At 35.3% G+C, this 44,703-nt stretch carries 46 protein-coding genes, 1 other RNA gene and 1 pseudogene; 31 read left to right on the forward strand and 17 right to left on the reverse strand.

The window, feature by feature from the left end; genetic code table 11:
- The first annotated feature begins 6 nt into the window (after positions 1-6).
- Positions 7-915, forward strand: a complete 909-nt coding sequence (locus GQN54_RS09185) for a DUF6624 domain-containing protein (protein WP_160633247.1) — start codon at positions 7-9, stop codon at positions 913-915.
- A 63-nt stretch (positions 916-978) separates the two neighbouring features.
- Here GQN54_RS09185 and lon read toward each other — a convergent pair whose 3' ends face one another.
- Together lon and GQN54_RS09195 are read right to left on the reverse strand one after the other, a co-directional pair.
- On the reverse strand, positions 979-3,423 hold the full coding sequence (gene lon / locus GQN54_RS09190; protein WP_160633248.1) for an endopeptidase La: 2,445 nt from the start codon (positions 3,421-3,423) through the stop codon (positions 979-981).
- A gap of 121 nt (positions 3,424-3,544) precedes the next feature.
- Entirely contained in the window at positions 3,545-4,726 is a 1,182-nt protein-coding gene (locus GQN54_RS09195) for a GlmU family protein (RefSeq protein ID WP_160633249.1), read from the reverse strand.
- A gap of 77 nt (positions 4,727-4,803) precedes the next feature.
- On the opposite strand from GQN54_RS09195, the gene GQN54_RS09200 reads away from it, so the two are divergent.
- Entirely contained in the window at positions 4,804-4,983 is a 180-nt protein-coding gene (locus GQN54_RS09200) for a hypothetical protein (protein ID WP_160633250.1), read from the forward strand.
- Between the two features lie 3 nt (positions 4,984-4,986).
- A complete protein-coding gene (locus GQN54_RS09205; RefSeq protein ID WP_160633251.1) occupies positions 4,987-5,292 on the forward strand; it encodes a YbaB/EbfC family nucleoid-associated protein in 306 nt (101 codons plus the stop codon).
- Between the two features lie 3 nt (positions 5,293-5,295).
- On the opposite strand, the gene GQN54_RS09210 is transcribed toward GQN54_RS09205, so the two are convergent.
- The gene (locus GQN54_RS09210; RefSeq protein WP_160633252.1) at positions 5,296-6,006 is read right to left on the reverse strand and encodes an outer membrane beta-barrel protein; all 711 of its coding nucleotides are present in this window, start codon (positions 6,004-6,006) and stop codon (positions 5,296-5,298) included.
- A 41-nt stretch (positions 6,007-6,047) separates the two neighbouring features.
- On the opposite strand from GQN54_RS09210, the gene GQN54_RS09215 reads away from it, so the two are divergent.
- From GQN54_RS09215 to rpe, 7 genes are all read left to right on the forward strand, one after another.
- Positions 6,048-7,067 carry a threonine aldolase family protein gene (locus tag GQN54_RS09215; RefSeq protein WP_160633253.1) on the forward strand — a complete coding sequence of 340 codons (1,020 nt, stop codon included), beginning with the start codon at positions 6,048-6,050 and terminating at the stop codon, positions 7,065-7,067.
- A gap of 111 nt (positions 7,068-7,178) precedes the next feature.
- Positions 7,179-8,237: a class I fructose-bisphosphate aldolase gene (locus tag GQN54_RS09220; RefSeq protein ID WP_160633254.1), complete on the forward strand. Its 1,059-nt coding sequence runs from the start codon at positions 7,179-7,181 to the stop codon at positions 8,235-8,237.
- Between the two features lie 24 nt (positions 8,238-8,261).
- On the forward strand, positions 8,262-9,107 hold the full coding sequence (gene accD / locus GQN54_RS09225; protein WP_160633485.1) for an acetyl-CoA carboxylase, carboxyltransferase subunit beta: 846 nt from the start codon (positions 8,262-8,264) through the stop codon (positions 9,105-9,107).
- Between the two features lie 63 nt (positions 9,108-9,170).
- Positions 9,171-9,440 carry a 30S ribosomal protein S15 gene (gene rpsO, locus GQN54_RS09230; RefSeq protein ID WP_160633255.1) on the forward strand — a complete coding sequence of 90 codons (270 nt, stop codon included), beginning with the start codon at positions 9,171-9,173 and terminating at the stop codon, positions 9,438-9,440.
- A 104-nt stretch (positions 9,441-9,544) separates the two neighbouring features.
- Positions 9,545-11,689, forward strand: a complete 2,145-nt coding sequence (gene pnp / locus GQN54_RS09235) for a polyribonucleotide nucleotidyltransferase (protein ID WP_160633256.1) — start codon at positions 9,545-9,547, stop codon at positions 11,687-11,689.
- 220 nt (positions 11,690-11,909) lie between these two features.
- Complete coding sequence (locus GQN54_RS09240; protein ID WP_160633257.1) at positions 11,910-12,776, forward strand: sigma-70 family RNA polymerase sigma factor; 867 nt, start codon at positions 11,910-11,912, stop codon at positions 12,774-12,776.
- Between the two features lie 75 nt (positions 12,777-12,851).
- A complete protein-coding gene (gene rpe, locus GQN54_RS09245; RefSeq protein WP_160633258.1) occupies positions 12,852-13,508 on the forward strand; it encodes a ribulose-phosphate 3-epimerase in 657 nt (218 codons plus the stop codon).
- Between the two features lie 139 nt (positions 13,509-13,647).
- On the opposite strand, the gene GQN54_RS09250 is transcribed toward rpe, so the two are convergent.
- Both GQN54_RS09250 and GQN54_RS09255 read right to left on the reverse strand, forming a co-directional pair.
- On the reverse strand, positions 13,648-14,853 hold the full coding sequence (locus GQN54_RS09250) for an NAD(P)-dependent oxidoreductase (protein ID WP_160633259.1): 1,206 nt from the start codon (positions 14,851-14,853) through the stop codon (positions 13,648-13,650).
- Positions 14,854-14,876: 23 nt separating this feature from the next.
- Positions 14,877-15,764 (reverse strand): DUF3667 domain-containing protein, encoded by an 888-nt coding sequence (locus tag GQN54_RS09255; protein ID WP_160633260.1) that lies wholly within the window; start codon positions 15,762-15,764, stop codon positions 14,877-14,879.
- Between GQN54_RS09255 and GQN54_RS09260 the strand changes: the two genes are divergently transcribed.
- Positions 15,763-16,005 (forward strand): hypothetical protein, encoded by a 243-nt coding sequence (locus GQN54_RS09260; protein ID WP_160633261.1) that lies wholly within the window; start codon positions 15,763-15,765, stop codon positions 16,003-16,005. The genes GQN54_RS09255 and GQN54_RS09260 overlap by 2 nt on opposite strands.
- Before the next feature lie 106 nt (positions 16,006-16,111).
- On the opposite strand, the gene ssrA is transcribed toward GQN54_RS09260, so the two are convergent.
- Positions 16,112-16,509: a transfer-messenger RNA gene (gene ssrA, locus GQN54_RS09265) on the reverse strand.
- 170 nt (positions 16,510-16,679) lie between these two features.
- Here ssrA and GQN54_RS09270 point away from each other — a divergent pair.
- From GQN54_RS09270 to GQN54_RS09295, 6 genes are all read left to right on the forward strand, one after another.
- Positions 16,680-17,147: a hypothetical protein gene (locus GQN54_RS09270; RefSeq protein WP_160633262.1), complete on the forward strand. Its 468-nt coding sequence runs from the start codon at positions 16,680-16,682 to the stop codon at positions 17,145-17,147.
- Positions 17,148-17,308: 161 nt separating this feature from the next.
- Entirely contained in the window at positions 17,309-18,133 is an 825-nt protein-coding gene (locus GQN54_RS09275) for a YHYH protein (protein ID WP_160633263.1), read from the forward strand.
- Positions 18,120-18,716, forward strand: coding sequence for a toxin-antitoxin system YwqK family antitoxin (locus GQN54_RS09280; RefSeq protein WP_160633264.1), 597 nt, complete (start codon positions 18,120-18,122; stop codon positions 18,714-18,716). The genes GQN54_RS09275 and GQN54_RS09280 overlap by 14 nt, the downstream gene beginning before the upstream one ends.
- The gene (locus GQN54_RS09285) at positions 18,679-19,347 is read left to right on the forward strand and encodes an SCO family protein (RefSeq protein WP_235933025.1); all 669 of its coding nucleotides are present in this window, start codon (positions 18,679-18,681) and stop codon (positions 19,345-19,347) included. Before GQN54_RS09280 ends, GQN54_RS09285 begins: the two co-directional genes overlap by 38 nt.
- 28 nt (positions 19,348-19,375) lie before the next feature.
- Entirely contained in the window at positions 19,376-20,170 is a 795-nt protein-coding gene (locus GQN54_RS09290; RefSeq protein WP_160633265.1) for a class I SAM-dependent methyltransferase, read from the forward strand.
- A gap of 175 nt (positions 20,171-20,345) precedes the next feature.
- A complete protein-coding gene (locus GQN54_RS09295) occupies positions 20,346-20,861 on the forward strand; it encodes a cupin domain-containing protein (RefSeq protein WP_160633266.1) in 516 nt (171 codons plus the stop codon).
- Between the two features lie 13 nt (positions 20,862-20,874).
- Here the strand turns inward: GQN54_RS09295 and GQN54_RS09300 are convergent, their stop codons facing one another.
- The 8 genes from GQN54_RS09300 to GQN54_RS09335 all read right to left on the reverse strand — a co-directional run bounded on the left by GQN54_RS09300 (position 20,875) and on the right by GQN54_RS09335 (position 28,272).
- Positions 20,875-21,738: a universal stress protein gene (locus tag GQN54_RS09300; RefSeq protein ID WP_160633267.1), complete on the reverse strand. Its 864-nt coding sequence runs from the start codon at positions 21,736-21,738 to the stop codon at positions 20,875-20,877.
- Between the two features lie 18 nt (positions 21,739-21,756).
- A complete protein-coding gene (locus tag GQN54_RS09305) occupies positions 21,757-22,167 on the reverse strand; it encodes a DoxX family membrane protein (RefSeq protein WP_160633268.1) in 411 nt (136 codons plus the stop codon).
- A 164-nt stretch (positions 22,168-22,331) separates the two neighbouring features.
- Positions 22,332-23,180 carry a restriction endonuclease gene (locus tag GQN54_RS09310; protein ID WP_160633269.1) on the reverse strand — a complete coding sequence of 283 codons (849 nt, stop codon included), beginning with the start codon at positions 23,178-23,180 and terminating at the stop codon, positions 22,332-22,334.
- Entirely contained in the window at positions 23,180-24,562 is a 1,383-nt protein-coding gene (locus tag GQN54_RS09315; RefSeq protein ID WP_394350983.1) for an MBL fold metallo-hydrolase RNA specificity domain-containing protein, read from the reverse strand. The genes GQN54_RS09310 and GQN54_RS09315 overlap by 1 nt, the downstream gene beginning before the upstream one ends.
- A 205-nt stretch (positions 24,563-24,767) precedes the next feature.
- Entirely contained in the window at positions 24,768-25,160 is a 393-nt protein-coding gene (locus tag GQN54_RS09320; protein WP_160633270.1) for an OsmC family protein, read from the reverse strand.
- A gap of 76 nt (positions 25,161-25,236) precedes the next feature.
- Positions 25,237-25,917, reverse strand: a complete 681-nt coding sequence (locus tag GQN54_RS09325; protein ID WP_160633271.1) for an ABC transporter ATP-binding protein — start codon at positions 25,915-25,917, stop codon at positions 25,237-25,239.
- Positions 25,918-25,919: 2 nt separating this feature from the next.
- Positions 25,920-27,179, reverse strand: a complete 1,260-nt coding sequence (locus GQN54_RS09330) for an ABC transporter permease (protein WP_160633272.1) — start codon at positions 27,177-27,179, stop codon at positions 25,920-25,922.
- Between the two features lie 4 nt (positions 27,180-27,183).
- Complete coding sequence (locus tag GQN54_RS09335) at positions 27,184-28,272, reverse strand: efflux RND transporter periplasmic adaptor subunit (protein ID WP_160633273.1); 1,089 nt, start codon at positions 28,270-28,272, stop codon at positions 27,184-27,186.
- A gap of 131 nt (positions 28,273-28,403) precedes the next feature.
- Here GQN54_RS09335 and GQN54_RS09340 point away from each other — a divergent pair, with 131 nt between their 5' ends.
- Together GQN54_RS09340 and GQN54_RS09345 are read left to right on the forward strand one after the other, a co-directional pair.
- Positions 28,404-29,237: a universal stress protein gene (locus GQN54_RS09340; RefSeq protein WP_160633274.1), complete on the forward strand. Its 834-nt coding sequence runs from the start codon at positions 28,404-28,406 to the stop codon at positions 29,235-29,237.
- A 3-nt stretch (positions 29,238-29,240) separates the two neighbouring features.
- Positions 29,241-29,615 (forward strand): tellurite resistance TerB family protein, encoded by a 375-nt coding sequence (locus GQN54_RS09345; RefSeq protein WP_160633275.1) that lies wholly within the window; start codon positions 29,241-29,243, stop codon positions 29,613-29,615.
- A 37-nt stretch (positions 29,616-29,652) separates the two neighbouring features.
- Here GQN54_RS09345 and GQN54_RS09350 read toward each other — a convergent pair whose 3' ends face one another.
- Both GQN54_RS09350 and GQN54_RS09355 read right to left on the reverse strand, forming a co-directional pair.
- A complete protein-coding gene (locus GQN54_RS09350) occupies positions 29,653-30,708 on the reverse strand; it encodes a response regulator (protein WP_160633276.1) in 1,056 nt (351 codons plus the stop codon).
- Positions 30,708-31,979 carry a PAS domain-containing sensor histidine kinase gene (locus tag GQN54_RS09355; protein ID WP_160633277.1) on the reverse strand — a complete coding sequence of 424 codons (1,272 nt, stop codon included), beginning with the start codon at positions 31,977-31,979 and terminating at the stop codon, positions 30,708-30,710. The genes GQN54_RS09350 and GQN54_RS09355 overlap by 1 nt, the downstream gene beginning before the upstream one ends.
- A 147-nt stretch (positions 31,980-32,126) precedes the next feature.
- Here GQN54_RS09355 and GQN54_RS09360 point away from each other — a divergent pair, with 147 nt between their 5' ends.
- The 9 genes and pseudogenes from GQN54_RS09360 to GQN54_RS09400 all read left to right on the forward strand — a co-directional run bounded on the left by GQN54_RS09360 (position 32,127) and on the right by GQN54_RS09400 (position 40,125).
- Positions 32,127-32,912, forward strand: a complete 786-nt coding sequence (locus GQN54_RS09360) for an MlaE family ABC transporter permease (RefSeq protein WP_160633488.1) — start codon at positions 32,127-32,129, stop codon at positions 32,910-32,912.
- Entirely contained in the window at positions 32,902-33,660 is a 759-nt protein-coding gene (locus tag GQN54_RS09365; RefSeq protein WP_160633278.1) for an ABC transporter ATP-binding protein, read from the forward strand. The genes GQN54_RS09360 and GQN54_RS09365 overlap by 11 nt, the downstream gene beginning before the upstream one ends.
- A gap of 5 nt (positions 33,661-33,665) precedes the next feature.
- Complete coding sequence (locus tag GQN54_RS09370; protein ID WP_160633279.1) at positions 33,666-34,625, forward strand: MlaD family protein; 960 nt, start codon at positions 33,666-33,668, stop codon at positions 34,623-34,625.
- On the forward strand, positions 34,626-35,357 hold the full coding sequence (locus GQN54_RS09375) for a sulfite exporter TauE/SafE family protein (protein ID WP_160633280.1): 732 nt from the start codon (positions 34,626-34,628) through the stop codon (positions 35,355-35,357).
- A gap of 61 nt (positions 35,358-35,418) precedes the next feature.
- Positions 35,419-37,866: a PAS domain-containing sensor histidine kinase gene (locus tag GQN54_RS09380; protein ID WP_160633281.1), complete on the forward strand. Its 2,448-nt coding sequence runs from the start codon at positions 35,419-35,421 to the stop codon at positions 37,864-37,866.
- Positions 37,863-38,270 (forward strand): response regulator, encoded by a 408-nt coding sequence (locus GQN54_RS09385; RefSeq protein WP_160633282.1) that lies wholly within the window; start codon positions 37,863-37,865, stop codon positions 38,268-38,270. The genes GQN54_RS09380 and GQN54_RS09385 overlap by 4 nt, the downstream gene beginning before the upstream one ends.
- A 334-nt stretch (positions 38,271-38,604) precedes the next feature.
- Positions 38,605-39,513, forward strand: a pseudogene (locus GQN54_RS09390) (MBL fold metallo-hydrolase).
- Positions 39,514-39,518: 5 nt separating this feature from the next.
- Positions 39,519-39,926, forward strand: coding sequence for a DUF1801 domain-containing protein (locus GQN54_RS09395; RefSeq protein ID WP_160633283.1), 408 nt, complete (start codon positions 39,519-39,521; stop codon positions 39,924-39,926).
- Between the two features lie 22 nt (positions 39,927-39,948).
- Complete coding sequence (locus GQN54_RS09400; RefSeq protein WP_160633284.1) at positions 39,949-40,125, forward strand: hypothetical protein; 177 nt, start codon at positions 39,949-39,951, stop codon at positions 40,123-40,125.
- 4 nt (positions 40,126-40,129) lie between these two features.
- Here GQN54_RS09400 and GQN54_RS09405 read toward each other — a convergent pair whose 3' ends face one another.
- Positions 40,130-42,574, reverse strand: coding sequence for a DUF5916 domain-containing protein (locus tag GQN54_RS09405; RefSeq protein ID WP_160633285.1), 2,445 nt, complete (start codon positions 42,572-42,574; stop codon positions 40,130-40,132).
- Between the two features lie 62 nt (positions 42,575-42,636).
- Between GQN54_RS09405 and GQN54_RS09410 the strand changes: the two genes are divergently transcribed.
- The 3 genes from GQN54_RS09410 to GQN54_RS09420 all read left to right on the forward strand — a co-directional run.
- A complete protein-coding gene (locus tag GQN54_RS09410; protein WP_160633286.1) occupies positions 42,637-43,194 on the forward strand; it encodes a hypothetical protein in 558 nt (185 codons plus the stop codon).
- A gap of 6 nt (positions 43,195-43,200) precedes the next feature.
- The gene (locus GQN54_RS09415; protein WP_160633287.1) at positions 43,201-44,292 is read left to right on the forward strand and encodes a porin; all 1,092 of its coding nucleotides are present in this window, start codon (positions 43,201-43,203) and stop codon (positions 44,290-44,292) included.
- Positions 44,293-44,491: 199 nt separating this feature from the next.
- The coding region (locus GQN54_RS09420; protein ID WP_207554867.1) for a transposase at positions 44,492-44,703 on the forward strand (212 nt) is incomplete at its 3' end.

A 44,703-nucleotide genomic window follows, 5' to 3' on the forward strand; every position in this document is an offset into this window, starting at 1 on the left:
AAGCTTATGAAACAGTTTTCCCTTCATGTTTGTCTTATACTTTCAATTAATCTTTTTTCCCAGAATAGTGACCCATCTCCTGCAGACCTACATCTTAAAAGTGGTCAATTAATAGATGCTATTCTGCTTTATGATTCTATTTATAATATAGATCCTAACAATCGATTAAACACCTACAACTATGCATGCGCCTATGCGCTAATGGGTAACACAGACTCTGCATTTAAGTATTTGCATATCGCTACGGATTCCGATTCTATGGTTCAGGCTTTAAATGACCCTGACTTTTATTTTTTAATTGATGATAATCGCTGGACAGAATTTGAGAATCAGATGATTGCAAAAATTGAGGCAAAACATCAAAAATACGCTAATCCTGAACTCTCAAAAGAGTTATGGCGTATGAAAATCAAAGATCAAGCTTTCTATTATCATCTAAAATTAGCGGACAAACAAAATGGAATGGGTTCTCCAATTATTAAGGCATTATGGGAATTGAAGCACCTTATTAATGATGAAAACCTAGACCGAATCGAAGAAATAATCGCAGAAATTGGATGGCCAAAAAGATCTGCTGTAGGAGGTAGTGCTGCTCAAACAGTATTCTTAATAATTCAGCATGCAGATTTAGAGACACAAAAAAAATACTTACCTATAATGAAAGAAGCTGCTAATGAAAAGGAAGCAAGTTGGTCTTCTTTGGCATTATTAATCGATCGTATAGAAATGCGAGAAGGCCGTCCTCAAATTTATGGTTCTCAAATATCAAGAGATCAGGAAGGCAATTATAAGGTTTTTGAGATGATCGAACCCGAATATGTAAATCAACGCAGAAAAGAAGTCGGTTTGCCTCCACTTGAAAATTACGTTAAAAACTGGGGGATAACATGGGAAGTAGAACAGAAAACCAAATAGTTAAAACAAAAAAACCTCATTCCTATAAAAAGAATGAGGTTTTTAATTTTATAAACGCTCTAATTAACTAATCTTAATCGGGTTATCTACTTTTGTTTTTAATAAAGCCAAATCAATGACTTCAATCATCTCAGTTACGTAATGAAACTTTAAACCCTTTAAATAAGCTGCGTCAATTTCATCAATGTCTTTCTTATTGTCTATTGACAATATAATTTCCTTGATATCAGCTCGCTTAGCTGCCAAAATCTTTTCTTTGATCCCTCCTACTGGTAATACTCTACCTCTGAGGGTAATTTCTCCGGTCATCGCCAAATTTCTCTTCACTTTTCGTTGTGTAAATGCCGATGCCAAAGCCGTCATCATAGAAATACCTGCAGATGGGCCGTCTTTTGGAGTCGCTCCTTCAGGAACGTGCAAATGAACATTCCAGTTTTCGAACACTTCAGCATCCAATCCTAACGCTTCTGAATGAGCTTTTAAATACTCTAAAGCCAATGTAGCTGACTCTTTCATCACATTACCTAGATTTCCAGTCAACGTAAACTTGCCTTTACCTTTACTCAAACTAGTCTCAATGAACAAAATATCCCCTCCTACTGAAGTCCATGCTAAACCTGTCACCACTCCTGCAACATCATTGCCTTGATATTTATCTTTTGAATGTCCCGGTCCTAATATGGATTGCAAATCTGCTACAGAAATCTTTGGATTATAATCTTCTTCTAAAGCAATAGACTTTGCTGCATAACGCACTATACTAGCTAGCTTTTTCTCCAATCCTCTTACTCCCGACTCTCGTGTGTATTCTTCACATACCTTCTCAATGATCTCTTTTGAAATTACTACGTCGGTTTTCTTTATTCCGTGAGACTCTAATAGCGTAGGAATTAAATGCTTCTTCGCTATTTCGACTTTTTCTTCGACAGTATATCCATTGATTTCAATGATTTCCATTCGATCTCTCAACGCAGGTTGAATGGTACTCAGACTATTCGCAGTAGCGATGAATAAAATTTTTGACAGATCGTAATCCATTTCTATAAAGTTATCATAGAATGTGCTATTCTGTTCGGGATCTAATACTTCAAGCATTGCAGAAGAAGGGTCTCCATGATGATCGGAACCTAACTTATCAATTTCATCTAAAACAAAAACAGGATTAGAAGTCTTTGACTTTTTTAAGCTTTGTAGGATTCTTCCAGGCATGGCACCGATATATGTTTTACGGTGTCCTCTTAACTCAGCTTCATCCCTCAATCCTCCCAAAGACATTCGCACATATTTTCTCCCTAATGCCTCTGCTATTGACCTACCCAACGATGTTTTACCTACACCAGGAGGTCCGTACAAACATAAAATAGGAGATTTCATATCTCCCTTCAGTTTCAAAACTGCTAAATGTTCAATGATTCTTTTTTTCACTTCTTTCAGGCCAAAATGGTCTCTATCCAATACTTTTTGCGCCTTCTTTAAATCAAATTTATCTTTGGTGTATTCACTCCATGGTAAATCTAATAAAGTCTCTATATAATTGATCTGGACAGAATATTCTGCAGAAGAAGAATTCATCCGTTGAAGTTTGTTCAACTCCTTCTCAAATCGTTCTTTCACCTCTTTAGTCCACTTTTTCTTTAGGGCTCTCTTTTTATACTCTGCAATCTCTTGCTCTTGAGGATTACCACCCAGCTCTTCTTGAATCATCTTCATTTGCTGATGCAAGAAATACTCCTTTTGCTGTTTGTCTATGTCCGTTTTTACTTTACTTTGAATATCGTTTTTAAGCTCTAACATTTGTAGATCTTTCGACAAATGAGTGAGTAACAACAAGGCTCGTTCTTTAGTATCCTTTTCTGATAATATTTGTTGTTTTTGAGCAACGGTAGCATTCATGTTGCTCGCTATAAAATTGATTAAGAAAGAAGGACTCTCTATATTTTTTATCGCAAAAGACGCCTCAGAAGGTAGGTTTGGAGAATTATCTATAATTCTGAAAGACATATCCTTAATAGAATCTATTAGTGCAGTAAAAGCTTGATCAGTTGGAACCTCGCCTACCTCGTAATCTTCAACTTTAGCCTTGTGGTATGGCTCAGTTGCTGTTAATTCTATTATCTGAAATCTTTTCTTACCTTGAATAATCACCGTAGTATTTCCGTCAGGCATTCTGAACATTTTCAAAATACGCGCGACGGTTCCCACTTTATTCATTTGCTCAAATACAGGATCTTCGATTTTATCATCCAATTGAGAAACTACACCAATAGTCTTATCTCCCTTATTGGCATCTTGTATCAATTTTATTGATTTATCACGTCCTACTGTGATTGGAATAACCACACCAGGAAACAACACTGTATTTTTAAGCGGTAAAATTGGCAATTCATCAGGGGTTTCTTCAGAGTTCATATTCTCCTCATCCTCTGATGTCATTAATGGTATAAATTCTGTCTCATCATCAATCAATCCTGAAAAATTCAAGTGATCGAAATTAAAGCTATTCTTCATCTTATCTCCTCTCGTTTTTTAGTCAAAATGGCAGACTACTTCATAGTCGCAACCAATTTTAATTCAGGGGTGGGTTTATTCAAGGGCTGTGCCAATCTGGAGAATCGGCAATTTTGTCAATTTAATGTTTTCGATAATTCGCTGTATGATCATATATCGACTTTAAAATGGCTTTATTCGTTTCATCTAAACTCATTCCTCGTCGCTCCATCATTCGGTTTCCTACTTCAAATGCTTTATCTAGTCTAAATGTTTCAAATCCATCACTTCCCCCCCAACTAAAGCTAGGGATATGTTTTATAGGAAATCCTCCACCAAAAACATTTGCGCACACTCCTACCACTGTGCCAGTATTAAACATGGTATTGATACCGCTTTTGGAGTGGTCTCCCATAGCTAAGCCACAAAATTGCAAGTTGGTATCCTCAAATCGTTCTGTTGTGTAACTCCAACAGCTTACAGTCCCATAATTATTTTTTAAATTCGAATTGTTGGTGTCGGCGCCTAGATTACACCATTCTCCAACAACAGAATTTCCCAGAAAACCTTCATGTCCTTTATTGGAATATCCAAAAATGACCGAATTATTTACCTCTCCACCTACTTTACAGTGAGGGCCAATTGTAGTTGGGCCATAAATTTTTGTAGCACATTTTAATGTAGCACCCTCACCCATCGCAAAAGGACCGCGTATAATGCTTCCTTCCATAACTTCGGCATCCTTGCCGATATATATAGGGCCGTTTTTTGTATTCAAAATAGCTGCTTCTACCTGAGCTCCCTGCTCTATAAAGACTTTACTCACATCACCCAATATAGTATTAGAAGAATCTATTGACCTGCTAGTTCGGTTGGCGATCAGTTGGACAAAATCTTGCATCAATACAGTTCCATTCTTCCTAAAAATATCTGACCAATGTTGAATTGAAATAACTTCGGCTTTCAGTAATTGATTTCCTTCTAATTGTTCTATATCATTAAAACCTATTTCTTTACTTGATCTAAAAGCTACCAATGAATCATTGTCAAACAACACCTCTTCTTGCTTTAAGTGCAGAATCTCCTTAATCAACTCCTCATTTGGTATATACCTTCCATTAATATAGATATTTTCAATTCCATACCGAACTGCATATTTATCAGACAAATATTCGGGGCATAGAAATGACACTTCTTTACCCATTTTTCTTCTCCACTTCTCACTAATAGTGTCAATTCCTATTCTTAACTCTGCTGATGGCCTAGTAAGAGTAAATGGCATTAAGTCGGTACGATAATGATCATCAAATAAAATTACATTCATCTGTTTTGAGTATTTATAGTCAAAAGTAGTGAAAATGGATGCGCCTTATTCCCCAAAGAGTTTACTAAATTTGCCTTATGTATAGAAAAGATCAACTCAAAGGAATTGTTGCAATTATATTGTTTGGACTAATTGGGATTAGTTTTTTCATCTTTGGTGATGAAAGTACGATAACAAGATATGTTGCCATAATATCCTTTGCAATCTGGTTGATTTCTATCTATTTTATCAATAAAAAATTTGAAAAAAAAGATTAAAGTATGTTCGGAGATATGATGGGTAAGTTGCAAGAAATGCAACAGCAAACTGAGAAAATTAAAAAGAGATTAGATACTATAAGCGTGGAAGGAGAAGCCGAAAATGGACTAATAAAAGTAGTTGCCACCGCTAATAAAAAAATAACTTCTATCGCTATTGACGACCGTTTAATGTCTGAAGGTGACAAAGAGCAGATTGAGGATTTAATGATGGTTGCCATCAACAAAGCAATTGAGAAAGCTGAGAATGTTTCCAATGCCGAAATGGCAGGAGCTGCAAAAGGAATGCTACCAGGATTTGGGATGTAAGTTTTATTGGTGAAGTCCCAATTGAAGTGCGATTACCATATTGGGTAATTCTCCATATTTTGCTTTTGAGTCAAAAACATCTGACAAACGATACCTAAAGTCTAGTGCAAATCGGTTAAATCCAATTCGCGCAGTTAGACCATATGCATAGTCGTTCATGTATTCCAAAAAGTAATTCTTTACAACAGTTCTACCTGCTCCCGGAATAGCATCTTCATTTTTAGTGTAGTGAACATTCCTATAATTCCAATTTCCGTAGGCTCCTATATCTATAAAAATCCCAGCAGAATGGTCTTTATTTTTCAACTTAAATCGATTAAAAACTAAAACCTCTAAAGCATTATTTGCTAACATCTCTTTATCGTGCAACTCTCCATCCGGCAAATTCTTTAATGAATCTTGAACTGGTAAATAACGTGTTCTTAGGTAAGCAATCTCATATCCCAATTCATAAAACTTAGTAAGCCTATATTTTGATCTAAACCCAACACTAAAGGTAGATGAATTACCATACTTTATAGAACTACTATCTCCAACAGATTCCCCTATAATGAAACCATATGACAAGAAGGCATGAGTATATTTGGCTTTGTTTGGACCTCTTTTAGGAATGGTTAAATCATCCAAATTTCGATTGTATTCATCTACTCTATCTTCTTGGGCATAACTGGTAGAAAGAAATAAAAGCAAAACTAAACTAGTAATTATTCGCATAGGTCGTAAATTGGCCATTAGAAAATTAAGACCACAAATATATGATAATTGATCTTCGAAGTGATACCGTAACACAACCAACACCAGCAATGTTATCAGCAATGATGCAAGCCGTTGTAGGTGATGATGTTTTAGGCGACGACCCAACCGTTAGGAAGTTGGAAGTTTACGCTGCCGATTTATTTGGAATGGAGGAGGCTTTGTTCTGTCCGTCAGGAACCATGACCAATCAAATTGCAATAAAAGTTCACACCAATAGCCCCGGGGAAGTCATTTGTAGTGACATAGCGCATATCTACAGGTACGAAGGAGGAGGAATAGGGTTCAATTCAGGATTATCTACTCGATTATTAGATGGAGACCGTGGACAAATCTCGGCAGAATCAGTTGTGCAGAACATCAACCCAGATGATGTGCATGCTCCTCCTACTCAATTAGTATCGATAGAAAATACCTGTAATAAGGGAGGAGGAAGCATTTACGATTTTGAAGAAGTAAAAGCCATTGCGGCCATTTGTAAGGAACATCAGATACCTTTTCATCTGGATGGGGCTCGATTATTCAATGCTATTGTAGAAACAGAGCAAACACCAAAAGATTATGGTGAACAATTCGACTCCATTTCTATCTGTCTTTCCAAAGGTTTAGGTGCACCAGTTGGATCCCTCTTATTAGGCAACAATTCTTTTATCAAGAAGTCAAGAAGAATTCGTAAAATTTTAGGCGGAGGTATGCGTCAAGCAGGATTTTTGGCCGCAGCTGGTCTTTTTGCTTTGACCAATAATATCGATCGATTGAAAGACGATCATGAATTAGCAAAAAAAATAGCTGAAATTTTGGATTGTCACCCTTTAGTAGAACATGTTCTAGAAGTAGAAACCAACATTGTCATTTTTGTTCATTCAGAGCGTATCACTACCGCTAATTTTCTAACACAACTTAAAGAAAACGGGATACTTGCTGTTCAAATGGGACATCAACAAATTCGATTGGTAACTCATCTAAGTTTACCTAAAAATGTGCTTCAATTGTTCAAAAATGCAATTGAAAAAATCCAGTAAAACAAATGGTTGATAATTCAATAAATTTAGAAGAGTAACAAAAGTGACATCTTTTATAATTTTATTAGTTTTGTCCTCCAGTATATTAACAATCTATAAAAAGAAACAAAAATGTCCTATAACAATATTGTAGACTTGCTTGGTAAAGAATCAGACAATTTACTGAACCATGAGTGCAAGACCATAAGTAAAGATATGCTTCACCTTCCAGGTGCAGACTTTATTGATAATGTGTTTAAGGACACCAATAGAAGTCCACAAGTATTAAGAAGCCTACAAGCATTATATGGACATGGACGATTAGCAAATACTGGATATGTATCTATCTTACCTGTAGATCAAGGAATAGAACATTCAGCAGGAGCTTCATTTGCACCCAACCCTATTTACTTTGATCCTGAAAACATTATAAAATTAGCGATTGATGGAGGATGTAATGCCGTTGCCTCTACTTTTGGAGTTCTAGCTTCTTGTTCAAGAAAATACGCTCATAAAATTCCTTTCGTTGTAAAATTAAATCACAATGAATTTTTGACCTACCCTGAGACTTATTCTCAAATTTCATTTGGTTCGGTAGAAGAAGCATGGAATCTTGGGGCTACTGCTGTAGGAGCCACAATTTATTTTGGTTCTGATGACAGTAACCGCCAAATTGTTGAAATTGCTCAGGCATTTGAAAGAGCTCACGAATTAGGAATGGCTACCATTCTATGGTGCTACTTAAGAAATCCAGGCTTCAAGAAAGACGGAGTAGATTATCATACTGCAACTGATTTGACTGCACAAGCCAATCACCTTGGGGTAACAATTCAAGCTGACATTATAAAACAAAAATTACCTACTAACAATGGTGGATATAATGCCATCAATTTTGGTAAAACACATAAAAGTGTCTATTCACAATTAACCACTGATCATCCAATTGATTTATGTCGTTACCAAGTTGCAAATTGCTACATGGGAAGAAATGGATTAATTAATTCAGGAGGAGCATCAGCAGGGGCTACAGACTTATCTGAAGCTGTAACAACTGCAGTAATCAATAAACGTGCAGGTGGACATGGTTTGATTTCTGGAAGAAAAGCATTCCAAAAACCAGTAAATGAAGGGATTCAATTATTAAATGCCATCCAAGATGTTTACCTTGCAAAGGAAATCACAATAAGCTAAAGAATATTGGAGACAGAAGAGCAAATGAGTTGGTTTAAACGAATAAAAGAAGGAATTCTTACTCCTACTAAAGAGAAAAAAGAATTACCGGAAGGCCTTTGGTACAGTTGTCCCAAATGTAAGCATGTAGTGCCCAACAATGATCATATCGAGAATCAAAAGGTATGTGAAGAATGTGGATATCACGAACGAGCTAGCTCCGAGGAGTATTTTAAAATCATTTTTAATGATGGAAAATACTTGGAGTTAGATGCAGACATGACATCAGGTGACCCACTAAAATTCACCGATACTAAAAAGTATACGGATCGTTTAAAAGCGACCCAAAAGAAGACCAAATTAAAAGATGCTGTAAGAACGGCTGTTGGGGAAATAGGGGATAATCAATTGGTAGTAGCTGCTATGGACTTTGCCTTTATTGGTGGATCGATGGGTTCAGTAGTTGGTGAAAAGATTGCAAGAGCTATTGATTATTCCATTGCGAATAATATTCCTTTTTTGATGATTTCAAAATCGGGTGGTGCAAGAATGATGGAAGCTGCATTTTCTTTAATGCAAATGGCTAAAACATCTGCAAAGTTATCTCAGCTCTCTAAGGCAAAAATTCCATATATCAGCTTGTTAACAGACCCTACAACCGGAGGTATTACTGCTTCCTTTGCCATGTTAGGAGATATCAATATTTCTGAACCCGGAGCGTTGATAGGTTTTGCAGGCCCTAGAGTAGTAAAAGAAACCATTGGTAAAGACTTACCTAAAGATTTTCAAACTGCTGAGTTTGTTTTAGAACATGGGTTCCTTGATTTTATAGTTAATAGAAAAGAGTTAAAACAAAAATTAATTCAAGTATTGAATTTATTTAAAAAGTAATTTATTTTTAAATAAATTTATTACATTTGCAGCCTTAAAATTTACAAGAATAAAAGAAGAGATATGTATCTTACTACAGAAATTAAAGAAGGATTTTTCGAGAAATACGGAGAGAAGAAAACAAATACTGGTTCTACAGAAGGTCAAATTGCATTATTTACCCACAGAATTAGTCATCTTACAGAGCACTTGAAAAAAAATCATAAAGATTTTAACACTGAGCGTTCATTAGTAAGATTAGTAGGTAAAAGAAGAAATCTTTTAGATTACTTAAAAAACAAAGACATTAACAAATACAGAGAATTAATTAAAGATCTTGGAATTAGAAAATAATTTCTTGAAAGCAACTTTAATTTTCATAGCATAAGAATCATTTGGGGGACTGTTTTACATTCCCCCTTTTTTTATTTATCAACTGACAACAGAAAACAATAATTATGTCAAAATTAGGAATTGAACAAACAATCGATTTAGGAAATGGAACGACCATTTCAATCGAAACAGGAAAATTAGCGAAACAAGCCGATGGATCGGTAGTTGTTAAGCAAGGAGACACAATGCTTTTAGCAACTGTAGTTTCAGCAAAATCAGCAGGAGAAGACGTTGATTTTATGCCTTTAATGGTAGATTATAGAGAAAAATTCTCAGCAGCAGGTAAATTCCCTGGTGGCTTTTTAAAACGTGAATCAAGACCTTCAGACTACGAAATATTAGTTTGTAGATTAGTAGATAGAGCATTAAGACCACTTTTTCCAAGTGATTATCATGCAGATACACAGGTACAAATTTCATTAATTTCAGCTGGTCAGGATACTACTCCTGACGCATTAGCATGTTTAGCAGCATCTGCAGCACTAGCGGTTTCTGATATTCCATTTAATGGTCCAATCTCAGAAGTTAGAATTGCAAGAATTGATGGAAAGTGGGAAATAAACCCCAACTTCACAGCAATTAAATCAGCAGATATTGACATTATGGTTGCTGCTACTCAGGACAGTGTGGTAATGGTAGAAGGTGAAATGTTAGAAGTTTCTGAAAAAGAAATGTTAGAGGCCATTAAATTGGCACACGATACTATCCGTATCCAATTAGCAGGAATAAATGCATTAGCTGCTCAGGTAGAAAAGGCTCAGGTAAAGAGAGAATATAGTCACGAGAAAAACAACGAAGAGCTTTTGAAGCAAATTGAAGCTGCTTGTTACCAACCATGCTACGATATCGCTAAGCAAGGTTTAGCAGATAAACATGAAAGAGCTAGATTGTTTAAAGAAGTAAAAGAAAACTTTGTTGCTACACTTGATGAAGAAACAGTAGCAGGAAACGCTTTTTTAATTGGAAAATATTTTCACGATGTTGAAAAAGAAGCTGTACGCGATGCAGTATTAAATGAAAAAGTTCGTTTAGATGGACGTAAAACTACGGAGATTCGTCCTATTTGGTCTGAAGTAAATTACTTACCAGGCTCACATGGATCTGCAGTTTTTACTAGAGGTGAAACACAATCATTGACTTCTGTTACTTTGGGAACTAAATTAGATGAACAAAGAATTGATGCCGCACTATTCGAAGGTTCTGATAAATTCATTCTACATTATAACTTCCCATCTTTCTCCACAGGAGAAGCGCGTCCGAACAGAGGACCAGGTAGAAGAGAAATTGGTCACGGAAATTTAGCGTTAAGGGCATTAAAGCCTATGATTCCAACAGGAAATGAAAATCCATATACCATCCGTGTAGTTTCTGACATTTTAGAGTCAAACGGATCTTCTTCAATGGCTACTGTTTGCGCAGGAACTCTTGCACTGATGGATGCAGGAGTTAAGATAAAGAAACCAGTAAGTGGTATTGCCATGGGACTAATCAGTGGAAAAGATGGCAAATTTGCTGTTCTCTCTGATATTTTAGGTGATGAAGATCATTTAGGAGATATGGACTTTAAGGTGACTGGGACTAAAGATGGAATCACTGCATGTCAGATGGACATCAAAATAGAAGGGTTATCTTATGAAATTCTTGAGCAAGCATTGGATCAAGCAAAAGAAGGTCGTATGCATATCTTAGGAGAGATGATGAAAACACTTTCTGCACCGAGAGAAGATTACAAATCAAACGCGCCTAGAATTATCCAAATTACTATACCAAAAGAGATGATCGGTGCTGTAATCGGACCAGGTGGAAAAATTATACAGTCCATTCAAGAAGAGACAGGAACAACTATCGTTTTAGAAGAAGTTGATGGTAAAGGAGTAATTGATATTGTATCTACTGATGGAGACGGAGCCAAGGATGCTTTAGCTAGAATTAAAGCAATTACTGCTGTTCCTGAAGTTGGAGAGGTGTATAAAGGTAAGGTGAAATCGATTGTTGCTTTCGGGGCATTTATTGAAATTATACCAGGACAAGACGGCCTATTGCACATTTCTGAAATCGCACATAAGAAAGTAGATAAGGTAGAAGATGAATTGAAAGAAGGGGAAATGGTTGAAGTAAAATTAATTGCAATCGACCCTAAAACTAAAAAATTGAAACTTTCAAGAAAAGCATTATTGCCAAAACCTGAAAAGACAGAAGAAAAAGCTTAATTACTTTTTCTAGATACTATCAAGAGGAGATAATTTTTTATCTCCTCTTTTTTTTTGCTAAACATTAATAATGAGATTTAAAGATCGAGAAATAAAAGAGAATCATAAAAACAGTAATTTTAATTACGTACGTGTAAAAATTGGAAGTTAATTTTCGTTAAATTTATGGGATTTCGTTTTCGAGACCAACTTAAGTATTAACCAAAACCAAACCCATTTCATGAGGCAACTAAAAATTACTAAGAAGGTCACCAATAGAGAAACGGTTTCTCTTGACAAGTATTTACAGGAGATAGGCAGAGTCGATTTGATTTCTGCCGAAGAGGAGGTTGAACTAGCAAGAAGAATCAAACAAGGTGACGCTTTAGCTTTAGAAAAACTAACCAAAGCCAATCTAAGATTTGTAGTATCTGTTTCCAAACAATACCAAAATCAAGGACTGGGACTTCCCGACTTAATTAATGAAGGCAATTTAGGCCTGATTAAAGCTGCTCAAAGATTTGATGAAACTAGAGGGTTTAAATTCATTTCCTATGCTGTTTGGTGGATTCGTCAATCCATTTTACAAGCATTAGCAGAACAAGCAAGAATTGTAAGATTACCCCTCAACAAGATTGGATCAATTAACAAAATTAAGCGTGCATTTTCTGAATTGGAACAGAAGTATGAACGCGAACCTTCAAACTATGAAATTGCCGATATTCTTGACCTATCCGCAAGTGATGTAAAAGATAATATCAGGCATTCTGGACGACATGTAAGTATTGATGCTCCGATCTCCTCTGATGATGATAGTAGTAATATGTCCGACTTAATGCAGAATACAGATAGTCCTGAACCAGATGACTTATTACTAAGAGAATCATTAAAAAATGAAATAGAACGTACACTTACGACGCTCACTGCTAGAGAAGCAGATGTCATACGATTCTATTTTGGCCTAGCAGGAAAACATCCTTTAACTCTTGAAGAGATTGGCGAGCATTTTGACCTGACGCGTGAAAGAGTCCGACAGATAAAAGAAAAAGCTATTCGTCGACTTCGAATAAATACACGATGTAAAAATTTAAAAACTTATTTAGGTTAACAAATATTTACCCTTCTCGAAAATTCGAGAAGGGTTTTTTCTTTTTTGAATAGTACCTTTGCAAAAAAAATAGAGATGTCACATTTAGTCGCCCCTTCAATATTATCCGCTGATTTTGCTAACCTATTGCCCGCTTGTGAACTTATTAATACCAGTAAAGCAGACTACTATCACATTGATGTAATGGATGGTGTTTTTGTTCCTAATATTTCATTTGGCTTGCCAGTGATTAAGGCGATAAAAAAACACGCCACAAAAACCTTCGATGTGCACTTGATGATAGTAGAGCCTGACAAATACATTAAAGATTTTAAAGCAGCGGGGGCAGATATTTTAACTGTACATTATGAAGCTTGTACTCACCTTCATCGCACCATTCAGGCCATTAAAGCAGAAGGAATGAAAGCAGGAGTAGCACTAAACCCACATACTCCTATCTATCTTTTAGAGGATATTATTCAAGATATTGATTTAGTTTGCCTGATGTCTGTTAACCCCGGATTTGGAGGACAGTCCTATATCGAAAATACCTACAACAAGATTAAAGATTTAAAAGCGCTAATTACAAGAAAAAATAGCACGGCTTTAATTGAAATTGACGGTGGTGTAAGTAACAAAAACGCTGCAGAATTAGTTGCTTGTGGTGCTGATGTTTTAGTTGCTGGAAGTTATGTTTTTGGATCAGATCAGCCTGAAAAAACTATTGAAGGGTTGAAGGAGTTAAAGTTTTAAATAAAATTCTTTTAAACTTTTATTCATTATGATTTTTTAATCCCAACAAGAAAGCTCAAAACAAATGTTTTGAGCTTTCTTGTTTTTAAGATGGATTTGGAATCCAAATTATTCATTATTTATGTTGGCTATCAAACCACTAATTTCCATCAACATAACCTTGCAAATACTCGTATTCATCATTCAATTCACCCCGCTCAGTTATCGTAGCACGATAAATAATTCTATCGTTATCAGTACCTAATAAATTAGGTAATATATTATTGATTAGCTCATTTCCGAAATCCTCTGAAGCATCTTTTGGCAATTCACAAGGTAGGTTGTCTACGGCCATTACTGTAATCGTATCTGCATTGATCTCATTCGTCTCCTTCCCTGTCAACCGATTAACATAATAAATTGGATCTGCAATGGTTGAAGGTCTTACAGTTGATGGAATAGGACCATCAATGTCACAACTTATATCTGCAATGGTTCTAATTTTAAAATCCGAACGTTTCATTTCTTCTTTGGTAAAGACATATGGAGCTTCTGAATCCCAATAATGACAGGGGATATACATATCAGCAACCTTCGCAAAACGATAAAAGTTACTTTCGAAGTCCTCAGGAGATTCATAAAATTCACTGACCTTAAATTCTCCTCCATCAATTCTCTTGTTATAACTTTTCACACCAAGAACAGCATAAACGGGCTCATTAAATGATTCCTCTAAAAATTCCGCGGGCTTTACCTCTCTAATTTTTAACTTTTTTAGAATTTCAACAGCTCCCTTCCCCACTCTTCCTGTACCAGTTAAAACAATTTTAAAATTTGAAGGCAAGTTTACTTTGTCTAACTCTCCTTCCATTTCTATCCGATCAGCACACTTGTTCGCAGGTTTCAAATCATAAGCTTTAGCTGTTTTTCCAAAAGCCAAAAATCCATTATAAGTACCAACTATCCCTGCATACCTTCCAAAGCCGACCAGTCGTTTACCCTTTTTATCTGTCAGACATTCATAATCAACCATCTTTATACTTTTCTCCATCATAGCCAATAAAAGATTTCTGTTATAAGGTTGCTCCTTAATGGTATGTGAAAAGAAGAAATAAGTTTTATCCGCCAATAGCATTTCTATGGGTACCTCTTTCACACCAAAAACAACATCAACATCTGAAATGTCCGCCTCAACAGTAATTCCTGCATCGATATATTCTTGATCAGAAAAAGCACGGATTGGACTAGATTGTACTACCAATTCCAATTGAGGGTAACGACTAACTATTAATTGACATTGTTTTGGGGTAAACGGAACACGCTTATCTGGAGGAGTTTTACCTTCTCTAATGATACCTATTTTCATGATTGATTGTTTAGTCTACCAAATTAATAATTTATACTCAAGGCGAACAAGATTATTGTAGAACAGATTAGTAATAAGCTATAAAGTACGCCTAATATTCCCATCTTCAAGGTAGTTTTCTTCCAATCATCTGAATAAACTACCATCAGCGCTTTCCATAAATAATAAAGCAGGTATACCAATGAAAAAAATAACAGAATTGAATTGAAGAAATACAGCTCAAATCGAGCAAACCCCAAACTAAGTATTTCGTAGATAATTCCTATCAAAAAAACAGTAGAATGAAAATGCAGAGCGAACAGAAAATGGGTTAATAAATTCAATCGTTTCTTGCGATATAATAAAGCTACCATTAATGAAAAAAGCGGTAATAAAAAGAAAAATAGCTTAGGCAGTAAAGAACCAAAATATCGGTCCCAAAAAGCATCTCCAAAACCATTACTTACTATAGGTTCATTCATTGTTTCTGAAAACTCATCAATACGTATATCGACAGACAAACTCAGAGATAAAAAGAAAAGAATACTCAAAAAGATAAACAATCGAAGGGGTTGAATATAACGCTCTCTCTTCCCTGATAAAAATTGTTGAGTCAAATAACCAGGTTGGGTAATTAAAGGAATAATACTTCTTCCAATTTTAGAGTCGAAAGTAAAATAATCACTTAGAAAGTGTGAAAACAACTCTCCTAACTTATTGGAAAAAGCAATCTTTTGACTACAATTAGGGCAATAATTAAACTTTTCCTCTAATTCAAACTGACAATTCTCACAATTTTGTGTGGTTTGTATAGTAGATTTTTCCAAGTTTTTTCTAATTTGCATTGAATTAAACAAGATAACCAGCTTTTCTGATTTAATGATACGAATTCTATTATTTCTATTTTTATCATGTTGTGGATACTCCTCCATGGCTCAGAAACTAGCGGTCAATTCAGACACCACCCAAACTATAGCAAGCGATCAAAAGAAGATAAAGGAATCCACTCCAATTATGGACACTGATGAATCCCTGAGATACATGAGTAATCTTTTGCTTTTTGAAGTAAAAAAAAGATTGAACTTGACTAGTAAGGAGGAAGAGATTAAAGCGGCAAAAGAGAAAAACAAGAAAGTTAGAATGAGTATAGGTGGAATTGTGATTGAACGATAAAACTTAAGTTTCATCATTACAGACACTCAAAGACAATTTATTCTCCATCATTCACACTATCGATAAATAATAAAGCCTTAAGTGTATTGACACTTAAGGCTTTATTTGGTGGAGCCGGAGGGAGTCGAACCCTCGTCCAAACGAGGAACCGATAAGCTTTCTACATGTGTAGTCTTTACTTAATTGTCGGGAGTGAAATGGCTAAAAACGACCTCTTCAAACCTTATCTTCTTTAGTTTCGCCAACCCATCGAAGCGCTGAGTTCGCTAGCTCAATAGTCTGATAAGCCGATTCCGAAAATTACCGAGCAAAATCTCCGGAGGCCTAGCTTGTTCTACGACCTTGTCGCAGAATTAGGGTTAATCTCTATCGAGTATTAAGCCGCAAGCGCGTAGTTGTTCTCGCCGTTTAGCGAAAGTTTAGCATTAGTTTTAACGAGCCAAAAACTAAAAGCTCGACATGCTTACCTATAAATCCTTCTCGCTGTCGAAACCGGTCGGCCCCAATAGCAATTACAAAGTTAATCAAAGTATAGCGTACTATACAGATTCTTGAGGCACTTAATTTATGCTATCTACAACCTTAAACTACTTCCTAAAAAATACTTATTTATGAGTATTTACTGGTATAGTGGCTCCTGCTACCTTTGGCTTAAATCAATAAAAAATAAACTGATGAAAAAAATAATTCCAGTTGCTCTATTTGCATTATTTATTACTTCCTGCGGAACAATGAGTAAAATTAAAACTACAGATGTTGATAACATCAATAAAACAGGCATTTTAGCCCATCCAATAATTGCAGAAGTAGAAATAAAAAACACCAAAATTGCTGGTCAATATATTATGAAATCAGAACAATACAAGCTGAATAAAGAATATGGCAAAAATATGGCTATAGCAGATGCTGTAAAAAAAGCAGGTTGTGATTATTTGGTTCACCCCATGTATGAAATAATCATAGAAACTAGAAATACTACCATAAATGTAACCGGCTTCCCCGGCACATATAAAGAATTTAGAAAGATGGTGGCTAGTGACTCTACCGTTATAAAATTGAGCCAAAAAAGTATAATCAATAATGAAAGTGGAACTATTGAAATTGATAATACGATTGTAACAAAGAAAAAAAGGAAATTTTAATAGAATTATGTTGGGGACTAATTCTATTCATTTAGAGGACTTTCTACGCACAGAAAGTCCTTTTTTTTGTGGTTCAATTATCATTTACAAAAATAAATGAATTTCAACGAGGGAAAATAATTACTTCTTCGTCTATAAACTATAAATCAATAATTACGACCATGAAAAATCCATTTAGACTAAAACACCTTGTCCTATTATTTGTAATCACAATTACAATAAATTCATGTAAAAAGGATGATGACGAGACTGAAGTTCTAGTTTCTGAAGTAACTATTCCTGCTGCTTATTCTGAATTTGATGAGAATAATACAACTATTTATGCGAGTGGTAGTAATATAGTAATTGAATCAAATGGGTATCCAAATCACACTTCTCCATACTGGTCAAATACTACAGCAAGGACTGCCAACAATGGTGGGATGACAATTACCACTCCTGCTGCAGCATCTAATCACCCACTGTTTGTAGAACCAACAAGCACTTCATATGCGCAGATGGCTCCGGGAAACATCGATGATTTCAATGGTTCTTATACATTAACTGTTCCAGCAAGTCCAACTAAAGCTAGCAATTCAAGTAGTACAGGATTAGGGGCAATTGGCATCGCAGTAAGTGGCGCAATGATATACAACGATGAAGAAGGACCTAATGTTCCATTAGACAATGCTGCTCCAAGTTTAGACTATAACGGTGCTCATACAGGACCACAAAGTTACCACTACCATTTAGAACCAGAAGCTTGGTCAAAAGACGATGAGAAATTGATTGGTGTTATTGCTGATGGATTCTTTTTATACGGAAGAAAATGTCATTCTACGGGTACATATCCAACTGATTTAGATGCATCAGGTGGTCACACTAGTTTAACGCAACACAATGCAGAGGCTAGCTACCACTACCACATTCAAAATACATTGTATTTAAACCAATACTACATTTTATTTCCAGGTGATTACCAAGGTTCTCCGAATGCAATTCGATAGTTCCAACATATTTATAACTGCTCTATTCTCTTTTTTATTAAGTTGCAATCCTGTTGCGACAAATAATTCAGAGATTAAGAAAAGTCAATTAGTAGATAAAAGTTTAACCCAATTATTTTCAAACAAAGGGCTTGTCTATTATTTAGATGAGCCCTTTACTGGGATTACTTTTTTACTCAACCAATCTGGTGACACCACCGAAAAAACCACTTACTTAAAAGGAATCAAACATGGTTCATTTAAGAAGTTCTTCAATCAAAATAGAATCAGTTATTCCTGCAATTATCTGAAAGGAAAAATAGATGGTGAAGTATTATCCTACTGGAGCAATGGAAAACTTCGATCTCAAAATACATTCACTGATGGAAAGCTGAATGGAATACAAAAAGAGTGGTACAAAAGCGGTGTCTTGTTTAAAGAGCTCACCTATTTGAAAGGCAAAGAAAATGGCATGCAGAGAGCCTATCGAGAGAATGGCAAAATTTACAGTAATTATGAAGCTAAGAATGGACGAATTTTTGGCTTGAAAAGAGCAAACTTGTGTTATGAATTGGAAGATGAAGTGGTACAGTATTCTAATTAGTGGGGTACTTCTAGTAGCAAACGCATGCCATGAAAAGTCGGTTAACAATAGCCGTGTGGAAGAGTTGCCTTACTATTCAGATGCCTATTTCACTCCGCATTGGTTGAGTTCTGATAGCGACTCTTTGATTGATTTTCATCAGATTCCAGATTTTAGTTTGATCAACCAAAACGGAGAACCTTTCACTGAAAAAAATGTAGCCAACAAAATCTATGTGGTCAATTTCTTCTTTACCACTTGCCCAGGGATTTGTCCTAAAATGACTGCAAATTTAAAAGTGGTTCAAGATGCTTTTAGTCCTGCTGATTCTATTCTGTTACTCTCTCATACAGTGACTCCAGGAATAGATTCTTTGCCACGATTGAAAAAATATGCAATTGAAAAAGAAGTCAATGACACCATGTGGCAACTACTGACTGGCGACAGAGAGCAAATCTATAGTTTAGGACGTAATTCCTATTTCGTAGAAGAAGATTTAGGGATAGACAAACCAAATGAAGCATTCCTCCACACAGAAAACTTTATTCTAGTTGATCAGAACAGACACATTAGAGGAATTTACAATGGGCTTAATTCTGCTTCTGTCAATCAATTAATCGAGGATATTCGACTATTGAAGAAACGGATGTAGATGATTATGTTTGTAAAAACAATCCACCATGACTACCAATTACATCTCAATCAATCGCGATTCTTGGAACAAACGAACTGCAGTTCACGTTGAATCAGAATTCTACGATATCCCCAATTTCTTGAAAGGGAAAAACTCTTTAAACTCGATAGAGCTCGATTTATTGGGTGATGTTACCGGCAAGAAAATTTTGCACCTGCAGTGTCATTTTGGTCAAGACTCCATTTCATTGGCTCGATTAGGTGCTAAAGTAACGGCTGTAGATTTATCTGATGCAGCTATCGACTATGGTAGAACGTTAAATGAACAAACCAAAACAGATGTCACTTTTATCTGCTGTGATGTTTATGATTTACCAAACCATCTGGACGAAGAATTTGATATTGTTTTCACGAGTTATGGAACCATTGGCTGGCTACCCGACATTAATCAATGGGCTGATATTGTAGCAAAATGTTTAAAGCCTGGTGGAGAGTTTATCATCGCTGAATTTCATCCGTTTATTTGGATGTATGACAATGACTTTAAAAATATACAATTCCGATATTTCAATGATGCTCCTATTGAAGAAACAGAGTCTGGAACGTACACCAATCCGGACGCAGAATTAACTCAAGATTATGTTTCATGGAATCATGGATTGGGAGAAGTAGTAAATAGCTTAATCACTAAAGGATTAACGATACAATCTTTACAAGAATTTGATTATTCCCCCTACAATTGCTTTTCCAATACAGTTGAATTTGAACCTAATAAATACCGAATCAAGCAATGGGATAATAAAGTCCCAATGGTTTATGCAATAAAAGCGATTAAAAATTAAGCATATACAAAAGCATTATTAGGCTAGTTTTGCCCAATATGGCCTCCCTCCTGTTCGGCTGATTATCATCAACACATCTACTGACAATACTCATATTTTTAAGCAATAAGATTCCTCAACTTTGGAGTGACCTTATTTGATTCTATAATAATTCAATTGCATCTCGTAAAAAAATATGAAACCCATTACAACAGTTGATGAACTCATAGCAACTTTAAAAGGAAAGGATAAACCTATATCATACTATGAAATGATGAAGCACATAAAAATTCCAATCCGAGAATTCGAGAAGTATTACTCATGGAAAAAGGAAGGAATGACTAGGAACCGTATAATCAGCACCAAAAATTTCGAATTACTATTGATTTGCTTTGAAAAAGATCAACAAACTTCAATCCATTCCTATCAATCAACGCAATTATGGGTACAAACCATACAAGGACAGTTAACCGAACAAAGATTTAAACTATCTAGAAATGAGTCTATCATTGAACAATCAGGTTCATCTATTATCCCTGCGTCGAAACACTCAATGATCCCTCAACGTGAAATCCATCAATTCTCCAACAAGAAAAACAATAGAGCTGTGTTACTAATTTTATCCAATCAACCGATTAAAAATTGGATTCAATATGAATTAAATGGCGTTTCTAAAACAGTTTCAGCAAAGTATGACTCAATTTATGTGTGATGATAAAAGAAATTTATGCCATTTCCTCTTTTAAGTGACTCTGTATTCTATTAAAAATTAAGATGGGCACTTTAACTTTAGCCCCTTCTGTAGTATCTTTTCGAAGTATCTTTAAAAATAATTCTTCGAACCAGGTGGTATTCATTGCGGAAACTACCACTAAATCTGCATTCTTTTCAATCACCTTTTGTTGATTGCTGACCACGTCATTAGGTTGAATTATCTCCTCATAATGTATAACTCGGTTGCTTTTATTTATTGGAATCAATTTTTCAAACCGAACGTATTCCACTTCTTTACCTTGGCTAGATGTTTTATAGTTTGAAACAAAAGAAACATTAATCGTGTCCACTATTTCCAATGGTAAAGTTGAATCTATTAGCATACTATCTGTAGCAAAAACAACGGATTTAAGCTCAATAAACCCAATATCGTTAGGAATAAACATGATTGGGCATTTTACTTCTTGAATAATCCTATAGCTATTTGCTCCAAAAAAAAACTGATGAATCATATCGTGTCCATTAGTGCTTGCGATAAGTAAATCAAAATTATCTCCATCAGTATATTGCGCCAAAACATCTGCTATCGAATATGTTCCCGAAGCTAATAAATATCCACATGGAATATTATACTCTTCTTTGATCTCTTCGCACCAATCCTGTAAAATCTCTGATAATTCATCTTGCTTGTTGGAGGAACCACTTAAAATCGAATTTGTTGATGCTAACTCTTCTAGGATAGTCATCTCATAGATATTCCACAGTGTTAATGAGCAGTCCAACGCTCTTGTTAGTTTGGCTGCGCATTCCATTGCCTTTATAGATGATTCTGAAAAATCTATGGGACAGAGTATTTTCTTTATACTACTTTTCATCTACATGGTTTTATAAAATTAAAACATATTGAATAAAGTATGGAAGTTCCAAGTGTCGTTTTCCTTAGGAATAAGATAAATAAGAGTTAATAATATTAGCCTTGGAAATACATGTCTCAAATCCCATAATCCTTGTAAAAAACCAAGCCCAACACTGACCATGATCAAGTTTAGCCCCAATAGTAATAGTGTGAAATGCTGAAAAACACCAATCATCAAAAATAAACCACCCAACAACTCGATGTAAGATGAAAAAAGAACAGAGATTTTCATGAAAGAAAGTGGCACTTTTCTTTTTCGACAGTCTTCTTCGTATACATGATAATTTTTCTGTAATCCAATACGAAATAGTTTATCATAAGCTTGAAAAAAAAACAAACTACCCAAAATAACTCTTAACATAAACGGAACAAATGGATCTACTATCATAACCAATCATTTTATCGATGAAGCTCAAAGTTGCTCAATCCATCACACTATCCAACTGATGAATGTCAGTATCGAAAATGATTGTAATCAACAAGCATACCTCAATAGTTTTCAACGAAATAAGCGTCCAACACAATTGACAATCCAATAATAGATAACTGATTTTATCTACCATTATCGAATTCTATTAGGCTATGAGCCTCTGAAAGAATCCTATTTTTACGAACAGCAGAGAATGCAAGTTTATCAAGAATAGCAGGCGAATCGACTAACTCTTTCACTAGAATAACATCATTTTCCATGATTAATTCTTTTTCTCTTTTTGTTAAGGTAGTTAAAGTGGTGACAGGATAAAGTCCATAGGAATCAATAAGTTTATTAATTCCATTGTTCGCAGGATAATTCCAACTCAATAATTCTAACCCAACACAATTTGCGTATTGAATAGCGTCTAAAGTAAACTTAGTATTGCTCACTAACCAACCTTGTTTCAGTTGTGTATTTTTATGGGAATCATTGTTCCACTTTTTTTGAATGTCCAAAAATCGAGAGTTGATATATAATGGGACTTTGACATTGTTAACAAAATGAGATTTTGCATGATACTTGCATTCAATTGCGTAAGTAGCCCCATCCTTTTCCGCCAATACATCAATCTCATGTGTCACACACTCACCTTGTAGGGTTACACTCACCTCAGCATGGTACCCTCTTTTTCTTAACAAAGCTGCAATCATACTTTCAAAAGGATATCCAGTCGGTCCTAAATCAAATAATGCCTTTTTTAAACTATATTTCGATGCATACACTCTATTTTCCTTTTTTAATAGCGCAAATGCTTTACGGTAAATCTCTTGTGTAGTAATCCCATCATACAATTGTGGTTTTAAGCGCTCGAGAATATAAGCTACGTCGCTATCATTAGCTCCACTCCGCTCTAAAGAAGCTCTCAGCTTTGAAAAAGAAAATGCTTCCTTCTCACCACTTTTCTTTTTGATCAAAATACTCTCCATCACTTTGAATTTAACTCTAACTCATGAATCGAATAGAGTTCAGGAATACTACATTTCCACCCCAAATGATCCTTAATTTTTACTCTAAACTTATCTGCTACTTGTGCTTCTCCATGCACGATAAAAGTCTCTTTAGGAGCTTTCTCTATATCACTCATCCAATCCAAAAGTTCTTGTTGATCCGCATGTGCTGATAACGATTGAATGTTATAAATTTTTGCATTTACAGCGTAATACTTACCGTTTATCTTTATTTCTGTATTCCCTTCTAGTAACTGTCTGCCTCTAGTTCCTTCAGCTTGATAACCTGCTAATAAAACTGCTGTCTCGGGTTGATCAATGTATTGCTCCAAATAAGTAAGAACCCGACCTCCAGTAATCATACCGCTTCCTGCAATAATAATTTTTGGTTCCTTTTTATCGATTACTTCCCACGTTTCTTTATAGGTTTCTACCACTCTAAAGTTGCTACACATTTCAGTACACTCCTCATGTGTTAATTTATGCCACTTTTCATTTCTAAGGAATACCTCTAACACATTAACGCCCATCGGACTGTCCATTACCATTTCCACTAGAGGAATCTTATTTTTTAGGCGCAATTGCCATAAAATATACATCAATGTTTGAGCTCTTTCTACTGCAAAACTTGGAATAATTAAGGTTCCCCCGTTTTCTACTGTAGTAATTACAATTTGCTTTAGCTTTTCTTCCAAATCTTCTTCTTCATGCAGTCGGTCGCCGTAAGTGCTTTCAATAAATAGATAATCTGCTTGCTTTGGCTTTTTAGGTGCTTCCATCAATAAATCCTCTGGACGGCCAATATCTCCTGAAAAAACCAATCGCTCTCCATGTATATCCAACTCAATAAAAGTAGCACCAATAATATGTCCATTATATTGAAAACGGACTTGAATTCCATCAAACAAATTAATCCACTCCCCCTCAGTTACAGATCTGAAATGCGTTATTGCTTTTTCTGCATCATCAATGGTATAAAGCGCCTCTGCAGGGCTATGAGAAGTAAAGCCTTCCTTATTAGCTCTTTTTGCATATTCTTCTTGTATTTTTCCGCTGTCCTTTAAAATGATTGATGCAATATCTAAAGTTGGTTCTGTTCCGAGAATACTCCTTTTAAATCCATTCTTTACCAATCGAGGTAAATATCCTGAGTGATCCAAATGACCATGGGTTAATAATACCACATCAACCTCATTAGCATTTACGGGGAGGTGTTCCCAATTCTTGACCCGTAATTTTTTTAACCCTTGAAATAATCCACAATCGACTAAAATTTTATGATTGGAAGTCTCTATTAAATACTTAGAGCCAGTCACTGTTTCAGCAGCCCCTAAGAAGTGTACTTTTATACTATTATTCATCAGTAAACAAATTAATTATCGATTAGAAATTGAAAAAAAATGAATGGACAAAAACGCTCTTTTCCAGATGAAATACTCTGTGATTAAAATACGATCTAAACCATTTGTACCAAAGTTGATTAATCAATGACTGCATAAAACTGACCAAAATCAGTTGGACTAATGATTGTAATCAAGAAGAAAAATTAACTACTTAAATATACTACTAATCAATCATTTTTAATTCTCCAGATATCTCACACATTTCTTGTAGTGTGTTATAAATGGTTCCAAACTTTTGGATATTTCTGTGTAATAAGTCCAAGTTGATCTCTTTTCCCTTTATTTTAATGACATACTGAATACCGATTAACTTTGTCGGATTTTCTTGACGGTCCCCAACTATTTCAATGGTTGCACCTTCATAATCATACTTTAATATCTCTGAAAATCGTTCTACATTTTTCAAACAGCAAGCTGCAAATGAACCTAAAAGTAATTCTACTGGATTTGGTAGGTCATCTGTCCCTTTTTTAACTCCAAAAGAAATTGAATTTCCTTTCACACTAAATGTTGCATTGTGATTGGCATCTACTGTTCCTGTGACTGTATATTTCATAGAAAATTGGTTTAAAATGTTTTATGCATTTATTTTTACTGCGAAAGCATGTATAGACTCCTTAATTTACCGCAGCTTAACTAATTATCCTCCCATCTTCCATCTCTATGATGCGATTGGTTTTCTTTGCAAAATCTATGTCATGAGTAACAACAAGAAGGGATAACTTTTCTTCTTCGCTGAGTTCTTTTAAAATAGAAAAAACGATTTCAGAATTCTTGGAATCTAGATTTCCTGTAGGCTCATCCCCCATTATAATCGATGGCTTATTAATTAAAGCACGAGCTATAGCTACTCGTTGTTTTTGTCCCCCCGAAATTCTCATAGACAACTTTTTCGCTTGATCTGCAATTCCCAGTAGCCTTAATTTTTCTATTGCATCGTGCTCGATCTCCTCCAGTGACTTAATTCCTAACTTTTTAGCTGGTAACATCACATTCTCCAAAACAGTAAATTCTTGCAATAAATAATGGAATTGAAAGATAAATCCAATGTGTTGATTTCGAATAAATGCCAATTGATCAGCAGATTTATGCGACAAATCCTCACCATCTAAAAATAAAGCTCCATTATAATCTGTATCCATAGTAGATAGAATATAAAGTAACGTAGACTTTCCACAACCCGACTTCCCCATGATACTGACAAACTCACCTTTTTCTATTTCAAAACTGATGTCTTTTAGCACGTGAAATAGTGTTGGCACTCTGAAGTACTTGTTAATATTCTCGGCTTTTAAAACGATATTTTTATTCATAACTACTGTCCTCTTATGATTTCAACGGGATCAATATTCTTAGCTTTCCTTGAGGGCAAATAGCCTGCTAAAAAAGTAGCAATCAAAGCGAAAATAATTCCGATGATGTAATAGACGGGATCAAAATTAACCGGGAAGGTTTCTAGAGTGGGAACTGCCTCTGTTTTAAATGGAGTATTATCAATTAATACAGAAAGTAAAAAACCGACGATTAAACCAAGGGATCCACCAATTATTCCAATAACCATTGCCTGAGTTATAAAAATATATTGCACATCCTTGCCTGAAAAACCAGTAGCTTTTAAAATAGCAATGTCATTCATTTTTTCATAAATCAACATGTTTAAGATGTTATAAATCCCAAATCCCGCTACGATTAATAGGGTAATAGAAACCGCATAAGTAATAATATTTCTGATTGATGTACCAGTATCAAACTGTGCGTTGGCTGCATTTATATCAATGGCTGAAACATTAAACTGTTGACTCAATTGACTAGCCATATCAACCGATAATGCTAAGTCGTGTAATTTTACATTAATATCTGTTATATAGCTTTCAGACTGCCCCATAATACGCTGAGCCATCTTTACATTTACATAACTCTGAATATCATCCACCTCTGCAAGACCACTCTGGTAGATTCCAACAATTTTTAGTTGGAAAAGCGCCCCGTTGGGTGATGAAATATAAATGCGATCACCCAATGATAATTTTAATTTGTCAGCTACCCCTGCACCTAAAATAATTCCGCTTGGTGTATTTTTGAGTAATTGAACATTTCCTTCAATCACATAATCTCCAATATTAAAAAGTCGGTCTTCTTGTAATGGCTCAATTCCATTTAAAATGCCATTTAAATTAACCGCTCCTGCTTTGTAAAAAACTTGAACTTTTATCTGAGGGATTGCCCCCTTTACTCTTTTATCTTTGTTAAGAAAATCTAGTATGGGTAAGGCATTGTGAATCCGTATTTGGTTAAACTTTGGCTGTACCGATCTTACAATAGATAGTTCCTCAGCGGGATTAGTGATAAAATCAATGGGTTGCTTTTCACTGATTTTTATCTCATTGTATAGATGCACATGAGGAGTTCTATTTAATACTAATCCATCTAACAAATCATTCAATCCAGTCATGAACCCGATCATCGTAATAAAAGTACCAATCCCAAAAGTGACTCCCAAGGCTGCCACTGCTGACTGCTTGAAACGAGAAACTAAATGAGTTTTAGCAATACTAAATATCAATGGATAGTTCATGGACTTATGGCTTGATTATTTTGGTATTACTGTCTAATCCCTCAATAATTTCAACTCGCTCTAGGCTCCTCAGTCCAGTTTTAACAAAGAGGGTATCCTTTTCAGTCAGCACCTGATCAGAACTATATAAATACTCCAATGGAATAGTCAGCACGTTCTCCTTTCTTGCAATTACAATATTCGCTTCCCCCCTTAATCCAGAATATAAAACCGCAGGAGGGTTGGTGAATCTTGCTTCAACCCAAAAGGTTTGTGTAGCCTGATTCATCTGAGGAATAATCTGTTTAACTTCTGCTTCGAATACTTGGCTGTTATATGCATCCAAAGTAACGTAAACCAACTGCCCCGTTTTTATTCGGACAATATCTACCTCATCTACTTGCATTTTTATAAGAAACCGATTACTGCTACCTATAACCCCTATTGGTTCTTGCTCACTCAATAGTTCTCCTTCTTCCTTCAACAATTCATAAACCTGTCCGTTAACTCTGCTCAGTACATTATAGTCTTTATAATTATTTAAACTATTGGTATAATTGTTCTTAGACTTTTGAAGTAATACTTTCAACTCATCTTGCTTTCTATCCAACTTACGTTTAAGGGTGTTCACATTGTTAAGTGAAGTCTCATAAACCAATTGCCGTTGTTCCAATTCTGTTCTGGACCCAATTTGTTGGTTCCAGAGCCTCTTCTGGCGCTCTAAATTTATTGAATCGTTGATTAACTTTAGTTTAGCCACCGCAAGTTCATTTTGAAGGTCTTTTATCAAATTAGACTGACCTTCATAATTCTGCTGAGCTAAGTTCATCTCAAGTGCTGCATTTTCACTCAACAATTTAGAATTATCATCAACTATTCGAGCTATAGGATCTCCTTTACTAATCAAGTCTCCTTCTTTAACATATATTTCATCAATAATGCCTCTAGCAGCCGCATATACCTGATAAAAACTATCCGGTTCAATAATTATTGATGAGTAAACAGATTCTACAAGAGCTCCAGTGCTTGGTTTTATCTCACTTTTGTCTCCTTGGCAAGCGCCAATCAATAGAGATGCTAAAAGCGATACCATTACCCTCTGTTGTTTTTTCATTCCACTCAGTTTTAAATACAAAAATGCAATGATTCACTATAATAATACCTGACAAAAATCAGGGTGGAGGGTGAGTATAGTCAGAATAAAAGTAGCAAGTGAGAAATACCTTTGTTAAAAAATACGTCTCCATGAAAAAGATTCTGATTCCGACAGATTTCTCTCAAAATGCAAAGAAAGCTACAGATTATGCAATCACTTTGTTTGATAGTAAAGAAACTTCAATTACCCTTTTAAATACCTTCAGTATCCCTTACACTTCAGCGGAGGTCGCTTACTCTGTGAATGACATTATCTATGACAATGCCCAATTACTTTTTGAAGAAGAGGTCAAAAGAATTCAAAATAAGTTTCCAAACCTAGAATCTAAGATTACTACCAGCTTTCATGTAGGGAGTGTCATTCAAGTTGTTAATTCAATTGAAATGAAGGAAAACATAGATTTAATAGTCATGGGAACCAAAGGAGCAAGTGGAATGTCAGCAGTCTTAATTGGAAGTACGACTGCATCGATCATTAAAAACATTACCGCTCCATTATTGGTGGTTCCTGAAAAAGCTGATTTAGAATCTCCAAAAAGAATCCTGTTTACCACTGATGAAGAATTAATTGGGCGGGAAATAGACTATCATATTCTACAGGAAATTGCTCATAAAAATAAATCAGTTGTAGATGCTTTATACATTTCGAATAGTGCTAATAACAAAGAAGTAATTGAAACCTTTATCGACTATGAATTGGATCTTAATCTTATAGACATACCGCACCATCTCAATACAGAATCTGGGAAAAATATAGAAAAAGCAATTTTAAATTATACCGACAATCACCCTACTGATTTAGTCGTGATGGTTAGTAATAAAGGTAATTTATTTTATAATCTTTTCCATAAAAGTATTACCAAGCAAATTGCAATGCATACTAAACTCCCGCTTTTAGTATTACATAATAACTTAAAAAAATAGAACATGAATGGAGTTGAACGATTATATTTTGCTTTAGGAGAACTAGTATATGCTGTGGCAAAATCAGATGGAGCGATCAATTATGAAGAAAAAAACAAGTTACATGATCTTGTGCTGAAAGAAGCCAAATGCCATCTTTATGAATTCAATGTTTCCGAAATTATATTTCAAATCATGCAAAAGGATCAACTTTTTAGTGTTGAAGAATCGTATCGAATGGCAATGAAAGAAATCAATATATGCAGCAATTATTTAACTGAAGACATGAAAGCAGAATTCGTTGCCGTATTGGAAAAAGTTGCAAGATCATTTGGGAAATACTCAACAGAAGAAAAAGCCCTTATAGCTCGTTTCAGAACAGAAATTGATCAATTGTAAAGGTAGGTCTATTCCAATAAAGGTTAGTTTATAATTATTACCACACATTTTTCAATCCATCAGCATTTATAATCCGAATCTCTTTCCCTTTTACCTCTATCAACCCTTCTTCCTTAAAATCTGTCAGTGTTCTAATGATTGACTCAGAAGCAGTACCCACCATACTAGCCAAATCACTCCTTAACATATCTATTCTGTAATTTTTATCATTTGCTCCAAACCGTTCTTTTAGCTCCAATAATGCATTTGCAGCTCTTTTGCGAACCGAATCATACGCCAAACTCAACAATTTCTTCTCCCTCTCCACTAAATCATTGGATATCATTTTAATGAACTTTGAAGCGACTTCTCTATTTTTTTCGATAAGCTGCAAAAAGTCCTGTTTAGAAATTTTGACTACTTCTGAATCTTCTATACAAACCGCGCATTCGTCATACGCCCGATCTTCCATTATAGGAAGATATCCAAAAAAGTCACCTTCCTTAAGTATTCCTGTGATATATTCCTTTGCGTCATCATTAATCTTATATGTCTTTACCTTTCCTTTTGTCAACAAAAAAACAGCATTAGGAAAGTCCCGTTCAAAATATAAAGTATCTTTCTTTTTATGTTGTCTAACTTGTTTTGAAGCAGTTATTTCTTCTAATTCTTTTAACCCTTTAGCTATTTCCACAAAATCTTCTAGCCCTTTAGCATCACGAATAAAGGATTGTTTTAAAGCCACATTTCTTTTTAATCTACCTTCAATGGCATTCAACAAATCCATTTCTTCAAATGGTTTGGTCAAATAGTCATCTGCACCCATCATCATTCCCTTTCTGCGGTCGCTTTTTTCAGTTTTCGCTGTTAAAAATATAAATGGGATGGTAGATGTTTCAGGATCTTTACCCAATAAATAAAGCACTCCATATCCGTCCAACTCAGGCATCATGATATCACAAATAATCAAATCTGGTTTCACTTCTTTCGACTTTCTAACACCCACTTTACCATTTTCAGCAGTGGCTACTTCATAATTTGCTAGTTCTAAGATCTCAGCAGTATTTTCTCTTATTGCTTCATCATCTTCTATTAAAAGGATTTTCTTCTTCATCACTTCGATTTATTGTTTTCGTTAATTGAACCAAATGGAATGGTTACCTCGAATGTACTTCCAACATTTTCTTCGCTTTCAAAACCTATTTTACCACCGAGTAAATGAACATACTGTTGAACTATATTCAATCCTAACCCCGTCCCTTGAATATTACTAGCATTTTTAGCTCTAAAAAATCGCTCAAATAAATGCTTTTGTTCATCTTTAGGTATTCCAATACCCTCATCTTTAACCCCTATCACTATATTATTATCCATTCTTCGGACGATAACCTCTATTTTCTTATTCTCAGGGGTATATTTAATGGCATTTGAAAATAAGTTTAACAATACATTCTTCAATAATTGAGGGTCACTATAGAAATTAATCGCCCTTACTTCTTGAATTAATTCAATATGTTGACCTGTTTTTTTCAATTGATTAGTATCCTCTATCAACTCTTCTATAAACTTAGAAAAATCAAAGACTGCCTTATGACAAATAATTTTACCGGCTTGTAGCTTGTCCAACGATAAAAAATCATTCAAAATGCTCGTTAAGTTTTGCACAGAAGATTGAATTCTACGTACATGCTTTTGTTTTTTTTCTTCTTGTTCTAAGGAATTGTATTTTCCAATTAAAGTAATAGAAGAAAGGATCCCTGTTAGTGGAGTTCTAAACTCATGGGAGGCCATAGAAACAAACCTTGATTTTAATTCTCCCAACTCTAATTCCTTCTTTAATGCATTCTGCATTTCAAACTCTGCTTCCTTTCTTCTAGCAATTTCTTCTTGTAATTTTTGATTCACTTGTTGAGCTTCCTCTATTACATTTGCCAGATCTTTAGTTCTTTCCTTTACTTTTCGCTCCAATTTTTCAGTGAGTTCTAACAATGCATTCTCTGCTCTTTTTTGGTCGCTGATATCGTGAATAAACCCTGTATAGATGGTTTTAGATTTTAATTTCACCTCACTAACAGCCAAACGAAAAGGAAAAGTCGTACCATCTTTTCGCAACCCCTCTACCTCGCGTCCAATCCCGATTATTTTCTTTTGTCTAGTTGTTTTATAATTAACTAAATACTCATCATGCTGACTACGATGTGGTTGTGGCATAAGCATACTAATATTTTTGCCATACACCTCTGAAGGGTTATAACCAAAAAGCTCTGAGGCAGCAGGATTTATACTTTCAATTATTCCCTTTGAGCTAATTGTAATAATCCCATCAACGGACGCATTAAAAATCGCTTGAGCTCTCAATTCATCCTCTTGTTCTTTCTGCTTCATACTTTACTTTAGCTAGAATTTAAAGATAGTCAATAGTTGTATAATTCTCCTTGATCAATACCTCTGAAACTGATTAAATCGATTATTTAACCTGACGGTTATCAGTTTTTCCTAACTATAATGCCGTTAGCTTTGAAAAAAGGCTAAATCGTGCATCACTCAAAAAATATTATACAATCGATAGAATCGTTTTTCTTCTTAGTGGGAGATATTAGTCGTTTTGGTAGTCGTTTTTTCCGAGAAGGATTTAAAAGTCCCATTGAATGGAGAGAAATAATGCGTCAATCCGTTGAAATTGGTTATCGATCATTGCCTTTAGTAGGTATCACTGCATTTATTATGGGATTAGTTCTGACCATACAATCCCGTCCTACATTAGTAGAATTTGGAGCAGAATCTTGGTTACCAGCGATGGTATCGGTATCAATAATTAGAGAAATAGGTCCCGTTATCACTGCCCTCATATGTGCTGGAAAGATTGGTTCTCGAATTGGAGCAGAACTAGGCTCTATGAAAGTGACAGAACAAATTGATGCTATGGAAGTCTCTGGGACTAATCCCTTTAAATACCTTGTTACCACAAGAATCTTATCAACTACATTAATGTTACCGTTACTTGTTATTTTAGCTGATGTAATTGCACTATATGGTGCTTATCTCGGCGTAAATATCAAAGGAGCGGTTAGTGCACAACTCTACTTCAATCAGGTTATAGAGGCCCTTGAATTCAGCGATTTAATTCCTTCTATCGTAAAAAGTTTCTTTTTTGGATTTGCAATCGGATTGATAGGATGCTATATGGGATATCACTCTAAAAAAGGAACAGAAGGGGTAGGAAAATCAGCAAATTCGGCAGTTGTAATTGCCTCGCTTATGGTATTCGTTTTAGATTTATTGGCCGTTCAAATTACCGACTTGTTCTATGAGCTATAATACTACAAAAGATATTCTTCCGCATGCAATAGAGATTACAGAATTAAAAAAATCCTTTGGTAATAACCATGTTATCAATGGTTTTAATTTGACAGTTAAGTCACAAGAAAATGTGGCCGTTTTAGGTCAATCAGGAAGTGGGAAATCTGTATTTATCAAATGCGTAATTGGACTCGTAAAGGCAGACTCTGGAAGCATCAAAGTCTTCGGTAAAGATATCCTCAAATTAAAACAAGCGGAGTTAGATCAGGTAAGAACGAAGATGGGATTTTTATTTCAAAGTAATGCTCTTTATGATTCTATGACCGTTAGAGAGAATCTAGAATTTCCATTACGACGATTGCGCATGAATCAATCACAAAAAGAGACCGATAAGCAAGTAGAAGAAGCTCTTGAAGATGTTGGTTTGTTAAATACCATCGATTTAATGCCTGCTGAATTGTCAGGTGGAATGAAAAAGAGAATAAGCATAGCTAGAACCCTAATAAATCGCCCCCAAATTATACTGTATGATGAGCCAACTACAGGTTTAGACCCCATCACCAGCAGAGAAATCAATGAATTGATGAATCAGGTCCATGAAAAATACAAAACGTCTTCTATCATTATTTCCCATGACTTAAGCTGTATTCATAGAACTGCAGATCGAATAATCCTACTCAAAGATGGAATTAACTATACGGAAGGTTCTTTTGACCAATTAAAAACCAGCACCGACCCATGGGTGAATGCCTTCTTTAACACCTAAGCATTATGAAAGAAATGAATAATAATATTAAACTCGGAATTTTTGTATCCATCGGAACAATATGCTTCATTTTAGCACTCTACTTTTTAGGAGCCAAACAAAACTTGTTTGGAGATACCATTGAAATAAAAGCCCACTTTGCCAATGTAAATGGTTTACAAAAAGGAAACAATGTTCGGTTTTCTGGAATCGATGTTGGAACGGTAAAAGAAGTGACCATTGTAAATGATACTACGATTATGGTCGTTATGATGGTTGATGAAAAAATACATCATTTTATAAAAACAGACGCCATTGCAACTTTAGGAAACGATGGCCTTATGGGGAATAAATTAGTGAATATCAGTCCGGGAACCAATTCTACAGAAATAATTAAAGAAGGAGACACACTACTAGCTATCAACGAACTAGATGCTGATGATATGTTACGTCGATTGGAACAAACCAATCGAAATATTGCTGCTATAACTGAAAGCTTTGTAGGAATAGCACAAAAAATAGATAATGGGGAAGGTACTATCGGAAAGTTATTGAATGATAGTAATCTTTCGAATGACTTAAGTTTCACTATGAAAAACATTCGAAAGCTCAGTCTAGAAACTGCCCAATTGAGTCAATCGATAGGTAGAAGTTTTAGTAAAATGGAGCGACAAAACAACACAATAGGGCTCTTATTAAATGACACCACAATCGCTAAAGATATTCAGAAGACCATAAAAGAGTTGAGTGTTTTTAGTAAGAATACTGAACAAATAACAGCGGATTTAAAGCTTATCGTCAACGAAATAAAAGCAGGAGAAGGAACAGTTGGCACTTTACTATCCGATTCCATTGCCAATGAAAATATAAAGCAAAGTTTACATAATTTGCAAGAAGGGTCTAAAGCATTTAATGAGAACATGGATGCGCTGAAGCACAACTTCCTATTTAGACGGTATTTTAAAAATCAAGAAAAGAATAAGTAGATGAACATTAACTTTATGTTTTTATTGTTGGCATTAATTGCAGAAATTATTGGAACAATTGGTGGTTTCGGGTCATCCGTTTTCTTTGTCCCTATTGGCAACTTTTATTTTGATTTTCATTCCGTTTTGGGGCTCACTGCTTTGTTTCATCTGTCCAGCAATATCAGTAAGATCTTTTTGTTTAAAAAAGGGCTTAATAAATTTTTATTACTATATATTGGTGCTCCTTCAGTGATATTTGTAATCATAGGTGGATACCTTTCCAAGGTTTTCAATAGTGTGTGGTTAGAGGTTGCTCTTGGAATATTTTTAATTCTCTTAAGTAGTTTATTTCTCATCCGTAAGAAACTTGAAGTCAGTCCGACAAAGAAAAACTCTTTAATAGGTGGCTCTCTATCAGGATTTACAGCGGGATTATTGGGGACTGGAGGAGCTGTAAGAGGGTTAACAATGGCAGCATTTAACTTAGAAAAAAGCGTGTTCATTGCGACCTCAGCGTTTATTGATTTTATGGTCGATACCACTCGAACAATCGTCTACTTTCAAAATGGATATATACACGATCACGACTTAAAGTATGTTCCATTTCTTTTTGTAATTGGTTTACTAGGGAGTTATATAGGAAAACGAATTTTAGTGTATATCCCACAAAGTAAATTTAAGCGAATTTCCTTAGGGCTTATTTTATTTATTGGACTAGCCACTTTAGCAAATTTTATTTGGGCCAACTAGGAAGTAATAAAACCTTACCGTTTTTTGGATTAGAACTATAATCAACTATTTTTGAATTTATATGGAAAAACCTAAAATTCCCGACAATGAACAAGAGCGGCAAGCGGCACTAGAGAGCTTGAATATTTTAGACACAATACCTGAGCAATCCTTTGATGATCTTACACTTATTGCATCTCAAATCTGCCAAACTCCAATCGCGCTAATCTCTTTAATTGATAAAGATAGACAGTGGTTTAAGTCCAGGTTTGGTTTTGACGGCATTTCAGAATCATCTAGAGAAATTTCTTTTTGTGGTCATGCAATCAACAGTCCAACCGAATTGTTTGAAATTACAGATGCTAAACAAGACAGTCGCTTTTTTGACAATCCAATGGTTAAGGGCAATGTTGGAGTAAGTTTCTATGCCGGCATCCCCTTGTTAGACGCTAATAATTTGGCAATTGGAACTTTATGTGTAATTGACAAAAAACCAAAAAAATTAACAGATGATCAAAAAAGAGCCTTAAAAGCTCTTGGTAAAGAAGTGGTTAATAGAATGGCATTGCGCAGGGAAAACCAAATTATATCAAAGCAACTCAATTCCGCACATCAAAAGTATTTCGAATTATACGACAATGCTCCTGACATGATGTTGTCAATTGACCCTCAATCAAATCAAATCATCAATTGCAACAACACCCTTTGCTTGAAATTGGGTTATGATCGCAGTGAAATAATAGATCAAGAACTATACTTTCTTTACCATTCTAAATATCACGAACGGGTGAAATTATCGTTGAATGAGTTTAAAGAAAAAGGAGAAATTTTGAATAAACGTGTTATTCTTAAAACCAAATCAGGTGATGAGATTCATGTTTCACTCAATGTAAACGCCATAAGAGATGAGCAAGGTCATATTATTCAATCGAACTCAACATATAGAGACATCACTGAACTAAATAAGGTAGAAGAAGCACTAATCAGCACTAATCAGCAACTTGAATTAAAAGTTGATCAAAGAACAAAAGAATTAAATTTCAATAAAGAGCGGTTAGAATTAGCGCTGAGAGGATCTAATGATGGTATTTGGGATTGGATTGATTTTGACACTACTGAACAATGGTGGTCACCGAAATATTACGAACTATTGGGCTACCAACCTGGAGAAATTGAATCCTCTGTAGTTACATTTTCCAAATTCTTGGTTCACCCTGATGATGAAGACAAGCTCTGGAAATCATTTAGCAGGTGCATAGAAGATGGTATTCCTATGAATGATGAATACCGACTAAAAACCAAGACAGAAGGTTATAAGTGGTTTAGAGGTAAAGCTAATATTATCAAAAATAAAGCAGGAAAAGCTTTTAGAATTGCTGGTTCTATCTCAGACATTCATCAGCAAAAATTGTTGGAACTTAAATTAAAGAATACTCAAAACTTCCTTTCCAGAATTACTGAAATTGCACCGAGTGTCATTTATGTTTTCAACCATGAAACCATGTCGAATGAATTTTCCAACAATAAGATTGCAAGCATTTTAGGTTACACTAAAAAAGAAGTCAGTAAAATGGGAAATAAACTTATTCCTAAGTTGTGTCACCCCGAGGATTTTGAAAAAGTTAACCAGCACTTTTACAATATTCAATCGCTTAAAAAAAATGAGAAAATCAGTATTGAATATAGAATGCGCCATAAAGATGGTCACTATGTTTGGTTAATTTCAGAAGATTCCATATTTGAAAAAGACAAGAAAGGGAAAGTAATAAAGCAAATAGGTGTAGCTACAGATATTACAAAAATTAAAGAATCTGAAGAAAACCTAATGATCCAAAAAGAAATACTTGCAGAACAAAACAATGACCTTAAACAATTCACTTATATCGCTACACACGATTTAAAGAATCCAATTTTAACGGTCCAAGGTCATTTTGAGTATCTTAAATCTCAATTTTTAACTAACAATGAAGCTATTAAGGAGTCGATAGAGGTAATTGACGAAGAGTTAAATCAATTTAATCAAACCATTTATACATTAACCGAGGCTATCAAACTCCGAGAGAGTAAGGTAAAACTAGCAAACGTAAATCTTAATAATCTAATTCAAGATCTTATTCCCTTTTATCAAAATGAAATAAAGTCGTTGGAAGGCCAACTCACGATAAATTTAGCGCAAGATTCAATCGTCCAAGGAACTCCTATTTACGTAAAGAGCATCTTTCAAAACCTAGTTTCCAACGCAATAAAATACAGAAGCCCCAAGCGTTCAATAAACATACAAATTACTACCAAAGTCCAAGAAAACAATGTCCTTTTAACCATAGAAGATAATGGATTAGGTATTGATTTAAAGTTACACGAGCATCGTCTGTTTAAGATGTTCAACCAATTTCATGATCCATCAAAAGGTACAGGAATGGGTCTTTATATGGTAAAGTACATGGTGGATAAAATCAATGGAAAATTGGAACTTAAAAGTAAAGTCGATGAAGGTTCCAAATTTTCAATTCTATTTAAAAAATCAAAATGAAAAAATTAAACGAGATAGTACTAATCGACGATAGCAGAGGCACTAACATTCTGAACAAACGCCTTATGGAAGAAATGAATGTTGCCGATAAAATAACAACCTTACCGAATGGCAGAGATGCGTTAGACTACTTAACCAATAAACATCATGAAAGTAGCTATCCAGATCCTGAATTAATCTTTTTAGACATCAACATGCCAGTGATGGACGGTTATCAATTTTTAGAAAGTTATTCAGAAGAACAACAAACAAATATCCCGTTAAAACCTATTATCATGTTGTCTTCTTCAGAAAATGAGGTTGATTTAATGCGGTCACAGCACTACTCCATGGTAAAAGGATTCCAATCTAAACCTCTCACCAAAGAGAAAATAATAGCAGCTATTGAATTAATATTAAAATAGTTGACTTTTAGTTAACCAATTCAAAATCTAACAACAACATCTTTTAAGATGTAAAATAGTTGTATTTAGTTGCTAAGGTCTAACTTTATTGATTTGCTAATTGACTATGAAGAAAATTCTAAAAATGTTGGTTTTAAGTATTCTATCAACAATAATGGTGATTGCCATAGTCGGTGTAATATTTGTCAATTGGAGTAAAGAGTTTGGTGGCAATCCGTCAGAACAAAAAATTGCAGCTTATTCAGAAGCTGAAAACTACAACGCAAAGGATAAGAAATTTGAAAACCTCATCCCTACTTCCATGGACATGAGTTTTAATTCGGTCGTGAGCACAATGATTGAGTTCATTAAAGGAAATCCAAAAGGACGCCCTACTAAAGCGCTTCCAATTATTAAAATTGACTCATTACAAGTAGTTGAAAACACCGCCAAAACTCGACTAATTTGGTTTGGCCATTCTGCCTTTCTATTGCAGTTAGAAGGGAAAAACATTTTGTTAGATCCAATGTTTGGCGATGTTCCTGCTCCTCACCCTTTGCTTGGAGGAAAACGATATTCTAAAGAGTTACCAATTGAAATAGAAAAACTACCAACCATAGATGCCATAATTATTTCTCATGATCATTACGATCACTTGGACTATGGAACCATTGAAAAATTAAAATCACGTACAATGGCTTTTTATGTTCCCCTTGGAGTAAGTGCACATTTTGAAGCATGGTGAGTAGCTCCAGAAAGAATTCATGAGATGAATTGGTGGGATGAAACGAAGTTGGGAAACATTCAATTGGCCTTTACTCCTGCGCGTCATTTTTCTGGAAGAGGACTAACCAATAGAAATTCCACTTTATGGGGAAGTTGGGTCATTACAGGAAAAGAAGACACCTTGTTCTTTAGTGGAGATAGTGGTTATGGCGATCATTTTAAAGCCATTGGTGATAAATACGGCCCCTTTGATTTTGCCATGATGGAATGTGGACAATACAATGAAAAGTGGGCTCAAATCCACATGATGCCCGAAGAAACAGCACAAGCAGGTGTAGATGTGAAAGCAAAAACAATCATGCCTATCCACTGGGGATCTTTTACATTAGCACTCCACGATTGGACTGACCCTGTAGCAAGAGTGACAAAGGCCGCTAAACCCTTGAATATAGAAGTTCTCATTCCTAAAATTGGAGAGTCCATTTGGATGGAAGATTTAAAAGTCAGTAATGGCGATTGGTGGAAAGAATTAATTTAGCAACCATGGAAGAACTATCAACCCTACCCTCCGACGTTCAAGAATACTTGGCTACCATCTCTAATGAAGACCGATTAGAAGACTGTCTTGAATTGATCAAATGGATGATGGAGATAACAGGCGAACAACCTAAAATTTGGCAAAAGTCAATTGTAGGATTCGGAAGCTATCATTATAAATATGAAAGTGGCCGAGAAGGAGATTGGATCTTGACCGGATTTTCATCGAGAAAAGCCAATCTAAGTGTTTATATCATTTCCGGATTTAACCAGCATACAGATTTACTAGAACAATTAGGAAAGCATAAAACAGGCGCATCTTGCCTTTACATTAAAAACCTAAATTCAATAGACACCAAAGTATTAAAAAATATTATTAGAAGATCGGTAGAAATTATGAGAACAAAATACTAATTTCAAGCACAAAACCTTAACTATGAAAAATAATCCAAAAACTTTCATCATTTCAGGGGCATTAATGATTGCAATAGGTCAAATCATCGCACATTATTTTAATATTCCAGACGTTATCAATGGCGGTTTGATGGGAATTGGAATAGGACTTTTAACCGTTGCTTTGATAGTGAAAAGAAAAAAGACGATAATCACGTAATTCCCTAGCTCCGCTTTTTCTTTAAGTCCAAATAATCAATATAATAAAGCACTTTGATAGAAAAGTTATTTAATTGAGGTGACTTCAATACCTGCTCAACATCTTGCAGATAATTGATATCTAAAGGATCTCCATTTTCAAGGATAATATTTTTCCACACCAACGAAATTTCACTTCCGGGGGCAAATCTCCAATTGTAAGCCAAATCGATGTTAAAAGCATTGAAACTAATGTCGTGAATAGACTTACCGCTTTCTACAAAACCTTCATAATCCGTTGGAAGTAGATCTCCATCATTAGGGTCTACTCGATTATAACGGTCATAAACAGCTGTTGACCAATAGTGACGCAACGTTAAGTTGAGTGCCATACGGTTGTTGAAAATGTAATTTCCAGTAACTGAACTTTCATACTCCTTCACATCTCTTCGCCCAAATATGATAGAGTCATTCAAATTGGCCACAAAACCCATCTCGTTGTTTCGAACTCCCCAATTGTGCTCCAACACAAAAAACAATTTATCGTTGGGACGGAAACGAGGTGAAATTTCATAATAGGTATTGTACCTACCTTGCTCATCAAACACCCGCTGAGAGGTGCTCACATCCAACGCGAATGGTCGACTGTAATCACTAGAGAAAAAACCGCCGTAAGTAAAATTGGTCGGGAACCGATAAGATTGGTCGAATGTTCGGGTTTCAAAAAAATCATTCGTTTCTATTGGTTCTACCGCAATATTGAGGCTGATGGCATGAAAACTCCTCAATGAATAAATGGTGAAATAACTCAACGCAAAGTTCATGAATTGATCTTGTCGATAGGAGCGCGTATAAAAGACCTCTACATCGTGTCGAGCCGAATTGAATATAGAGAAAGGCTCGTAAAGAGCATATCGCGCAAACAAATAAGAATTCTTGACATTATTGATGTTCAGAAAACCTAAATCATTCGGGTCATAATCGTCTGTAATATTCTCTTGAGATAGTTTAAATTTAAAATTCCCACTGATTTTTTCAGCTGCGGCCAGCCATTTGTAACCACTTTTTGTACCAAAAGTATTCAGCACATGGCTCATTCCTGCTTGCCCTGAAAGGGCATACATGTTTTTTTTGTTGGCCAATTTAAAATCCAATTGAGAAACATTCGCATCTCTAGCGGAACCTTCTCGAGCAACATTGGTATTGGTCAACGTCACGAAAGAATTCTTGCGCAAAACTTGATCAAAAACCAATACGTTGTAATTGGTTAACGGATTGATTTCGACAGTTCGCTGCACATTGAGATTGGTGTCCTCTATAGTTGCATACACTCGATTCTCGACCGCATTGAAAACACCAATGCCTAACCCTTTTTTACTTCGCCCGGAAACCTTGGTCGCATTCAATAATTTGCTCTGCGCGGGTATCTCGGTTAACTTTTCATCTACCTCCAATTCATTGTTAATACTTCTAGCATACAATGGTCGCCCTCCTACTCTTCTGGAATAAAAGATTCCCGCTTTATTGAACAGCTCCAATCCTTCCGTAAAAAACTGTCGGTTTTCGTTGAACTCCACTTCAAACTGTGATAGGTTCAATATCTGATTGTCAAATCGAGTTTGACCAAAATCAGGAATTAACGTCATGTCTAATGTAAAAGCATCCGTAATTCCATATTTCACATCCATCCCACCATTAATGGACTCTGAAGTGCGATTATCTGCTGAACTGTGCTCCAAATAAGCAGAAGCATACGGAAAAAAGGACAAGCGAACTGGTGGCTCTATGTTCTCAATTCCATTGACTAACCCTGTCTGCGTAAGCAATCCATCAATAGCAGGATCTACATAATTCCAATAGGATCGCTCTCGGTTTCGTCTGATTTCTCGCCCAAAATTCACTCCCCATTGCTGTTGCTCTACTTCAGGAAATCGTAAGGCAGAATACGGAATACGCATTTCTACAGTCCATCCTTGATCATCAATATTCGTAGCAGATTCCCAAACGGCATCCCAAGCTACGCTCTCATCGTCAGCAGAATACTTGGTATCAATTTGAACTCCTGCAGGTGTTACCAAAAAGCCATCACCATTAATACCATCCTGATAGTTATTAAAAACCACCATAAAAAAATCGGCGTTTCCGATATCGTCTCTTTCAGTCAAAAAATTATTGATGCTATCGGGATTGTCGTATAATCGAGCAGCTATGTATACTGCCTGATCGTCATAAATCATCCGAACCTCAGTTTCTCCTGTTGGCTTCTTCTTAGGGTGTGGATTGGTTTGTAAAAACCCAGAGACAACGGGCTGATTCACCCATGCTTCGTCATCTAAAATTCCATCCACCTTTGGAGGTGCATCAGTAGAAACTACAAACAATTGATTGGTGGTGATTTGATTCTTTTGAGCAGTTGCACTTCCAAAAAAAAGTAAAGTAAAAACGAATAAAATGGACGTGTTTTTAAACAATATTCAATTGATTTAAAAGTAAATGATGCATCTCATTACCCGCTTGACGGGCTGCAAATATAATGAACAGATATTCATTCTTTCAAGGACATTTTATTCTAGCTGTATACTATTTCAAAAACAGCTATTTTTACAGCATGGAAGACGTATCAAAAGATCAACTTAAAGACCTACAGAATTTTTTCAAGCAACGGAATAAACAGAATGAAGGGATCAATAGTCAGGTAATCGACCACATTGGAAAGTTATTGTCTGAGATTGACGGTTCCAAGTTGAATGAGGTAGATAAAATTCAAAATAACAAAATAGTGAATGCGCTAGGTCATTTTATCGTAAAATGCAATCCAAAATGGACGATTAAAAGCCAAGTATTGAATGGGAAAAATTTTGTATTGGAGCAGCCAAAATCTAACCTAACCATCATCGATTTGGAACAATTCACTGATTCAAATCAATTGAAAAAAGAGTTGGATAAAATTAACTCAACCGATTCTATCTTATTGGTTCTTGCAGCAGAAAATTTCCCGATAGAGACTACCGAATTGAAAGAAATGACTACGACTTTAACTGGCTCAATATGGTTGTTCAATACTGAAGAAGGAAGTGCACAAAAAATATAAGACCGTATGAAAGCCATTAAAACCTTAGCCATTATTCTTCTATTCATTTCTTCTGCTCAGGCACAATCCGACAGCAGTTGGTCGAAAAAGCCAACCATCAATTTTGGAGGATTTATAGATGCATTTTATGTATACGACTTTAATGAACCTGCTGATAGCAAGCGACAACCTTTTCTTTTTAATCACAACCGACACAATGAGTTTAACATCAACTTGGGGTTATTAGAAGTGCAAGTGAATCATGAAAAGTATCGAGCGAATCTCGGATTGCAATCTGGAACCTATCCGCAAGACAATTACGCTGCCGAAGCCAGTGTGTTTCGAAATGTCTATCAGGCCAACGTAGGAATTAGCTTGAATAAAAAGAACAACCTGTGGCTTGATGCTGGATTATTTCCATCCAACTTGGGTTTTGAAAATGCCATTTCCATGGACAATTTGACTTTAACCCGTTCATTGGCTGCGGAGAATTCTCCTTACTTTTTAACGGGTGCCAAGTTAACTTACAACCCTACTTCTAAATTAGAATTGGTCGCATTGATTTCTAACGGATGGCAACGTATCGAACGATTGGAAGCCAATTCCATTCCTTCCTTTGGGACGCAGGTCAATTATCAATTGACAGAAAAAATCAATTTGAATTGGAGCACTTTTATAGGTTCTGAATATCCGGATACCACCAGAAGAATGCGCTATTTCAATAACTTTTACGGCACTTTTAAGTTGACTGAAAAATGGAAAATGATAGCTGGGGTGGATGTCGGATTAGAGCAAGCGAGAAAAGAAAGCGATCGTTATGAAAGTTGGTACGTTCCTACTCTAATTGCTCAATACAAATGGAATGATCGATGGAGCACTGCTATAAGAGCTGAGTATTTGTCGGTTGAAGCGGAAGTTATTCTACCACAAGCAGATCCAAACGGTGTTGGCATTTGGGGAACTTCATTGAACATTGACTACACGCCTAATAAAATGGTAGCATGGCGAATAGAAGGCCGTTACCTAGAAAATAAAGACTCCGACTTTAATGTATTGACTTCGTCGCCGTATACTTCGTTTTTTATCTCAACGTCTTTGGCGGTAAAGTTTGGTAAGTAGGGGGAGTATATGTCCTCCTACAGTTATACTTCAAACGGACTACAAATCCATTCAGCTGATATTTTAAGCATAAAGCTCCGCAGGCGTTTGCAACCCTGCGGAAATTAGAAGCAGAGTTTTGTTTAATAATTAGTTATATTTAAGCATCAAACAAGGTGTAAAACATACTATTAAAGAGAATAAGTCCTACTATTTAACAATGACAATTGTTGAGTGGGTTGATATATTTAGCCGTAAAGAGCAACGAGATATAATAATAAACTCATTGAGTTTTTGTATAAAATCAAAAGGATTGAATGTATACGCCTATTGTATTATGACGAACCACATTCACCTCATAGTTAACTGTAATGAACCATTTGAACTAAAAGATACTATTAGAGATTTTAAAAAGTTTACATCAAAACAGAT

The organism is Acidiluteibacter ferrifornacis (assembly GCF_009909615.1).
Lineage (GTDB): Bacteria > Bacteroidota > Bacteroidia > Flavobacteriales_E > Vicingaceae > Acidiluteibacter > Acidiluteibacter ferrifornacis.

What these genes read in the sequence shown, in the direction of transcription:
- GQN54_RS09185 (WP_160633247.1), top strand. Translation starts at nt 7, where the DNA reads ATGAAACAGTTTTCCCTTCATGTTTGTCTTATACTTTCAATTAATCTT.
- lon (WP_160633248.1), bottom strand. Translation starts at nt 3,423, where the DNA reads ATGAAGAATAGCTTTAATTTCGATCACTTGAATTTTTCAGGATTGATT.
- GQN54_RS09195 (WP_160633249.1), bottom strand. Translation starts at nt 4,726, where the DNA reads ATGAATGTAATTTTATTTGATGATCATTATCGTACCGACTTAATGCCA.
- GQN54_RS09200 (WP_160633250.1), top strand. Translation starts at nt 4,804, where the DNA reads ATGTATAGAAAAGATCAACTCAAAGGAATTGTTGCAATTATATTGTTT.
- GQN54_RS09205 (WP_160633251.1), top strand. Translation starts at nt 4,987, where the DNA reads ATGTTCGGAGATATGATGGGTAAGTTGCAAGAAATGCAACAGCAAACT.
- GQN54_RS09210 (WP_160633252.1), bottom strand. Translation starts at nt 6,006, where the DNA reads ATGCGAATAATTACTAGTTTAGTTTTGCTTTTATTTCTTTCTACCAGT.
- GQN54_RS09215 (WP_160633253.1), top strand. Translation starts at nt 6,048, where the DNA reads ATGATAATTGATCTTCGAAGTGATACCGTAACACAACCAACACCAGCA.
- GQN54_RS09220 (WP_160633254.1), top strand. Translation starts at nt 7,179, where the DNA reads ATGTCCTATAACAATATTGTAGACTTGCTTGGTAAAGAATCAGACAAT.
- accD (WP_160633485.1), top strand. Translation starts at nt 8,262, where the DNA reads ATGAGTTGGTTTAAACGAATAAAAGAAGGAATTCTTACTCCTACTAAA.
- rpsO (WP_160633255.1), top strand. Translation starts at nt 9,171, where the DNA reads ATGTATCTTACTACAGAAATTAAAGAAGGATTTTTCGAGAAATACGGA.
- pnp (WP_160633256.1), top strand. Translation starts at nt 9,545, where the DNA reads ATGTCAAAATTAGGAATTGAACAAACAATCGATTTAGGAAATGGAACG.
- GQN54_RS09240 (WP_160633257.1), top strand. Translation starts at nt 11,910, where the DNA reads ATGAGGCAACTAAAAATTACTAAGAAGGTCACCAATAGAGAAACGGTT.
- rpe (WP_160633258.1), top strand. Translation starts at nt 12,852, where the DNA reads ATGTCACATTTAGTCGCCCCTTCAATATTATCCGCTGATTTTGCTAAC.
- GQN54_RS09250 (WP_160633259.1), bottom strand. Translation starts at nt 14,853, where the DNA reads ATGAAAATAGGTATCATTAGAGAAGGTAAAACTCCTCCAGATAAGCGT.
- GQN54_RS09260 (WP_160633261.1), top strand. Translation starts at nt 15,763, where the DNA reads ATGGCTCAGAAACTAGCGGTCAATTCAGACACCACCCAAACTATAGCA.
- GQN54_RS09255 (WP_160633260.1), bottom strand. Translation starts at nt 15,764, where the DNA reads ATGGAGGAGTATCCACAACATGATAAAAATAGAAATAATAGAATTCGT.
- GQN54_RS09270 (WP_160633262.1), top strand. Translation starts at nt 16,680, where the DNA reads ATGAAAAAAATAATTCCAGTTGCTCTATTTGCATTATTTATTACTTCC.
- GQN54_RS09275 (WP_160633263.1), top strand. Translation starts at nt 17,309, where the DNA reads ATGAAAAATCCATTTAGACTAAAACACCTTGTCCTATTATTTGTAATC.
- GQN54_RS09280 (WP_160633264.1), top strand. Translation starts at nt 18,120, where the DNA reads ATGCAATTCGATAGTTCCAACATATTTATAACTGCTCTATTCTCTTTT.
- GQN54_RS09285 (WP_235933025.1), top strand. Translation starts at nt 18,679, where the DNA reads ATGAATTGGAAGATGAAGTGGTACAGTATTCTAATTAGTGGGGTACTT.
- GQN54_RS09290 (WP_160633265.1), top strand. Translation starts at nt 19,376, where the DNA reads ATGACTACCAATTACATCTCAATCAATCGCGATTCTTGGAACAAACGA.
- GQN54_RS09295 (WP_160633266.1), top strand. Translation starts at nt 20,346, where the DNA reads ATGAAACCCATTACAACAGTTGATGAACTCATAGCAACTTTAAAAGGA.
- GQN54_RS09300 (WP_160633267.1), bottom strand. Translation starts at nt 21,738, where the DNA reads ATGAAAAGTAGTATAAAGAAAATACTCTGTCCCATAGATTTTTCAGAA.
- GQN54_RS09305 (WP_160633268.1), bottom strand. Translation starts at nt 22,167, where the DNA reads ATGATAGTAGATCCATTTGTTCCGTTTATGTTAAGAGTTATTTTGGGT.
- GQN54_RS09310 (WP_160633269.1), bottom strand. Translation starts at nt 23,180, where the DNA reads ATGGAGAGTATTTTGATCAAAAAGAAAAGTGGTGAGAAGGAAGCATTT.
- GQN54_RS09315 (WP_394350983.1), bottom strand. Translation starts at nt 24,562, where the DNA reads ATGAATAATAGTATAAAAGTACACTTCTTAGGGGCTGCTGAAACAGTG.
- GQN54_RS09320 (WP_160633270.1), bottom strand. Translation starts at nt 25,160, where the DNA reads ATGAAATATACAGTCACAGGAACAGTAGATGCCAATCACAATGCAACA.
- GQN54_RS09325 (WP_160633271.1), bottom strand. Translation starts at nt 25,917, where the DNA reads ATGAATAAAAATATCGTTTTAAAAGCCGAGAATATTAACAAGTACTTC.
- GQN54_RS09330 (WP_160633272.1), bottom strand. Translation starts at nt 27,179, where the DNA reads ATGAACTATCCATTGATATTTAGTATTGCTAAAACTCATTTAGTTTCT.
- GQN54_RS09335 (WP_160633273.1), bottom strand. Translation starts at nt 28,272, where the DNA reads ATGAAAAAACAACAGAGGGTAATGGTATCGCTTTTAGCATCTCTATTG.
- GQN54_RS09340 (WP_160633274.1), top strand. Translation starts at nt 28,404, where the DNA reads ATGAAAAAGATTCTGATTCCGACAGATTTCTCTCAAAATGCAAAGAAA.
- GQN54_RS09345 (WP_160633275.1), top strand. Translation starts at nt 29,241, where the DNA reads ATGAATGGAGTTGAACGATTATATTTTGCTTTAGGAGAACTAGTATAT.
- GQN54_RS09350 (WP_160633276.1), bottom strand. Translation starts at nt 30,708, where the DNA reads ATGAAGAAGAAAATCCTTTTAATAGAAGATGATGAAGCAATAAGAGAA.
- GQN54_RS09355 (WP_160633277.1), bottom strand. Translation starts at nt 31,979, where the DNA reads ATGAAGCAGAAAGAACAAGAGGATGAATTGAGAGCTCAAGCGATTTTT.
- GQN54_RS09365 (WP_160633278.1), top strand. Translation starts at nt 32,902, where the DNA reads ATGAGCTATAATACTACAAAAGATATTCTTCCGCATGCAATAGAGATT.
- GQN54_RS09370 (WP_160633279.1), top strand. Translation starts at nt 33,666, where the DNA reads ATGAAAGAAATGAATAATAATATTAAACTCGGAATTTTTGTATCCATC.
- GQN54_RS09375 (WP_160633280.1), top strand. Translation starts at nt 34,626, where the DNA reads ATGAACATTAACTTTATGTTTTTATTGTTGGCATTAATTGCAGAAATT.
- GQN54_RS09380 (WP_160633281.1), top strand. Translation starts at nt 35,419, where the DNA reads ATGGAAAAACCTAAAATTCCCGACAATGAACAAGAGCGGCAAGCGGCA.
- GQN54_RS09385 (WP_160633282.1), top strand. Translation starts at nt 37,863, where the DNA reads ATGAAAAAATTAAACGAGATAGTACTAATCGACGATAGCAGAGGCACT.
- GQN54_RS09395 (WP_160633283.1), top strand. Translation starts at nt 39,519, where the DNA reads ATGGAAGAACTATCAACCCTACCCTCCGACGTTCAAGAATACTTGGCT.
- GQN54_RS09400 (WP_160633284.1), top strand. Translation starts at nt 39,949, where the DNA reads ATGAAAAATAATCCAAAAACTTTCATCATTTCAGGGGCATTAATGATT.
- GQN54_RS09410 (WP_160633286.1), top strand. Translation starts at nt 42,637, where the DNA reads ATGAACAGATATTCATTCTTTCAAGGACATTTTATTCTAGCTGTATAC.
- GQN54_RS09415 (WP_160633287.1), top strand. Translation starts at nt 43,201, where the DNA reads ATGAAAGCCATTAAAACCTTAGCCATTATTCTTCTATTCATTTCTTCT.